This is a genomic window from Paeniglutamicibacter psychrophenolicus, assembly GCF_030812255.1.
Taxonomy (GTDB): Bacteria; Actinomycetota; Actinomycetes; order Actinomycetales; family Micrococcaceae; genus Paeniglutamicibacter; species Paeniglutamicibacter psychrophenolicus_A.
This window is the reverse complement of sequence record NZ_JAUSSH010000002.1, coordinates 624924-677025: the sequence shown is the minus strand read 5'-3', so window position 1 is coordinate 677025 and position 52102 is coordinate 624924. Positions and strand designations below refer to the sequence as shown.

The 52102-nt window shown below is 65.9% G+C and carries 47 protein-coding genes, 2 pseudogenes and 1 riboswitch (1 of these 50 running past the window's edge); of the genes and pseudogenes, 23 read left to right on the top strand and 26 right to left on the bottom strand.

Going from position 1 to position 52102, the window contains the following annotated elements:
- Positions 1 to 354: transposase (locus tag J2T21_RS06140; RefSeq protein ID WP_307579523.1), on the top strand; the 354-nt coding region annotated here is incomplete at its 5' end.
- Positions 351 to 566 carry a hypothetical protein gene (locus tag J2T21_RS06135; protein ID WP_307579521.1) on the top strand — a complete coding sequence of 72 codons (216 nt, stop codon included), beginning with the start codon at positions 351 to 353 and terminating at the stop codon, positions 564 to 566. The genes J2T21_RS06140 and J2T21_RS06135, both read left to right, overlap by 4 nt.
- A 56-nt stretch (positions 567 to 622) precedes the next feature.
- Here the strand turns inward: J2T21_RS06135 and J2T21_RS06130 are convergent.
- The 4 genes and pseudogenes from J2T21_RS06130 to J2T21_RS06115 all read right to left on the bottom strand — a co-directional run.
- Positions 623 to 772, bottom strand: a pseudogene (locus J2T21_RS06130) (FAD-binding protein); the annotation flags it as partial.
- A gap of 162 nt (positions 773 to 934) precedes the next feature.
- Positions 935 to 3643, bottom strand: a complete 2709-nt coding sequence (locus J2T21_RS06125) for a multicopper oxidase domain-containing protein (protein ID WP_307579519.1) — start codon at positions 3641 to 3643, stop codon at positions 935 to 937.
- On the bottom strand, positions 3643 to 4911 hold the full coding sequence (locus J2T21_RS06120; protein ID WP_307579517.1) for a hypothetical protein: 1269 nt from the start codon (positions 4909 to 4911) through the stop codon (positions 3643 to 3645). The genes J2T21_RS06125 and J2T21_RS06120 overlap by 1 nt, the downstream gene beginning before the upstream one ends.
- A complete protein-coding gene (locus J2T21_RS06115) occupies positions 4908 to 5615 on the bottom strand; it encodes a helix-turn-helix transcriptional regulator (protein WP_307579515.1) in 708 nt (235 codons plus the stop codon). Before J2T21_RS06115 ends, J2T21_RS06120 begins: the two co-directional genes overlap by 4 nt.
- A gap of 134 nt (positions 5616 to 5749) precedes the next feature.
- Between J2T21_RS06115 and J2T21_RS06110 the strand changes: the two genes are divergently transcribed.
- Positions 5750 to 6070, top strand: a complete 321-nt coding sequence (locus tag J2T21_RS06110; RefSeq protein ID WP_307579513.1) for a DUF2249 domain-containing protein — start codon at positions 5750 to 5752, stop codon at positions 6068 to 6070.
- A gap of 117 nt (positions 6071 to 6187) precedes the next feature.
- Here the strand turns inward: J2T21_RS06110 and J2T21_RS06105 are convergent, their stop codons facing one another.
- Complete coding sequence (locus J2T21_RS06105; RefSeq protein ID WP_307579511.1) at positions 6188 to 7393, bottom strand: FAD-binding oxidoreductase; 1206 nt, start codon at positions 7391 to 7393, stop codon at positions 6188 to 6190.
- Between the two features lie 413 nt (positions 7394 to 7806).
- Positions 7807 to 8238: a VOC family protein gene (locus J2T21_RS06100; RefSeq protein WP_307579509.1), complete on the bottom strand. Its 432-nt coding sequence runs from the start codon at positions 8236 to 8238 to the stop codon at positions 7807 to 7809.
- A 241-nt stretch (positions 8239 to 8479) separates the two neighbouring features.
- Between J2T21_RS06100 and J2T21_RS06095 the strand changes: the two genes are divergently transcribed.
- Together J2T21_RS06095 and J2T21_RS06090 are read left to right on the top strand one after the other, a co-directional pair.
- Entirely contained in the window at positions 8480 to 8983 is a 504-nt protein-coding gene (locus J2T21_RS06095; protein ID WP_307579506.1) for a MarR family winged helix-turn-helix transcriptional regulator, read from the top strand.
- A 288-nt stretch (positions 8984 to 9271) separates the two neighbouring features.
- A riboswitch (SAM riboswitch) is annotated at positions 9272 to 9390 on the top strand.
- Between the two features lie 41 nt (positions 9391 to 9431).
- Positions 9432 to 9977, top strand: a complete 546-nt coding sequence (locus J2T21_RS06090) for an OsmC family protein (RefSeq protein ID WP_307579504.1) — start codon at positions 9432 to 9434, stop codon at positions 9975 to 9977.
- Between the two features lie 90 nt (positions 9978 to 10067).
- Here J2T21_RS06090 and aztD read toward each other — a convergent pair whose 3' ends face one another.
- Positions 10068 to 11366 carry a zinc metallochaperone AztD gene (aztD, locus tag J2T21_RS06085; RefSeq protein WP_307579502.1) on the bottom strand — a complete coding sequence of 433 codons (1299 nt, stop codon included), beginning with the start codon at positions 11364 to 11366 and terminating at the stop codon, positions 10068 to 10070.
- 272 nt (positions 11367 to 11638) lie between these two features.
- On the opposite strand from aztD, the gene J2T21_RS06080 reads away from it, so the two are divergent.
- The gene (locus tag J2T21_RS06080; protein WP_307579500.1) at positions 11639 to 13384 is read left to right on the top strand and encodes a bifunctional metallophosphatase/5'-nucleotidase; all 1746 of its coding nucleotides are present in this window, start codon (positions 11639 to 11641) and stop codon (positions 13382 to 13384) included.
- A 662-nt stretch (positions 13385 to 14046) separates the two neighbouring features.
- A complete protein-coding gene (locus J2T21_RS06075; RefSeq protein ID WP_307579498.1) occupies positions 14047 to 15606 on the top strand; it encodes an amino acid permease in 1560 nt (519 codons plus the stop codon).
- On the opposite strand, the gene J2T21_RS06070 is transcribed toward J2T21_RS06075, so the two are convergent.
- The 3 genes from J2T21_RS06070 to J2T21_RS06060 all read right to left on the bottom strand — a co-directional run bounded on the left by J2T21_RS06070 (position 15595) and on the right by J2T21_RS06060 (position 17509).
- Positions 15595 to 16317, bottom strand: coding sequence for an MFS transporter (locus J2T21_RS06070; protein WP_307579496.1), 723 nt, complete (start codon positions 16315 to 16317; stop codon positions 15595 to 15597). The genes J2T21_RS06075 and J2T21_RS06070 overlap by 12 nt on opposite strands.
- A 9-nt stretch (positions 16318 to 16326) precedes the next feature.
- A complete protein-coding gene (locus J2T21_RS06065; RefSeq protein WP_307579494.1) occupies positions 16327 to 16629 on the bottom strand; it encodes a hypothetical protein in 303 nt (100 codons plus the stop codon).
- A 271-nt stretch (positions 16630 to 16900) separates the two neighbouring features.
- Positions 16901 to 17509, bottom strand: a complete 609-nt coding sequence (locus J2T21_RS06060) for a TetR/AcrR family transcriptional regulator (RefSeq protein ID WP_307579491.1) — start codon at positions 17507 to 17509, stop codon at positions 16901 to 16903.
- A gap of 91 nt (positions 17510 to 17600) precedes the next feature.
- Here J2T21_RS06060 and J2T21_RS06055 point away from each other — a divergent pair, with 91 nt between their 5' ends.
- Positions 17601 to 17990, top strand: coding sequence for a DUF1304 domain-containing protein (locus tag J2T21_RS06055; RefSeq protein WP_307579490.1), 390 nt, complete (start codon positions 17601 to 17603; stop codon positions 17988 to 17990).
- A gap of 37 nt (positions 17991 to 18027) precedes the next feature.
- Positions 18028 to 19038 carry an NADP-dependent oxidoreductase gene (locus J2T21_RS06050; RefSeq protein ID WP_307579488.1) on the top strand — a complete coding sequence of 337 codons (1011 nt, stop codon included), beginning with the start codon at positions 18028 to 18030 and terminating at the stop codon, positions 19036 to 19038.
- A gap of 16 nt (positions 19039 to 19054) precedes the next feature.
- On the opposite strand, the gene J2T21_RS06045 is transcribed toward J2T21_RS06050, so the two are convergent.
- Complete coding sequence (locus tag J2T21_RS06045) at positions 19055 to 19789, bottom strand: FadR/GntR family transcriptional regulator (RefSeq protein ID WP_307579485.1); 735 nt, start codon at positions 19787 to 19789, stop codon at positions 19055 to 19057.
- Between the two features lie 172 nt (positions 19790 to 19961).
- Positions 19962 to 21689, bottom strand: coding sequence for an L-lactate permease (locus J2T21_RS06040; protein WP_307579483.1), 1728 nt, complete (start codon positions 21687 to 21689; stop codon positions 19962 to 19964).
- A gap of 237 nt (positions 21690 to 21926) precedes the next feature.
- Between J2T21_RS06040 and J2T21_RS06035 the strand changes: the two genes are divergently transcribed.
- From J2T21_RS06035 to J2T21_RS06015, 5 genes and pseudogenes are all read left to right on the top strand, one after another.
- A complete protein-coding gene (locus J2T21_RS06035; protein WP_307579481.1) occupies positions 21927 to 22724 on the top strand; it encodes a (Fe-S)-binding protein in 798 nt (265 codons plus the stop codon).
- A complete protein-coding gene (locus tag J2T21_RS06030) occupies positions 22725 to 24230 on the top strand; it encodes a LutB/LldF family L-lactate oxidation iron-sulfur protein (protein WP_307579479.1) in 1506 nt (501 codons plus the stop codon).
- A gap of 5 nt (positions 24231 to 24235) precedes the next feature.
- Positions 24236 to 24874, top strand: a complete 639-nt coding sequence (locus J2T21_RS06025) for a LutC/YkgG family protein (protein ID WP_307579478.1) — start codon at positions 24236 to 24238, stop codon at positions 24872 to 24874.
- 265 nt (positions 24875 to 25139) lie between these two features.
- The gene (locus J2T21_RS06020) at positions 25140 to 25619 is read left to right on the top strand and encodes a hypothetical protein (protein ID WP_307579476.1); all 480 of its coding nucleotides are present in this window, start codon (positions 25140 to 25142) and stop codon (positions 25617 to 25619) included.
- A gap of 439 nt (positions 25620 to 26058) precedes the next feature.
- Positions 26059 to 26304, top strand: a pseudogene (locus tag J2T21_RS06015) (LUD domain-containing protein); the annotation flags it as partial.
- An 81-nt stretch (positions 26305 to 26385) separates the two neighbouring features.
- Here J2T21_RS06015 and J2T21_RS06010 read toward each other — a convergent pair.
- From J2T21_RS06010 to J2T21_RS05995, 4 genes are all read right to left on the bottom strand, one after another.
- Positions 26386 to 26925 carry a hypothetical protein gene (locus J2T21_RS06010; RefSeq protein ID WP_307579472.1) on the bottom strand — a complete coding sequence of 180 codons (540 nt, stop codon included), beginning with the start codon at positions 26923 to 26925 and terminating at the stop codon, positions 26386 to 26388.
- Between the two features lie 152 nt (positions 26926 to 27077).
- Positions 27078 to 27893 carry an ABC transporter permease subunit gene (locus tag J2T21_RS06005; RefSeq protein ID WP_307579470.1) on the bottom strand — a complete coding sequence of 272 codons (816 nt, stop codon included), beginning with the start codon at positions 27891 to 27893 and terminating at the stop codon, positions 27078 to 27080.
- Positions 27890 to 28837 (bottom strand): ABC transporter ATP-binding protein, encoded by a 948-nt coding sequence (locus J2T21_RS06000; protein WP_307579467.1) that lies wholly within the window; start codon positions 28835 to 28837, stop codon positions 27890 to 27892. Before J2T21_RS06000 ends, J2T21_RS06005 begins: the two co-directional genes overlap by 4 nt.
- A 121-nt stretch (positions 28838 to 28958) precedes the next feature.
- On the bottom strand, positions 28959 to 30698 hold the full coding sequence (locus J2T21_RS05995) for an L-aspartate oxidase (protein WP_307579465.1): 1740 nt from the start codon (positions 30696 to 30698) through the stop codon (positions 28959 to 28961).
- 78 nt (positions 30699 to 30776) lie between these two features.
- On the opposite strand from J2T21_RS05995, the gene J2T21_RS05990 reads away from it, so the two are divergent.
- From J2T21_RS05990 to J2T21_RS05980, 3 genes are all read left to right on the top strand, one after another.
- Positions 30777 to 31718, top strand: a complete 942-nt coding sequence (locus tag J2T21_RS05990) for a LysR family transcriptional regulator (protein ID WP_307579463.1) — start codon at positions 30777 to 30779, stop codon at positions 31716 to 31718.
- A 105-nt stretch (positions 31719 to 31823) separates the two neighbouring features.
- On the top strand, positions 31824 to 32678 hold the full coding sequence (locus J2T21_RS05985) for a DUF4184 family protein (RefSeq protein WP_307579461.1): 855 nt from the start codon (positions 31824 to 31826) through the stop codon (positions 32676 to 32678).
- 127 nt (positions 32679 to 32805) lie between these two features.
- Positions 32806 to 33297 (top strand): nucleoside deaminase, encoded by a 492-nt coding sequence (locus tag J2T21_RS05980; protein WP_307579459.1) that lies wholly within the window; start codon positions 32806 to 32808, stop codon positions 33295 to 33297.
- A 483-nt stretch (positions 33298 to 33780) separates the two neighbouring features.
- Here J2T21_RS05980 and J2T21_RS05975 read toward each other — a convergent pair whose 3' ends face one another.
- From J2T21_RS05975 to J2T21_RS05945, 7 genes are all read right to left on the bottom strand, one after another.
- Positions 33781 to 34170: a nucleotidyltransferase family protein gene (locus J2T21_RS05975; protein ID WP_307579456.1), complete on the bottom strand. Its 390-nt coding sequence runs from the start codon at positions 34168 to 34170 to the stop codon at positions 33781 to 33783.
- A complete protein-coding gene (locus tag J2T21_RS05970; protein ID WP_307579454.1) occupies positions 34171 to 36009 on the bottom strand; it encodes a plasmid pRiA4b ORF-3 family protein in 1839 nt (612 codons plus the stop codon). It abuts the gene before it with no gap.
- A gap of 257 nt (positions 36010 to 36266) precedes the next feature.
- Positions 36267 to 38168 (bottom strand): IS1096 element passenger TnpR family protein, encoded by a 1902-nt coding sequence (locus J2T21_RS05965; RefSeq protein WP_307579452.1) that lies wholly within the window; start codon positions 38166 to 38168, stop codon positions 36267 to 36269.
- Between the two features lie 206 nt (positions 38169 to 38374).
- Entirely contained in the window at positions 38375 to 39367 is a 993-nt protein-coding gene (locus J2T21_RS05960) for a glycine betaine ABC transporter substrate-binding protein (RefSeq protein ID WP_307579450.1), read from the bottom strand.
- Between the two features lie 2 nt (positions 39368 to 39369).
- Positions 39370 to 40152, bottom strand: coding sequence for an ABC transporter permease (locus J2T21_RS05955; RefSeq protein WP_373457895.1), 783 nt, complete (start codon positions 40150 to 40152; stop codon positions 39370 to 39372).
- Positions 40149 to 41432, bottom strand: a complete 1284-nt coding sequence (locus J2T21_RS05950) for an ABC transporter ATP-binding protein (protein ID WP_307579448.1) — start codon at positions 41430 to 41432, stop codon at positions 40149 to 40151. Before J2T21_RS05950 ends, J2T21_RS05955 begins: the two co-directional genes overlap by 4 nt.
- Positions 41425 to 42066 carry an ABC transporter permease gene (locus J2T21_RS05945; protein ID WP_307579446.1) on the bottom strand — a complete coding sequence of 214 codons (642 nt, stop codon included), beginning with the start codon at positions 42064 to 42066 and terminating at the stop codon, positions 41425 to 41427. Before J2T21_RS05945 ends, J2T21_RS05950 begins: the two co-directional genes overlap by 8 nt.
- 1372 nt (positions 42067 to 43438) lie before the next feature.
- Here J2T21_RS05945 and J2T21_RS05940 point away from each other — a divergent pair.
- The 6 genes from J2T21_RS05940 (at position 43439) to J2T21_RS05915 (ending at position 49690) form a co-directional block, all read left to right on the top strand.
- A complete protein-coding gene (locus J2T21_RS05940) occupies positions 43439 to 45049 on the top strand; it encodes an N-acyl-D-amino-acid deacylase family protein (RefSeq protein WP_307579444.1) in 1611 nt (536 codons plus the stop codon).
- On the top strand, positions 45046 to 45681 hold the full coding sequence (locus J2T21_RS05935) for a bifunctional 4-hydroxy-2-oxoglutarate aldolase/2-dehydro-3-deoxy-phosphogluconate aldolase (RefSeq protein WP_307579441.1): 636 nt from the start codon (positions 45046 to 45048) through the stop codon (positions 45679 to 45681). Before J2T21_RS05940 ends, J2T21_RS05935 begins: the two co-directional genes overlap by 4 nt.
- A gap of 75 nt (positions 45682 to 45756) precedes the next feature.
- Complete coding sequence (locus J2T21_RS05930; RefSeq protein WP_307579439.1) at positions 45757 to 46605, top strand: fumarylacetoacetate hydrolase family protein; 849 nt, start codon at positions 45757 to 45759, stop codon at positions 46603 to 46605.
- A 93-nt stretch (positions 46606 to 46698) separates the two neighbouring features.
- Complete coding sequence (rraA, locus tag J2T21_RS05925; RefSeq protein WP_071214081.1) at positions 46699 to 47163, top strand: ribonuclease E activity regulator RraA; 465 nt, start codon at positions 46699 to 46701, stop codon at positions 47161 to 47163.
- Positions 47164 to 47392: 229 nt separating this feature from the next.
- Entirely contained in the window at positions 47393 to 48043 is a 651-nt protein-coding gene (locus tag J2T21_RS05920) for an NAD(P)H-binding protein (RefSeq protein ID WP_307579435.1), read from the top strand.
- A 93-nt stretch (positions 48044 to 48136) separates the two neighbouring features.
- Positions 48137 to 49690 (top strand): AMP-binding protein, encoded by a 1554-nt coding sequence (locus tag J2T21_RS05915; protein WP_307579433.1) that lies wholly within the window; start codon positions 48137 to 48139, stop codon positions 49688 to 49690.
- Positions 49691 to 49702: 12 nt separating this feature from the next.
- Here J2T21_RS05915 and J2T21_RS05910 read toward each other — a convergent pair whose 3' ends face one another.
- The 3 genes from J2T21_RS05910 to J2T21_RS05900 all read right to left on the bottom strand — a co-directional run.
- The gene (locus tag J2T21_RS05910; protein ID WP_307579431.1) at positions 49703 to 50323 is read right to left on the bottom strand and encodes a class I SAM-dependent methyltransferase; all 621 of its coding nucleotides are present in this window, start codon (positions 50321 to 50323) and stop codon (positions 49703 to 49705) included.
- A 147-nt stretch (positions 50324 to 50470) separates the two neighbouring features.
- Positions 50471 to 51316, bottom strand: a complete 846-nt coding sequence (locus J2T21_RS05905; protein ID WP_071214085.1) for an HpcH/HpaI aldolase/citrate lyase family protein — start codon at positions 51314 to 51316, stop codon at positions 50471 to 50473.
- Between the two features lie 469 nt (positions 51317 to 51785).
- On the bottom strand, positions 51786 to 52102 hold the 3' portion of the coding sequence (locus J2T21_RS05900) for a hypothetical protein (protein WP_307579429.1). Its footprint extends 127 nt past the window's final position; only the last 317 of its 444 coding nucleotides appear in the window; its start codon lies off the right edge, out of view — the gene reads right to left on this strand; it ends in the stop codon at positions 51786 to 51788.

Genomic DNA, 52102 nt, shown 5'->3' with positions numbered 1-52102 from the left:
GTCGAGGAAAAGCTTCCCAAGGTGTTCGAGCACCTGGACGCGGCCCGTGCCGACATCCTCGCGTTCACCGCATTCCCGAAGGACGTTTGGCAGCAAATTTGGTCCAACAACCCCAACGAGCGCTTGAACAAGGAGATCCGTCGCCGCACCGACGTGGTCGGGATCTTCCCCAACCGCGACGCGATCATCCGCCTCGTCGGGGCCGTGCTGGCCGAGCAAAGCGACGAATGGGCCGAGGGACGGCGCTACTTCGGACTCGAGGTCCTGGCCCGCTGCCGCCTGCGCATCGTGGATCCCGGCCTCGCCCCGACCACCGACCTGCCCGAGCTGGAAACCATGGAGGCCGCGGCATGAGCACCGCCCGGACCGAAGCGCCGGAACGCGGGCGCGACCTCGTGCTCCTGGCCGCCGGCCACGAGACCGGCTGGTGGGACGAGCACGGCCGCCCGGCGCCGTGGCCCGAGGACTTCTGGCTGCCCGACGGCACGATCAGCCCCGCCTGGCAGCCCACCGGCACCACACCCGAGGAGGAACCCGACTCCGCGTCCGACAACCACAGCTTCTAGCCCCAGCAACCTCGAAGCATCACCAAATGGTTACACCACTCCACGGGACTTGACCGAACGCAGCCGATGTTGATGCAGGTGCCGCCATACATCTGGTCCGAGGCCTCGACGATGGCCACGCGTTGCCCGGCGCGGGCCATGGTCCCGGCCAGGGTCTTTCCGCCCTTGCCCCAGCCAATGACAACCAGATCAAGTTCGTGTTCCATCAAGCCGTCCTCGGATTCGGAATTCTCGTGTTGACTAGCCTCGAGTGTGCTTCGCCGCGGTGCGGGCGGTCAAGGAACCCGTGGGTTGTCCCGGGGCAACTCGTTGAAACGCTGGGGCCAAGTCGTTGAAACGCTGGGGCCAACTCGTTGAAACGCTGCCCTCTATTCGGCCACCTTGAACACGCCTTGGGCACCGCGTTCGGCATCGACCATCACGTGGGATACGAAGGGATAGTTTCCCGCCTCCGGGAACCGGAGCTCCACGAATCCGCCCTGCGCCACGCCGAGCGCAAGGGCCTGGCTTCCGCCGTCCCCACCCTCGCGGTGATCGAGCAGGTAGTTTCCCTCGAACCAGGTGGTGTCGAATTGCCCACCGATCACGTGGAACGAGGAGGGCCGGGTGGGCCCGACATCCAGCAGCCAGATTCGCACGCGTTCCCCGACCGTGGCCGACAGCGGCCGGTGCACGTATTGGTTCGCGTAGCCGTTGAAGACCACCAGGTCCGGCTTCTCCGCGGCCAGCTTCGCAGTGTCGACCTCCGCGTCCTGGTTCCCCAGGTAGAACTCCGACTGGGCCAGCACGTAGGAACGGTCCACCGCGGGCAGTCCGTCGGGCTCGATCACCACGGTGCCGAACATTCCGTTGGCGATGTGGGCGCTCATGGGCATGGTGGAGCAGTGGTACATCCAGATCCCCGCCCTGCTGGCGGTAAACGTGTAGAGCAGCGATTCGCCGGGCTGGATGGTGCGCATGGGCTCGTCCGGTGCCAGCGCACCGGCATGGAAGTCGATGGAGTGGCCCATGGTTCCGTCGTTGACCAGCGTAATCTCGAATTTGTCGCCGACCCGGCCGTGCAGCAGCGGGCCCGGCGCGTTGCCGTTGAAGGTCCAGAGTTTCTGCCGGACTCCCGGGGAGACCTCCGCGACAGCTTCCTGCGCGGTGAACGTGGCCTTGTGGACCATGGGCTTGCCGTCCTTCGGCCGAGGCGGAAGGACCGGCAGCGACGCGTCGTGCGCGGTGAAGGACGCCTTCGGTCTTGCCATCAGGTCCAGCGGGGCGCCCGCGGCCGACGGGGCCTGGGACGCCGGCTGGTGCATGGACCCGTGGCCCGGGTCCGCCGCTCCGGGTTTTTCGCCGGGTGCCGCAGGCGTGCCGGTGGCCTTGATCTCCAGCACCATGCCCATTTGCCTGTGGCCAACGATCGAACACCAGACCGGGACATCGGAGGTGATGACCCCGGCATCCACGGTGGCGCTTTGGCCCGGGGCCAGCCGACCGCTGTTCGCCCCGGTTGCCAGCACCAGGTCGTGCGTTTCGGCCGCATCGGTGTTGGTCAGCTCAATGACCAGGTGCGTGCCCGAAGGAACTTCGATGCGGGAGGGAGTGAAGCGCATGTCGGCGGCCTGGACCTCCACGATCAAGGTTTCGGCCGTGGTTGCCGGTGCCGCTGCGCCTGATTCGGGCGGGGCGGGCGGTGCGGCGACGCCGGAGGCCGCCGGGTCGATGGCCACTCCCACCGCGATGGCCAGCACCACGGCGATGAGCCCGGCCATGGCCTGGCCCGCACGCTGGCCCGCAGGGCGCTGCCCTTCCGGAGCCAGGCGCACCCGCGGGGCCGGGGTTCCGGCGGGCAGTCCCAGGGCGTCAATGTCTGCGCCCACCTTGGCCTTGGCTTTGCGGTGGGCCCGCAGGGCCATAAAGAGCAGCGGGAGGAAGCTTGCCATGGCCACCAGGTACAGCACCGAGCACAGCACCCGCACCAGCGAGGGAACCGGCAGCGCACACACCAGCAGCGCGGCGTTCGCGGTGGACACGCGAAGCACCGCCCCGCGATCCAGCATCGTGGTCGCGGCCCTGACCGGGGCCGGCCCACCACCCAGGACCACCGGCACCAGGTAGGACAGCGCACCGAGCAGCACCTGCGCGGCGAACCCGGCCACCAGGTACGGGGTGATGGAGGCGAACAGTCGGCCGACCACCTGCCAGTCGCCGGTGCCCAGCAGGGAAACGACCAGGGCCACCAGGCATCCGATCCACCAGCAGACCGCGCCCAGCACCGAGAGCGTGGAGAAGGTCTTCGGTGGCTTGTACCGTGCCACCTGGATGAAGGAGGACGCCATCATCCCCAGGCCCGCGATGTAGCCGAGCAGCCCGGCCGCGGCCACGGGCAGGAGACCGAATCCGGCGCCGAGCGCAGCGGCCAGGGCGGAGGCAATGAGCACCGGCAGGGCCCGCCGGGAATTTGCCGCGGCCTGGTCGGCGATCCTGGTGCGCAGCATGGTGGGCCAGAACGTGACCAGGGTTCCTGCCACCGTCAGGCCCACCCAGCCCAGGACGTTGAGGAACGCGTGGGCCAGGGTGACCTGCTCATGGGTCGGCGAACCGGTGCCATGGGCCAGCACGGTGCCCAGCACCGCCCCGACAGGCAGGAAGGCGGCCGCGGCGATGTAGTACTTCACGGTCGCGCCGAAGCGGGAAGGCAGGGCGCGCCGCATGCGGGCAAACAGGTCCACCCCGTGCCAGATCACGGCACCGGCCACCAGCGCCGCCCCGGTCGCGGTGACGGGCCAAAGCATCGACAGCACCCCGGCGACCACCACGACGGTGCCGGCGTTGAGCATGAGAAGCCGCCGGTTCTGGGTGGCCCGGTCATGGGGCCGGGCCGGGGTGCGCAGCAGGGCGATGGCAAAGTACTGGGACCAGACCAGGATCGCGTGGGAGATTGCACCGAGCAGCAGCAGGTGGATCATGAGCCAGCGTGGCGCGGGGATCTGGCGGTGGACCAGCGTGGCAACCACGAGGAGAACCAGCCAGAAGGCCACCGGCAGATCGCGCATGGGCCAGAAGCCCCTGGTCGGGTTCTTGCTCATCATTCCGCATCCCGTAGCGATATCGATAGGCCGGAGCGCGGGGGTCGCGCTGCGGGGTTCGCGTCGGGCAGGGGTCTTGTGGCGCCCGGCGGCTTGGGTGCAAGCAAGGATTTGCCGAGCCCGGTTCCGGGACGGTCAGCAGCAACCTGCACCGGTGCCGCAGGCTTCGGCCGGGGCTCGCCCCGCAGCACGGAGGCGACGGCCAAGGCCAGGAAAAGCAGCAGGGCCAGGACGTTGGCCACGCCGCCGGCGCGCCAGGCCCAGTCGTATCCCAGTCCGTTGCCGATCCACAGCCGCAACAGCAACCCCGCCCAAAGCAGGATCGCCGGGACCCACATCATCGGGCGATAGGGCAAGGGGCGGCGCAGGATCGCGGGGAGGATGCTCGAGGAGTGGGCAATGACCATCGAGATGGTGAATCCCAGGAACACGGCGTGGATGACGGTGTCATAGGCGGCCCGGGTGACGGGGAATCCAAAGCACCAGGTGATTGCGGCAGCCAGCAGCCATCCGTAGCCGGCGAGCATGCAGGTGGCCATGAACCGGGTGGCGCCGGTGGTACGGATGGTGCGTCGTGCAACGTCGTGGGCGGCCAGCCACAACACCAGCACGGCAAGGGCCAGGCCGAACCCGATTGATCCCCACACCGGGTTCAGCAACGAGGCCACCACCGCGAAGGTGAGCAGCCAGGACAGCTGGAGCGCCCGGGTTCCGGCCAGCGGTCCCATGGAGATGCGTGCCAGTTCGACGCGCTCGCCCGCGATGCTCAACACCAGGAAGGCTGCCAGCCAGGGCAGCAACAGGGCCATTTCCACCCCGCCGAGCCACAGGATCGCAGCCCCCGTGCCCAGTGCGGCGCCCAGCAGCTGGATGAGCACGGCGTGGTCGCGCTGGCGGCGCCAGAGCGGCAGGTAGACCCACACCAGGGCGGCCATGCCGGCGAGCAGGCCCAGCTTTCCGGCGTAGCGCGGCACGTCGGTCAGCAGCAGGAGGGATCCAACTCCCAGCAGCAGCGGGCTGAGGTAGCCGACGCGCCGGCCCAGGGCCACCGCGCGTTCAAGGGCGATTAGGGTTCCCACAAACCCGAGGGCCAGCACCATCCCGTGGACTTCGGTCCAGTGGGCGGCGTTCAGCGGAGCGGGCAAGTCCAGGAGCAGCAGGGCTGCGTTGAGCCCGGCCAGCAGGCTCGCGGCCGCGGACACCATGAACAGGGTGCGTACCGGGATCGGCCGGGGCTTGGATTGGATGGTTTTCCGGGAGGCGCTCATCCGGAGTGGGTTTCGCTGGTTGCGGCGCGCAGGTGCAGGGCGCACTGGCCGGGGGCCGAAAACGGCAGCAGGGTGCTGGAGGAGCCGTCGAGTCCCATCTCGGCGAAGGCGCCCTGGATAATCCCCAGGTGGACGCCGCAGACGATGTCCGGATGCTTGTTGGCCGCTTCAATGAGCGGGCAGCGGGTCAGCACCACGTGTTCGTTGGAGGCGTCGGGTTCGGGGGCGAACCCGACCTCTTCGAGCATGTCGACCACGTGGGAACGGGCTGCCTCCGCGGGGCGCTGTCCATGGTGCTCACCTTGTTGCTTGAGCATCAATTCCCTGCCCCAGGGCTTCCCCGCATCCACCGCATCCTGGACCGGATGCGCACTGGTTTCATGCAGCACGGTGGCCAGCGCGGAGGCCAGGGAGGCATAGGGGGAATGCTCGATGGGTTTCTTGGCTTCCCAGAGCCATGCGGGGCGGCCACGGCCATTCGAGGCGGCGCGCTCGCGGCTCAGGTATCCGTCACGCAACAGGTCCTCGAGGTGCGCCCGGACGGTGTTTTCATGCAGTCCGCAGCTGCGCGTGATTGCGGCAAGGGTCGTTGGCGTCGCCTGCGCCTCCAACAGCTCAAGGATCCGAACGCGGGTCGGGGAGAGCGGGCGTCCAAAAGAGGTCCGCCTGGTGCGGGCCGCGGAACGATCCGAGGGCCCGGTCACGGGGTGACCAAGGCAGCAGATGACACGCGGTGACGACAACGATTGTTTTTCACGTAGTTAACTGTAATAAAATATGGCAAGGGTTGCCAGTCGACGCCGGCAACCGAGGCCCACTTGAGCAAAGGAACCCCATCGTGGCTGACATTGTTATCTCTTCCAGCAAGGAAGAAGCAGAGAAGCAGACCCAACCCGCGGCCCATGCGTGCGCCTGCGGCGAACATGACGCCGAACTTCCGGAGCTTGACGCCCGGGCCATCCCGCATGCGATCCGCCACGCCACGATCTTCGGGGCCTTGGACTCCCTCGCCGTGGGCGCCGGCCTGGTCCTGGTGGCCCCGCACAACCCGCTGCCGCTGCTGGACCAGCTCGAGGGCCGGGCACCCGGCGCCTTCGAAATCAGCTACCTCGAAGAGGGGCCGGAGTCTTGGCGCCTCCAGCTGGTCCGCACGTCCTGATCTTTTTGGGGAAAAAATTCGTGGGGCCCGTCCGGATATGGACAAGCCCCACGAATTTCTTTTCCGGCCGGAATCAGCACACCAGCAAACGCGCGCGTTGCCGGCCCGGCCGGCAGCCTACTGGAAGTCGGCCAACCAAAGGTCCGGCCCAAAGACCTCGTATTGGATGTCCTTGGCTGGGATTCCGCGGGCGATGAGCGCACTGCGCACATGCTGCATGAACGGCAACGGACCACACAGGTAGTACTCGGCGTCCTCGGCCAGCACGATGTCATCCAGGTTCATGAATCCCGAATGTTCGTTCTGCGCGGGATTGTCACCGGGCGCCTCGAACCAGGCATCGTGCTTCCCGTCCGGCAGCTCCGCCAGGGAGTCCGCGACCTGCTTGCGCAGGGCGAACGATCCCGGATTGGCGTCGGCGTGCAGCAAGTGCACCTTGCGGTCGGCCCCGGACTTGGCGAGGTGCGAGAGCATCCCGGCCATCGGAGTGATCCCGATCCCGGCGCTGGCCAGGACCACCGGACGGTTGGAGTAGTTCAGCACCACGTCCCCGAACGGTGCCGAGAGCTGGACCCGGTCCCCCACCTTGAGGGAGGAATGCAGCAGGTTGCTCATTTCCCCGTCGGGCTTGCCATCGAGACCCGCCACCCTCTTGACGGCAAATTGCCGGTGGTCCCCGTCGTCGGCCTTGGTGAGGCTGTACTGGCGCAGCTGGTGCACGCCGTCGTTCATCGTCATTTTCAGTGAGACGTATTGGCCCGGCAGCGAGGGCTTGGTGGGTCGAGGGTCGGTGCGCCTGACCACGAAGCTGACCACATCGGGGGTTTCCTCGATCCGTGCGGCAACCTCCCAGGTGCGCCAGATCTCGTCCGGGTTCAAGTCAACGGCCGTGTAGAGCCCGCGCTCCTTGTTGATGAGCATGTTGGCCATGATCCAATACACCTCGTCCCAGGCGGCTGCAACCTCCGGTGTCACCGCCGCGCCCAGGGTGTCGCCAATGGCCCACATCAGGTTCTCATGCACGATCGCGTATTGGTGGGGGCGCAGTCCCAGGGAGACGTGCTTGTGGGCCACGCGGTCCAACAGGTTTTCCGGCAGCTTCCCGGGGCTTTCGACCAGGGCGGTGGCGAATGCGGCAATGGAGCCGGCCAGTGCCTGTTGCTGCTTGCCATCGGCCTGGTTTCCTCGGTTGAACAGCCCGTCGAGAAGTTCGGGCCGGCCAGCGAACATGTGCTCATAGAAACGGCTGGCGATTTCCTGGATGTTTTCGCCGACCACCGGAAGCGTGGCCTTGATGATGGGCAGGGCTGAATCGGAAAGCATGTCTCTGTCTCCTCGCTTGAACCTGTTCCCCCCGTGGCGCCGTGCACGGCGGGCGTTAGCTGGAACCTACCACCGGCCCTTGGCCGCCGATAGGCCCCCCGGCCAAGGTGACGCGATGTGCGTTTACCTGGCGCGGGGCAGCGCCGATCCTTTGGCCGGCTCGCTGTTCGGGGCTGACCAGCGGGCTTGCGAAACGAACCGCCCTTTCGGCATGGCCTTGCCCGGTCCCTGGCGCGCCATGTGCGCTGCGATATTACGGAGCCGCCGGTGGAGGCACGATCGTGCGCAACAGGCCATGGCCATCGAGCCGAGGCAGGCATGCGCGAGGCCCGAGCCCCTTGCGGCCGGGACCCCGCGCGCACCCGCTCCCGGCTCTCGTGGCCGGCATTCACGCTTCCGGCAAGGGCACCACGTTACTGGCCGGAGGTGCCCGGTCCGGCGATGTTGACCATCCAGTCGACGCCGAACTTGTCTGTGAGCATGCCGAACCAGTCACCCCACGGGGCCTGGGACAGTGGCTCGCCGATCTTGGCTCCGTCGCTGAGCTTGTCCCAGTAACCTGTCATTTCTTCCTTGTCGTCGCCGCTGAGGGTGACGGAGATGGCGGTTCCTCCCTTCCATTCCATGGAGGCAGGGGTGTCGGCCGCCATCAGGTTCAAGCCGTTGGGTGCACGCAGGTGCCCGTGCATGATCTTGTTGTCTTCGTCCGGGTAGTCCGTCTTGGCGAACTCGAAGTCCGCAAAGGGACGCAGGTCCAGCTCGCCGCCGAAGACGGACTGGTAGAACTCGAGCGCGGGACGCGCCGTGTCGCGGAAGCTGATGTAGGGGTTGAGGATCGTGCCCATGGTGTTCTCCATCGTTTGGCGGGGTTCAACACCTAGCAATTCTGCCCGGCGCACCCGCTTCCGGGAACCCTTGCGGGAGGATGTTTGCCGAGTATTCGCGGGGAAACGGGCAGGGGCGAATGGTGCCACGGCCCCGCCCGCCTCGAAGCCGGGCTTCGCGGCGGTCGCACCGATGCCCACCACGGGAAATCCCGCTGCAACAAGGACGTCGAAGTGGAAAATCGCAACTAAAATGAATGACATGACTTCACCGTTTTCCGATTCCCGCCCCGACCCGGGATCGGCCACCGACTCCACTGCACTCGAGCCGCTGATCGAGGATGTGGAAAAAGAGTTCTCCATGATGGTCGTCAAGGCGCGCCAGGCCATCCGCAGGCGCGCCGCTTCCGTCCACCCGGAGCTCCAGCCCTTGGGCTACAAGGTGCTCTCCATCCTGGCCCGCGAGCAGGCCCAGCAACAGATCATCCTGGCCGAGGAGCTCCAGGTGGACAAGGCCACCATGAGCCGAATGATCAAGTGGCTCGAGGCCAAGGCACTGGTGACCCGTGTCCCGGATCCGGATGACGGACGGGCCATGCTGGTCAGCATCACCGACGCGGCGCGGGCCGGCGTGATCGCCTCGAGCGCCGCCTCGCGCCAGCTGCTGCGCAACAGGCTGATTTCCTGGGAACCTGAGGAAATCAAGCGTTTCTCGGACCTGCTGGCCCGGCTCAACGCCAACGACCAGCCCCAACACGGCAAATAATTTGGCTCCATGGATTTCCCGGCCCCGGCCCTTCACACCGAAGGGTCGGGGCCTCTGCTTTTGGCAGAGCCCAGATGGATATTCAATGCCGGGTCGGGAACCGGAAACGCAGTCAGGCGTTTCGAAGGTTCTTCAACCAATTGCCCGGAATCACCGTTCACGTTCGCCAAGATGCCGTATCCAACGAATTCGACAGGCGCTTGTTCGATCAATCGGCACTTTGCCGTGACGAATTGTTAAGCACCCGCCTTGCCTCGGCGGCGCGGATTCGGGAAGACTCATCAGCAGAATCACGAGCTCCAATCATTCACGGCCCTGGCCGATTGGACCGCAACCCTCTTCGTCATAGCGGGGTGCGCCAGGTGACGATTCGACGCCGCCCAACCGGGCCAGCGTAAGTATGGCGTCGTGCAAGCGCATGCGCCAGCCGCGAAAGGATCCGTTTCCCATGTCCGAAACCCTGATCGAAGAAACCCTGGAATCGGTTCGCGCCGAAAAGCTCACCGCCGCCGGCAACGCCTGGGGCGAGCGCATCGCCGCCAACACCGCCAGCGCGGCCCTGATCTTCAAGGCCAGCGGCGTGTCCACCGGATCGGTCTCCAGCGAGATCACCGCCGGCAAGCACCGTTTCATCGTCGACGAGCCCGAGGCACTGGCCGGGGACGATGTTGCAGCCAGCCCCGTCGAGTTCGCCCTGGGCGCGCTGATTTCCTGCCAGGTTGTGGTCTACCGCCTCTACGCGCACCAGTTGGGCCTGAAGATCGACTCGCTTCAGATCGACGCCGATGCGGACCTTGATGCGCGTGGGCTGTTCGGCATCGAGAAGACCATCCGCCCCGGCTTCGGCGAGGTCCGCCTCACCGTGAAGATCCAGGGCCCGGAAACCCGCGAGCGCTACGAAGAGCTCCAGGCGGCCGTGGACGAGCACTGCCCGGTGCTGGACATCTTCACCAACCCGACGCCGGTGAGCGTCGAATTAGTCACCGCAAGCTAGCACCACCATGATCCGGCCGCGGGCCGGTGCCGATCGAGGGGATCGACACCGGCCCGCGGTTCTTGGTTTCCGCCCGCACCCGGGTGCCGCTTATCCCTCGGTCGAGGTGATCTCGTTGGGCACCTCGGGCAGGTCCACGGTGCCGGAGACCTTGCCGGTCTTCAGGTCCACGAGGTGCAGCTGCTTGCTTTTCGGTTCGGTGACGTAGGCGATTGGGCCGGAAACGTGCACCGCCGGGCGCGGCTGCTGCCAGTCGACCGGCTCCTCCCACGCCTCGACCACCGCGATGGCCTTCTTTTCCTTGCCCGTCTTCACGTCGTAAACGTGCAGCTTGCCGTCGGTGCCCAGCAGCAGCGCGTCGCCCGAGGCGCTGCGGGCCAGGGAGCGGAACGAGTAGCTGTAGTCGATGTCGATCAGTTTCAGGGAATTGGTCGCGGTGTCGGTCAGCGAAAAGGTGCGCGGGCGTTCAAGTTCGGCTTCCTTTTCCGTCTTGTAGTCCCCGGGCACCACGGTGGAGGCCTCAGATCCGGCCTGGTTGCCGATCCGCCCGTACGCGTCCGGGGCGTCGAGCTTGGTGATCTTTTCGCCCTTGATGACCAGGATGCCGTCCTCGCATCCCACCACCATGGCTTCGCCCCGGGCGACGGCCTCGCCGTGGACGCCGGGGCATTGGTTGGATTCGGCCACGGTGTTGCGCCGGTGTTGCGCATCCGGGGCGGAGAGCAGCTTGACGGTGTTGCGGGATTCCGCATTGCCGTCGGTGACCAGTAGCCTCCCGCCGGACAGCGGCACTGCCACGCCGTGGTGCGCCTCGGGCAGCTGAATGTCGTCGGTGCGCGGCAGTTCATGGGTGGCGAGCTTGGTGGATTCGAAGATGTTGATCTTGCCGGTGGCGTCGCCGAAGAGGGCGGTGTGCCCGGCATGGACCACCGCGTGCCCGGGCTTCCCGGCCGGGAACACCAGCTCGGTGAGGGCTGGCTCGGTGATGTAGTGGTGCGCGTGGTCCCCGTGCTTCTCGGACCAAGCCCCGGCGTCCAGGACCCTGAATCCCCCGGCGGTGGAGACGAGTACGCTCCGGCCGTCGCCGGCGGGATTGACGCGGTTGAAACCCGCAAGCTTATGGTCCGAGAGCACCGCTCCGTCGCGCGCATTGGCGACCAGTAGTCCGCCATCGTAGGTCAGCACGAGCCGCGGCGTGGCCGAGCCCGCCTCGGACACCGCCGGAGCCGGGGCCGATGGCACCTGCTCGGTCCCGGGTGCGATGGAACCGCATCCGGCCAACAGCGTCCCGGTGGCGATGAGTGCCAAGACACCGACCTGGTTGCGCCACCGACGGGTGGTGGTTGGCGCATGGGCATGGGGCGTGGTGCGTGTTTTTTGTTGTGACATGGCGTCAACGGTAAGTTAAATGAGAATCATTCGCAACAGTAGAGCTAGTTAGATGCAGATTTGCGTCTTTTTCCGCGTCGCGGCTGGTCAACGCCGCATCGGGCCGCGCCTCGCAAAATCCTTCGGCCCACGGCGCCCGCTCGCTACCCGTGGAATCGTCAAAGAACCCTTTCACTTGACGGTTCCGCTCGGTAGTATCAGCCCCATGTGCCCCCGGCCTGCGCCATCGGCCGGGAACACGCCACTCGTCACTATTCTTGAGGGAGAACCACGTGTCCGAGAAACATCAAATGCGGCGCAACGCCCTGGTCGCGGCCGCAGCACTCACGCTCATGGCATCAACCGCCGTTGCCGGGCCGGCCACGGCCGTCCCGGAGAACCCAAGCGCACAGGGACAGTCCAACAAGCAGGAAAACGCGCCGTCCACAACCATCGAACTGGTGGGCATCAACGACTTCCACGGCCGCATCGAGGCCAACGGCGCCGAGGCCGGCGCCGCAGTGCTGGCCGGAGCCGTGAAGGACTACAAGTCCAAGAACCGCAACACGCTCTTCGTCTCGGCGGGCGACAACATCGGCGCCTCCACCTTCACGTCCTTCTCCCAGCAGGACGACCCCACCATCGACGCGTTGAAGGCCGCCGGGCTTGACGCCTCCGCGGTCGGGAACCACGAGTTCGACCGAGGCTTCGACGACCTGCTCAACCGGGTCATCCCCCGCTATGGCAACGGGGATGCCGCAGCCGGGGCCGACTACGTCTTGGGCGCCAACGTGTACCTGAAGGGAACCAAGACCACGGCACTGAAGGAATACACGCTCAAGAAGCTCAACGGCGTCACCGTCGGCCTGATCGGCACCGTGACGGACCAGACCTCCTCCCTGGTCACCCCTGCCGGCATCTCCGGGCTGGACTTCGGTGACCAGGTCGAGGCGGCCAACCGGGTCGCCGCGCAGCTGAGCGACGGAGACAAGTCCAACGGCGAGGCCGACGTGCTGGTGCTGCTCACCCACGAAGGCTCGTCAAGCAGCAATTGCGCCTCCATCGGCACCGAGGACACCGCATACGGGGATCTGGTCCGCGAGGCCTCGGGAGAGATCGACGCGATCATTTCCGGCCACACCCACATCGGCTACTCCTGCGCCTACCCGGTCGAGGGCTGGGCCAAGGGGCTTGAGCGCCCGGTGCTCCAGGCGCACCAATACGGCACCACGCTGGATACCCTGAAGATCACCGTCGCCAAGAAGCACAAGCAGGTCACCGGCCTTGAGGGCGGGCTGATCTCGCTGACCACCATCGCTTCCGATGGCACCACGGTGCCGCGCTTCGAAGCCGTGCCCGAGGTCGCCAAGATCGTCGAGGCAGCCAGCCGGCAAGCCGAGGTCGTCGGCGCCCAGAAGATCGGCAACATCAGCGCCAGCATCCTCCGCGGCGGAACCAACGGCTCGGATCGTGGCGTTGAATCCTCCCTGGGCAACCTCGTGGCCGACATGCACCTGTGGGCGACCTCCAACGAGAACTTCGGCGGCGTCCCCGCACAGATCGCCTTCATGAATCCCGGCGGCCTGCGCGCGGACCTGCTCTACGGCACGGACGGAACCGTGACGTACAAGGATGCGGCTTCGGTCCAACCCTTCGGCAACACGCTGTTCACCATGGACTTGACCGGCGCGCAGATCAAGTCGGTGCTCGAGGAGCAGTGGCAGCCCGATGGCGCGAGCCGTCCCAAGCTGCACCTGGGCATTTCCGAGGGCTTCAGCTACACCTACAACCCGAATGCGGCGCGCGGGGAGCACATCACCTCCATGGACTACCAGGGGGAGCCGATCGACAACGACGCGGTGTTCCGGATTGTCACCAACTCGTTCCTGGCCACCGGCGGAGACAACTTCTTCACCTTCGCCCAAGGCACCAATGTGGCAGATTCGGGCCAAATCGACCTCGTGGCCGGCATCGAGTACTTCCAGGCGCACCCGATGGTTGATCCTGCGCCGCTGGGCCGTGCGCAGGTCGCCCAGTAGGCAGGGCAGGCAAAAAGCGACCTTCCGCCCGGCGGAGGGTCGCTTTTGCCTGCCGAGACCATTCGGCACCGCGGAATTCCACCTTCATGCTCCCGGCGACCCCCAGGCGAGGCACCGCCCCGGCAACCATCGCGACCCAGAATCCTCCGTGGCAGACCCCGGAACCTCCCAGGGCCACCAGCCAGGTCGCGGGCGCCGCCCGCCGACGGGGCCAACGGCGGGCACGATTCCTCCTTTGTGACAATTACGCGTCATAATAGGACGAATCCGCATCATCAAAAGTGGTGTCGCCTTCAGGACCAACGGCCCTTGGCCGGTCGTTGAAGACGGCTCATCAGAGTCCGACGGACTCCAGGTCAACGACTGTGGCATGGTCTTGATCCAGTTAGACCATTCGCCGGGAAGCCGTCTGTGCATCAGCAACGCTGTGTCTTGAGACACGCAAGAGTAAGGTCACTCATTCCATCATCTGTGGATCACGGCCCCGGATTCGCACCGCCGCCGTTCGTGCGCTACCGTCCCCCGGCTCCCAAAACAGCTTCGTTTCCGGCTTTCGCCGCCGACCGCACGACGACCCCGGGCGCATTGCCCGGACCGGTGCCGATAGCACCCCGTGGCCCGAATATGAGCCGGGTCGCATCGATGCCCCCGGGTGGTGTTGCATGACATCCATGAGCAGAACTTCAACAGAACCCCGGCCGGCTGCAACGGCGCAACCGGCAGCTTTCCAGGTCACCGGGGCCGCCACCGGTCCCGGCAAGCCGGACAACGAACTCAAGCGCGGGCTCAGCAACCGCCACCTGCAGATGATCGCCATCGGCGGCGCAATCGGCACCGGGCTGTTCGTCGCCTCCGGCGGCACGATCTCCCAGGCCGGCCCCGGCGGCGCACTGGTCGCCTACGCGCTGGTCGGCCTGATGGTGTTCCTCCTGATGCAGTCCCTGGGCGAGATGGCAGCCAAGATCCCGGTCGCCGGCTCCTTCCAGACCTTCGCCACCCGCTTCGTCTCCCCCTCCTTCGGGTTCGCGATCGGCTGGAACTACTGGTTCAACTGGGCCATCACGGTGGCCGCCGAACTGGTCGCCGCCGGGATCATCATGGACTTCTGGTTCCCTTCGGTGCCCGGCTGGGTCTGGGCCGGGGTGTTCCTGCTCGTACTCACCGGCCTGAACGCCCTCTCGGCCAAGTCCTTCGGCGAGTCCGAGTTCTGGCTCTCGCTGATCAAGGTCGCCGCCGTGGTGCTGTTCCTGATCGCCGGGGTGCTGATGATCTTCGGCATCCTCGGGGACAACTCCCCCGGGCTGAGCAACTGGCAAAACCGCGAGGACGTCTTCCACGGCGGCTGGGTCTCGATCATCTCGGTCTTCATGATCGCCGGCTTCTCTTTCCAGGGCACCGAGCTGGTCGGCGTGGCAGCCGGCGAGGCGAAGAATCCCCGGCGCGAGGTCCCGCGGGCCATCCGCACGGTCTTCTGGCGCATCATGCTCTTCTACATCGGCGCGATCTTCATCATCGGCTGCCTGGTCCCGTTCACCGACTCGAGCCTGCTGGCCTCCGGCGAGGCCGACGTTGCCGCCTCCCCGTTCACCCTGGTCTTTTCCCGTGCGGGCATTGCCTTTGCCGCTGCGCTGATGAACGCGGTCATCCTCACCGCCATCCTGTCGGCCGGCAACTCCGGGCTGTATGCCTCCACGCGCATGCTTTATTCCATGGCCCACGACGGCAAGGCACCGAAGATCTTCGGCCGGACCAACTCGCGCGGCGTGCCGATTCCGGCGCTGCTGGCCACCGCCGCGGTGGGACTCTTCGGGTTCCTCTCCGCCATCGTAGGACAGGGCGCCGCCTACGCCTGGTTGTTGAACGTCTCGGGCCTGTGCGGCTTCATCGTCTGGGCCGGGATCGCGATCTCGCACTACCGCTTCAGGCGCGGCTTCCTGGCCCAGGGCAACAAGGCCAGCGACCTCCCCTACCGTGCCGCGCTCTTCCCCATCGGCCCGCTGCTGGCCTTCGCGGTGCTGATCCTGGTGATCGCCGGGCAGAACTACGAGGCGGTGCTTGCCGGGCGGGGCATGGAGGTGCTCTCCTCCTACATCGGCCTGCCGATCTTCCTGGGGCTGTGGCTGGTCCATCGATTCGTCACCAAGTCCAAGGTCGTTCCGCTGCTCGAGATGGACCTGACGGCACCCCAGGACCTCGAGGACGAGCTCGCTTCACAGCGCTGAGGAACGCCGGTTTCCGGCGGGCCAATCCACGCGCTGCACGGTGGCCCGCCGGTAGCCGCTGGCCACCACGCCGAGCCAAAGCATCACGCCGGTGACCCCGATGGGCAGCACCAACGGCACGGTCCAGGAACCGGTGAGCGAATACAGCAGGCCCATGCCGAAGGGGCCGCTGGTGGCCACCAGGTAGCCGAGGTACTGGGCCGGGGTGCTCATGGCGGTGGTTTCCTCGGAGTTCTCGCCGCTGAAGGAGATCATCAGCGGCACCAGCGGGAAGATCGAGAACCCGATGCCCAGCACCACGGCGCACAGCCAGGCCAGCGACAGCGGCAACCACACCAACCCGGCCAGGCCCGCGGCCGCGGAGATCGAGGTCAGGAAGAATGCCCCGCGGAGCATGCCGTGCTTGTTCACCAGCCACAAGGAGAACATCGTGGCCGGGATCGACATCACCTGCAGCACACCCAGGATGACTCCGGCATCGGCCGCGGCCATGGACCGGGAAATCAGGATGGTGGGCAGCCAGCTCATGATGGCGTAGGCCAGGATCGCCTGGGCGCTGAAGAGCCCGGTGATGACCAGGCCGCGCTTGGTGCGGATCAGCGAGAACGGGCCGATGCCCGACGTGGCCGGTGCGGGCGGTCGGTCGGCGCGCGCCATGAGCATGAAGGGCAGGAATGCCAGCGCCGAGGTCGCGGTGGCCCCCAGCGACATGGTGATCGTCTAGAGCCCGGTCATCAGCGATGTCTTCTGCGCGAAGTTCTCCCGGATGAACGAGGGCATGGAGACGTTGCACAGCGCCAGGCCGCACATCGCCGCCACCGTGCCGGCCAGCAGAGCCCAAGTGGTGGGCGAGGCGCGGAAGGCCAGCCAGGCGGTGCTCAACCCGGCCGCGGCGAACACCAGGGTGGGGATCGAGGGCAGCAACGCCGCGACGAACGCCCCGTAGCCCAAGAACTCCTGCAGGTCCAGGAAGAGCGGTGCGGCGCTGGTGATCCCGGCCCGCAGGTTCAAGCCGATCAACACCACGCCAGGATCGAGAGCACCATGAATCCGCGGGACCCCGATCGCGGCGTGGCTGGTGAACCGGCGTTCTCGGCTGCGGATTTTTCCTTCTAGGACATCCTCACAGGGTACTGGGCAAGACCTTGCCGACGCGTGCGGCCCGGCGACAAGCTTGCTCACATCGGTCGCGTCACGGGAAACACCGCATGGGCCCGCGTCCTTGGTGGTGCACCGACGGTTTCCCGTGTCCCTCCTCCGGGCCGGCACCTGGGGGTCGCGCGGCGGAGCCGACCTACCGAGGTGGAGTTCCGCCGGCAGCAAGCCATTGACGAACCTGTTCCTCGGCCGCTTCAAGCGTGGCCAGTGCCTCGGCCAGGTCCAGCCGCGCCAGGAGCAGCGCGCTCATGGTCAGCCCGGTAACGATTCGGGCACGGGCGAGAACCAGCGGCTCGGCCTGCCCCCGATCCGCCGCGCGCAGTGCGGCGGCCACGCCGTCGCGCAACTCGATCTGGTATCCGTAGATCAGAACCCTCAGCGCGTCATCGTTTCCCGCGATGCCGGCCGCGGTGTTCAGCAGCAGGCAGCCCCGGTTCGTGGTTTCGTCCGGGGCCTTCGCCAAGGCGTCCGCCAACGACTTCAGGTAGGTTGAAATGCCCCCGTCGGGGTGCGTTGTGCTGTGCAGCAAGCCCAGGCGGGGTCGCAGGACCCTGTCCATGTAATCCTGGATCACCGCATCGAAAAGACCCCGCTTGGAACCAAAGCCGTGGTAGATGCTGGAGCGGCCCAAGCCCGTTGCGGATTCGAGGTCCGCGATCGACGTGGCATCGAACCCCTTGTCCCAGAAGACGAGACGGGCATCGCCGAGCGCCTTGGTGGTGTCGAATTCCTGTGTTCTGGCCATGAGACCCGCCCCCTGCTTTGCGTAACGGTCATTCCAGCATATATTGGAACGGCCATTACACAATCACTCTTTCAACCCAGGGGCGCACTAGATGCTGTTGACCACCATGATTTTCGCGGGGATCGCCGTAGCAATCCATGTCTACATATTCGTGCTCGAGTCCCTGCGTTGGGATCGCCCCTCCACACGCAGGACTTTCGGGATCAAGACGGACGCCGAAGCAAGCGCGACCAAGCCCTTGGCGTTCAACCAGGGTTTCTACAACTTGTTCCTGGCCGTCATCACGGTCGCGGGCATGGCCCTGGTGCTTGCATCGTCGACCACGGTCGGAGCGACGCTGATCTTTGCCGGCGCGGGCTCCATGGTGGCGGCGGGTCTGGTCCTGCTCCTGTCCTCGCCCAAGCTCGCCCGTGCTGCATTGTTCCAACTCACCGCGCCCGCCCTGGCCATCATTTTTGGTTTGCTGGCCTTCACCAGCTGATTTCCCCTTTCCCCCACCCACAAGGAGGAGCTTCCTCATGTCCATTTCCACCAGCACCCAGATCCACCTCGCCAGCCGACCCACCGGCTGGCCCACCGATGCGAACTTCTCCACCAAGACGGTGGACCTGCCCAATCTTGCCGAGGGCGAGATCCGGGTGGCCAACGAGTTCATCTCAGTCGATCCCTACATGCGCGGACGCATGAACGACGCCAAGTCCTATGCGGCCCCCTACGCCCTGGACGCCGTCATGACCGGCGGGGCCGTGGGCCGGGTCCTCGAGTCGCGCGCCGAGGGCTACAACGTCGGAGACCCGGTGCTTCACCAGCTCGGATGGCGAGATGTTGCCCAGGGGGAAGCAAGCCATTTCCGCGTGGTTCGGGACATCCCGGGCCTGCCCTTGTCGGCCTACCTCGGCATCCTGGGCATGACGGCCTTCACCGCATACGTCGGATTGCTCGAAATCGCGGGACTCAAGAGCGGCGATACCGTGTTCATTTCCGGTGCCGCCGGAGCCGTGGGAAGTGCGGCGGGGCAGATTGCCCGGCTCAAGGGCGCCAAGCGTGTCATCGGGTCCGCCGGAAGCGCCGCGAAGGTTGAACTACTGACCCAGAAGTACGGATACGACGCCGCCTTCAACTACAAGGACGGGCCCGTTCGCGGGCAGTTGCACGATGCCGCGCCGGAGGGCATCGACGTGTATTTCGACAACGTGGGCGGCGAGCACCTGGAGGCCGCACTGGATGAATTCAATCCGGGTGGTCGGGGCGCCTTGTGCGGAGCCATCTCCGTATACAACTCGACCGAGGCCCCAACGGGTCCCCGGAACATGAGCAACATGGTCACCCGCGGGCTGAACCTCAAGGGCTTCACAGTGGGGAACTACGCCGAGCACTACCCGGCATTCATGGCCGACATGTCGGATTGGATCGCCCAGGGAAAGGTCGTCTTCGACGAAACCATCGTCGAAGGACTGGACCATTCCGTCGAGGCATTCATCGATCTGATGCGCGGGGCCAACACCGGGAAAATGGTCATCAAGCTCTGACCTTTCGGGCTGCCGGTCAGAGCTGCCGCGATTCCGTGTAGAACCATTCGATGTGTTCGCGCAGCAGCCGGGCGGCCGCGGAGCCGTCACCATCGGCGACCGCCTCGTGGATGCCGTGGTGCTGGGAGCGCAGGACCTTGGCGATCTTCTGCCAGGCAGCGTCGCTGGCCACGGATTCGCTGACATAGTCGCTGATCGACAGGCGCAGCGATTCCATCATGGCTTCGATCACGGCATTGCCGGCCAGCGAGGACAGCAGCACGTGGAATTCCGCATCGAGTTCGTGGAATTCCTCGCGGTCCAGCCCGGGCTCGTCCATGGCCTCAAGCAGCTCGGCCGTCCGGCGCAGCACCTGGGCACTGTGCTCGGGGTTGCCGCCCAGGTCGGCGGACTGCGCCGCCCAGGTTTCCAGCAGGATGCGCGACTCGACGATGTCGGCAACCGAAAGCTGGCGCGAGGCCACGTGGAGGCGCAGCGTTGCCGAAAGCCCGACCGCGGGATTGGAAATGACCACCGCCCCGGAATTGGGCCCGGAACCGGTGGAGGTGCGCACCATGCCCATGGCGTCGAGGATGCGGATCGCGTCCCTGACCGAGGCCCGGGAAATGCCGTGGGTTTCGGCCAGCAAGCGTTCGCCGGGCAGCTGGTCGCCGATCTTGATCTTGCCGGACCGCAGGTCCGCCTCGATGCTTTTCAGGACCGTTTCATAGGCGCGGGCCGGCTGCGGCGAGGATATTGCTTTGCTAGTCACTGCTTCATTTTCCCATGCTCACGACTCTTGCCTGGCTCCCTGGCCACACAACGATGCTTCCAAGCCTAGTGCGTGCCAGGCCAAAGAGATGTGGCTCGTGCGCTGGCGACTTTCGTCGCAGGCGCACGAGCCACATCCCGGCAGATCCAGCACCGTGGCGGTGCCGGCACCCTTACGGGGTAGGCAGCATCCAGCTCAGGATCGGGGTGGACTGCAGGTAGACCAGCACGCACAGGATCAGCAGCATGCCCACCGACCAGCCGGCAACCTTCTTCAGGATGACCGATTCCTTGCCTTCCATGCCCACCGCGGTCGCGGCAATGGCAAGGTTCTGCGGGGAGATCAGCTTGCCGACCACGCCGCCGGAGGTGTTTGCGGCAACCAGCAGGTTCGGATCGATTCCGGCGTTGATGCCGGCGGTCTGCTGCAGCTTCGCGAACAAGGCATTGGCCGAGGTGTCCGATCCGGTGACCGCGGTGCCGATCCAGCCCAGGATCGGGGACAGGAAGGCGAAGAATGCCCCGGTCCCGGCGAGCCAAGTGCCAATGGTGATGGTTTGTCCCGACAGGTTCATGACGTAGGCCAGGGCCAGCACCGAGAGGATCGTGGTCGCAGCCCAGCGCATGTTGTAGACGGTGCGCCCGATTTCCATCACCGCGTCCGAGACCTTGACCTTGTACTTGCCGCCGGCATCGTTGAGCGAGTAGACAACGGCCACGATCAGGCCGGTGAACAGCAACAGAGTGCCGGGATTGGAAAGCCACTGGAAGTTGTAGATGGTCGAGGAAACCGGGTTGCCCTCGCCGTCCAGAATGTGCCCGTAAAGCATCGGCCACTTGACCTTGACGTCCGTGGAGGACAATGCGGCGGGAATGTTGGCGCCCAAGGTCCAGAGCTTGGCAATGCCGAAGATGACGATGACCAGCAGGTACGGGAAGAGCGCCAGGAAAGTCGGGCCGGGCTGCAGCTTGCGGTCCGTGGCGTCGTAGGTCGAAACCTTGCCGGCGGAGGTGCCGTTCGTTCCTGCGGAACCGGCAACTTCGCCGACCAGAATACGGGCCCGGGCCTCGTCGCGGCCCTTCGAGGACCAGAAGCGCAGGAAGACCACTGCGGAACCCAGACCAGCGAGCGAGGCGACGATATCGGTCAGTTCATAAGAGAAGTAGGTGGCGCAGAAGAACTGTGCGACGGCGAAGGATGAGCCGATGACCAGGGCTGCGGGCCAGACTTCTTTCACGCCGCGCTTGCCGTCGAGGATGAACAGCAGCAGGGTTGGGACGAAGATGGCCAGCAGCGGTGCCTGGTGGCCGACGATGGCGCCGATGTGGTTGGCGTCCAGCCCGGTCAGGCCAGCCGCGGTCGTGATGGGGATGGCCACGGCGCCGAAGGCGACCGGGGCGGTGTTGGCCACGAGCACCGCGGCTGCGGCGCGCAACGGGGCCATGCCCAGGGCCAGCAACATGGTGGCGGTGATGGCCACCGGGGCACCGAATCCGGCCAGCGCTTCGAGCAGGCCGCCGAAGCAGAAGGCGATCAGGATGGATTGGATGCGCACATCCCCGCCGCCGATCACGTCAAAGACCCGTCGCAGGTCTTCGAAGCGGCCCGAAATCACGGTGACCTGGTAGAGCCAGATCGCCATGATGACGATCCAGACCACAGGGAATGCGCCGAACACCGCACCCATGACTCCGGACATCAGCGCCATGCCGGTCGGCATCTTGAAGACGAATATCGCGACCAGGATGGCCACGAACAACGAGGTCAGGCCGGAGATGTGCGCTTTGGCCTTGACGACGGCCAGCATGACGAAGAACGTCACCAGTGGCAGCAATGAGACGATGGCCGAAAGCGCGACGCTTCCGGACAGCGGATCTGTTGTGGGTGTGAATGTGTCCACTGGTGGTTCCTTCGCGTATGGGAGCGGGGCGCGGAAAGTGTTTGATGTGTGCCGGTGGGCACCCGTGGTCGGACCACTATGGTCCGACCACGATAGTGTAGCTCAAAAATCCGTCCGGCGGTGAGTCTCATCACAAGCGCCCTGCGCGAAACGTCCGGCTAGACGTGTGCACGATCACGGTCTAGTATGGTCAGACCACATAAAATCCTCGGCAGAGCACGCCGGAAGGGCCGCTGAATGAAAATCGCACTTTTTGCCACCTGCATCGTTGATGCCATGTATCCGCAAACCGCGCGTGCCACCGTCAAGATCCTTGAACGACTGGGCCACGAGGTCATCTTCCCCTCCGGCCAGGCATGCTGCGGCCAGATGCACATCAACTCCGGCTACATGGACGAGGCGCTGCCGGTGGTGGCCAACCACGTGGCGGCCTTCGAGGCCAAAACCTACGACGTTGCGGTCGCACCGTCCGGGTCCTGCGTCGCCTCGGTCAAGCACCAACACCCCGTCCTGGCCGAACGCTGCGGCGACGCCGCGCTGAAGGCACGTGCCGAGGCCGTGGGCGCCAAGACCTACGAACTCTCCCAGCTTTTGGTCGACGTCCTGGGCGTCACCAATGCCGCCGAACAGCTCGGATCGCACTTTGCGCACAAGGTCACCTACCACCCCTCCTGCCACGGCATGCGCTCGCTGCATCTGGGCGACCGCCAGCTGGACCTGCTCAAGAGTGTCGGCGGCATCGAGGTTGCCGACCTGCCCGAGGCCGACCAGTGCTGCGGATTCGGCGGAACCTTCTCCATGAAGAACGCCGACGTGTCCTCGGCGATGCTCGAGGACAAGGCCAAGAACATCGAATCCACCGGCGCCTCGCTGTGCTCCGGCGGAGACGCCTCCTGCCTCATGCACATCGGCGGCGGGCTCTCGCGCACCAAGTCCAACACCACCACTCTTCACTTTGCCGAGATCCTGGCCAGCACCATCACCGAACCCGTCTCCGTGACGGGCGAGGTATTCGTAGGAAAGGGAGGCAAGTAAATGAGCAACGTCTTCATGGGCATGCCGAGCCTTCCGGTCTTCGGCGACGGCAACCTGCACATCGACGAGCCGTTCCCGGCCGCGGCGCACCGCGAACTGGGCAACACCCAGATGCGTGCCAACCTGCGCCACGCGACCCACACCATCCGCGACAAGCGCCTCAAGGTCGTGGGCGAACTTCCCGACTGGGAGGAATTGCGCGACGCCGGAGCGGCAACCAAGAACCAGGTCATGGCGAACCTGCCGGCGCTGCTTGAGGAGTTCGAAAAGAACTTCACCGCCCGCGGCGGAATCATCCACTGGGCCCGCGACGCCGACGAGGCCAACCGGATCGTCTCGGACCTGATCAAGGAACAGGACACAGACGAGGTCGTCAAGGTCAAGTCCATGGCCACCCAGGAGATTGGGCTCAACGAGTACCTCGAGGAGCAGGGCATCTCCGCCTTCGAGACCGACCTGGCCGAGCTGATCGTCCAGCTGGGCCACGACAAGCCCAGCCACATCCTGGTCCCGGCCATCCACAAGAACCGCACCGAGGTGCGCGACATTTTCCTGGCGGAAATGCCGAATGTGGACCCGAATCTGACCGACGAGCCGCGCCTTCTGGCCATGGCCGCCCGCGAACACCTGCGCCGCAAGTTCCTCTCCGCCAAGGTCGCGGTCTCCGGGGCCAACTTCGCCCTGGCCGATTCCGGCACGCTGGCGGTCGTCGAGTCCGAGGGCAACGGGCGGATGTGCCTGACCCTGCCCGAAACGCTGATCACCGTCATGGGCATCGAGAAGCTGTTGCCGGGCAAGGAGGACCTCGAGGTCTTCATGCAGCTGCTGCCGCGCTCCTCCACCGGCGAGCGCATGAACCCGTACACCTCGCTCTGGACCGGGGTCACCGAGGGCGACGGACCGCAGAACGTACACCTGGTGATGCTGGACAACGGACGGACCGCCGCACTGGCCGACAAGTACGGACGCACCGCGCTGAACTGCATCCGCTGCTCGGCCTGCATGAACGTGTGCCCCGTCTATGAACGCACCGGCGGCCACGCCTACGGTTCCACCTACCCGGGCCCGATCGGCGCGATCCTCACCCCGCTGCTCACCGGCATCAAGTCCGAGGAGAACAGCTCGCTGCCCTACGCTTCCTCGCTCTGCGGCGCCTGCTACGACGCCTGCCCGGTGAAGATCAACATCCCCGAAATCCTGGTGCACCTGCGCGGCGAGGACGTGGATTCCAAGCGCGGCGAGAATAAGCTGCCGAGCCAGATGGACCTGATGATGAAGGGGGCCCAGTGGGCCTTCTCCTCCGGCAAGAACCTCGGCCTGCTGGAAAAGGGCCTGCCTCTGGGCAAGCTGGCCGCCGGACGCGACAAGAAGATCAAGCGCCTACCGGGCATTGCCGCGGGCTGGACCCAGTCCCGCGACATCCCCGCTCCCCCGGCGCAGTCCTTCCGCGACTGGTGGAAGAAAGACCACCGGCCCGCAGCCGCCACGACCGAGCAGGAGAAATAGCCACAATGAGCGCCAAGGAAGAAATCCTCTCCCGCATCACCTCCGCCCTGCGCGATGCCCCGACCGCGGAGCCGATCCCCCGCGAGTACCGCACCACCTCGGACATGCCGCAGGCCGAGCTTGTCACACTGCTGGTCGACCGGCTCGAGGATTACAAGGCCCATGTTGACGTTGTGGATTCAGCGCAGCTTTCGGCAACGATTGCCGAGCGCCTCAAGGGCGCGACCAGCTTTGTGGTGCCGCACGGCATCGACGAAGCCTGGCTGGCCGATGCCATGCCGAACGGTGATGCGCGCCGCCGCATCGACGTCCCCGGCGCGGTGCTGAGCGTGACCGAGCTGGATAACACCGACGCGGTGCTGACTTCATCGGCCGTCTCCATTGCAGAGTCCGGCACCATCGTGCTGGACGGCAGCGGTGACCAAGGACGGCGCGCAATCTCGCTGGTCCCGGACCACCACGTGTGCGTGGTCCCGATGTCCACGATCGTGCGCCTGTTGCCCGAGGCCCTGCCGCGCATGGACATCACCCGTCCGCTGACCTGGATCTCCGGACCCAGCGCCACCAGCGACATCGAGCTCGAGCGAGTCGAAGGCGTACATGGCCCGCGCCAGCTGGACGTCATCATCGTCAAGGGGCTGTAAGGCCCCCAGAAGAAGCGCAGATCTCCCGCCAACCGCATTTCGTGTTGGCGGGAGATCTCTGCATGGGCCAGTTATGGATGAGCCATACCGAGTCCACTGGTAGCACACGTACTTCAGGGCCGGCTTTCCCTGCAACGGCCTTTGGACGCCTTTCTGCCTGCTGACTTGTATTCAGGTCACGGAGCATCAGTGACGTCGACGTGTACGCGTTCTACAACCCCTGGAACCATTGATGTCTACGTAACTAGTTACGTAGAATGGAGTTATGGCCAAGAAGTTGCCGATGAGTCGGTTCATCCAGAATTACAACCAACATCTCGCCGACGCGGAGCGTGACGACAGCAGGATCATCCTCCAACAGCGTGCAGGTCGACCCGCATGGGCATTGGAGACCGAAAGCCGCGCTCAGGCCACCGCCGAGGCCACGGATTTCCTTTCCGCCGCATTGGCGGCATTGGTTCTCGATGAGTCGATGGTGCACCGCTTTGCCGATGCGCTTGCCTCGACACTTCCGTGGGTAGCTTTCCTCCCGCCTGCCGACCGCGAAACGTTCGCCAGGGAATCCGCAAACACCCTCAGGGCGTGCGCCTCAATTGGCCGCTACACAGCTTTTTCGGAACTGATCGAGGATTGGCGCAACACCGCAGAGATCTGGTCGGACAGCGCCCTGGCTGCGTCACTGTCCCGTGACGTTCCGGAGCCACTCGATATGTCGGTAGACATGCCAATTGTTTCCACCGCTTGAACATGGCGCGTCCCAAGCGAGGCGGCCAGGTTCCCCCACCACCAGCTGTCAACGAGTGGGACATCCGATACGCCACGAAGGAATCCCTGGCTTTCACGGAGTTGGAGAACCAGTTTCCGGGCAATACCGCTGAGGCTAAACAACGTTTGAAGCATTCGCCCGCAATTCGTTCCGACGTACAGAAGAGATTACGCGGTTCCCTCGGATCTAGTATGATCGGCGGAACCCAATTGGAGCAATGGCAGTACGATATCTCTTCCGGCGCAAGGCTCTGGTACTGCATTGATCCAGAAAAACACATTGTTTGGCTCACGTTGGCAGCTACAGGTCACCCCCCGGCAACCGTGGCGAAGGGAAAGCGCGCTCCCCGGAACCGCTAGACATGGGAGAACCTGAGCCCAAAGATTTCACTTGCCTTGACGTTAGGTCAGGATCGCTCAGCCCATGCGTCAGTTGTCGGACCGGCACAAAAAACACGATCAATCTGCTCCCGGACCACCACGTGTGCGTGGTCCCGCGGGCCACGATCGTGCGCCTGTTGCCCGAGGCCCTGCCGCGCATGGGCATCACCCGTCCGCTGACCTGGATCTCCGGACCCGGCGCCACCAGCGACATCGAGCTCGAGCGAGTCGAAGGCGTACATGGCCCGCGCCAGCTGGACGTCATCATCGTCAAGGGAATCTAGGCTCCGTCACCCCAATCGCAAGAGGTGGCCCCGGGTGGTTCCGGGGGCCACCTCTTGGCTTTTTCGGGACGGTCCCGCGGGTTAGCGCCCGCCGATCACTCCCTTCTCGGTGGCCTTGGTGACGGCGTCGACCTCGATCTGGGTGAGCGTCCCGTCCTTGACCGCCGCGTCCAGCTTCGACTTCAGTGCCGCGGCACGTTCTGCTTGTCCCTCGGTCCGAAGTTCCTCCAGGGCCGCGGTGACCTTGGATTCTTCGATGCCCAGTGTTTGGGCCAGGGACTTGGCCAAGGCCGCGTCCCTTTCCGCACGATCCGGCCTGGCGGCATCCTCGGTGCGCTCGGCCGGCTTGTTGGCTTCCCTGAACGTGTCCAGGGCATCGCTGAGCTTGCTTTCCTTGACGCCCAGCTTCTCGGCCAGGCCCGAGGCCATTTCAGGACCCCCGCTGCGATGGCCGCCGTGCCCGCCGCGTTCGGAAGGCGCAGACTGCGTGGTGCCGCTGGTCGTGTCGGAGGCGGCACCCGTCGCGTCGGCCGCGGATGCGACCGATGCGAGGCCCAGTCCGGTGACCAGGGCCAGTGCCGCGGCGGATGTCCCCAGCGCCATAGTCTTCTTCGTTGCCATGGGTGTTCCCTTCAGTGGCCGCCCGCAGCGGTACCAGTTGGTGGTCCGGCATTCATCGCCGGCTCCATTCCAGCTTGCCCGTGGCCGATATGGCGGGGCTGTTGGGATGCTGTCAACGGACTATGTCAATCGCGGCAGTGAGGATCCCGCAGCTAGGCTCCCCCGACATCGCGGCGGCGCAGCGCGAAGACGGCGAGCGCAACGAAAAGCACGTTCAGGCCCGCCAGTCCCCACAACGCGCTCCAGTCCACGCCGTTGGCCACGGGCTGCCCGCCGAGCGCCCAGTGGTACGGGGAGAAGGCGTGCATCCACTGCAGGTCCTCTCCCTGGTTGCCCAGCGCATTGAGCATGTAACCCCCGACCGCCACCAGGGCGCCGGCAGCGGTTCCGTGCGTTCGGTGCCCGCCCGCGGCCCCGCCCAGCAGCGCCGCGGTGCCGCCGAGCAGCACCAGCAGCAGGAACTGTGCCACCGCCTGGACGAGCGTCCCGGGATCAAGCCCCAGCTCCGAGGGCCCGTTCAGCGCCAGCACCCCCGCGTAGATCACCATCATCAGGAAGGCCATGCGCAGCAGCAGCGCCAGGGAGCGTTCCAGGACCACCTGGGTGCGCGTCACCCCGTGGGCGAGCGTGAGTTCGAGCAGTCCCTCATCCTCGTCCCCGCCGATGGCCGCGGCCCCGGTGCCGATGGCCACGGCCGAGGAAAGCATGAATCCCAGCAGGCCGAAGAAGGTCGCCTGGGCGTAGCCGGCACCGGTCGCGATCTGGTCGTAGTCCAGGGCACTGATCAGCTCCTCGGGCAGGGAGGCGAGCAGTCTCTCCATTTCCGGGCCGGCCATGGACGGGTAGAGCGGTAGGTAGAGCGCCAGCACGGACAGAAGCACCAGGGCCCAGACGAGCGTGGAACGCCAGGTGTCCAGTAGTGCCTTGCCCATCAGCGGCAGGACCGGGCGGCGGGCGGCGGGCGTCATGGCCGCGGCTCCCCCGCGCGATGGCGTCCGTTCCCGGGGAGGGAACCGTAGAGCTCGAGCACCGCTTCCTCCAGGTCCGGTTCCTCAAGGACCAGGTCGAGCACCTCGACCCCGGCCAGGGCGTGCAGGAGCGCGCCCACCTCGCCGGAGAATCTCGCCTCGAGTGCACCGACCCCTTCACCGAGTTTTTCGGTGTCCAGCAGTTCCAGGCCGGGGAGCGGTTCCAGGGCCGCGGCAAGTGTCTCGGGGTCCGTGGCGGCCAGGACGCGCAGCCGGCGACGGGCACCTGCCCGCAGCTCCTGAACCGTGGCGGTGCGCACGATCAGCCCGTCGCGCAGGATCGCCACGCGGTCCGCCGCCTGTTCGATCTCCCCGATCAGGTGGGAGGAGAGGAAAAGTGTCTGCCCGCGCCCGCGGGCGTCCTCGACCATGCCGAGGAATTCCCGCTGCATCAGCGGATCCAGGCCGGAGGTGGGTTCGTCGAGAATGAGCAGCTCCGGATCGTGCATGAACGCCTGCACCAATCCGAGCTTCTGCTTGTTGCCCTTGGAGAGCTTGCGCGACTGCCGGTCCAGCTCGAGTCCCAGCCGTGAGGCCAGTTCCTCGACCCGGCCGGGGGCCACCGGTCCGCTGATGGCGGCAAAGTGGTCCATCATCCTCCGCCCGGTGATCCGCCGCTCCAGGGCGAGTTCGCCCGGGAGGTACCCGATGCGGCGGCGGATCTCCGGGCCTGCCCGGCGCGGATCGGTGCCGAGCACCCGCACCTGGCCGGCCGTGGGCCTGATGATGTCCAGCAGGCAGCGCATGGCGGTGGTCTTGCCGGCACCGTTGGGCCCGATCACCCCGAAGACGCTGCCACGGGGGATCTCGAAGTCGATGCCGCGCAACGCCTCGCGGTGGCCGAAGCTCTTGGCAAGGCCCTGCACCTCGATGACGTTCTCCATGCCGCTGCCCTTCCGGGTGCCCGCCTCGGGGCTCCCCCATACTTCATTGTCGTTCCTGCGCACGATCCACGCCAGCTTCCGACATGCAAGGTGCCGCAGGGGGCCCCGACAGGAGCCGGTCCTACTCGACCAGTTTCCCCGCCGATGAGACCTCCTTGATCAGGGCGGAGATTTCCGCCGGGATCTCCGGGATCGCCTCTCGCGCCACCCCCGTGCGCGGTGACCAGACCAGGTTGACCTGCAACGAGGGGTCCATTTCGGGGTAGTCGCTGCGGTTGTGGCAGCCGCGGGTCTCGCGGCGCTCGATGGCCGCCTCGAGGGTGGCCCTGGCAGCCAGGGCCGAACCCAACAGGTCGAAGGCGTGCGCCAGATCCTGGTAGCCGGCAATGTCCGGATGGATCCCCACGTGCTCCATGCGTTCCTCGATGTCCGCAAGCTTGGCCAGTCCGGCCTGCAATCCTGCTTCATCCCGGACCACGCCTGCATGGTCGGTCATCATGTTGCGGATCGCACGCTGCAACTCCCGAACGTTTTCCTGCCCGTCCGCGGCCAGCAGGTCGTCGATCTCGGCGCGGGCCCCGGCGATGGCCTCGGCCGAACGCGGCTGGGAATCCAGGGAAGCCGAGTACTTGGCAGCGGCGCGTGCAACGATGCGCCCGAAGACCAACAGCTCGATCAGCGAATTGCCGCCCAACCTGTTGGCGCCGTGCAGGCCGCTGGAGGCCTCCCCGATGGCGTAGAGCCCGTTGACATCCGTGCCGTGGTCTTCCGGGCGCACCCAGACCCCGCCCATGGAGTAGTGCGCGGTGGGTGCGATTTCGATGGGTTCGGCAGTGACGTCGAGCATCTGCACTTCAAGCATGGTCTGGTAAACACGCGGCAGGCGCTCCATGATGGTTTCGCGCGGCAGGTGCGAGACGTCCAGCCAAACCCCGCCGTTCTTGGTCCCGCGGCCTTCCTTGATCTCTGTGTAGGCGGCCAGCGCCACGCGGTCCCGGGTGGAGAGTTCCTTGCGGATCGGGTCGTAGCGTTCCATGAACCGCTCCCCCAGCGCGTTGCGCAGGATGCCGCCCTCGCCGCGGGCCGCCTCGGAGATCAAGGTACCTGCGGCGCTTTCCGGTTCGATGATGCCCGACGGGTGGAACTGCACCAGTTCCGGGTCGCGCAGGCGGGCCCCGGCGTCCACTGCCAGGCGGAAGGCGTCCCCGGTGTTCTCATCGCGGCGCGAGGAGGTGCGGCGCCAGATGCGGGTGTGGCCTCCGGCAGCCAGGATGACCGAGTCGGCGTGGATGAGGTAGCGCTTGCCAGACCTGATGTCGAAGCCATAGGCACCGAAGACTTGGTTGTCGCGCACCAGCAGCCGGGTGATGTAGACCGAGTCAAGGATCGGGATCTGCAGTTGTTCGGCCCGGCTCACCAGGCTGCGCTGGATTTCCAGGCCGGTGTAGTCTCCGGCAAATGCGGTGCGGCGGAAGGTGTGGGCGCCGAAGAAGCGCTGGGAGATCCGCCCGTCCTCCTCCCTGGCGAAGCCCATGCCGTAGCGTTCCAGGTCGTGGATTCCCTGGGCCGCACCGCGGGCGACGATTTCGACCGTGTGCGGGTTGGCCAGGTAGTAGCTTTCCTTGATGGTGTCGGCGGCGTGCTGCTGCCAACTGTCGTCCTTGTCCATGGTTCCGAGGGCCGCGTTGATGCCGCCGGCGGCGAGCGAGGTGTGGGCGTCGTTGCGCGGGCGCTTGCCCACGGAGAGCACGTCCACCCCCATTTCGGCCAGCTCGATGGCGGCCCGCAGCCCCGATCCTCCGGTGCCGATGACCAGGACGGTGGTGGAAATCTGTTGTTCTTTCGTTGCTGTTGCGCTCATGTCTTCAACGCTAGGAACATGCCCTCGATCCGTCCAATGAATTGTTCGAGTCGTTTCAATGCGTATACGCTATCGAGCATGAACCTGGAACAGCTCCAAAGCTTCGTGGAAGTGGCACGCACGGGCCATTTCACGCGTGCCGCCGCGCTTCTGCACCTCGCGCAGCCTTCCTTGAGCCGGCAGATATCCACCCTGGAATCAGATCTCGGTGCGGAGCTGTTCCACCGGGCCCGGGGCAACATCACACTCACCGATGCAGGGGAATCGTTGCTCCCCCTGGCCAGGCGGATGCTCGCCGACGCGGAAACCGTCCGCCACGAGATGCAGGAACTCGCGGGCCTCAAGCAGGGGCGGGTAAGGCTCGGTGCGACCCCGACATTGTGCGTCAGCCTGGTTCCGGATGTGCTGACCGCGTTCCATGCCGCCTACCCCGGCATCGACCTGCACCTGACCGAACAGGGCTCCCGCGGCCTGCTCGACGAGCTCGCCGGGGGCGCCCTCGACCTGGCGCTCATCGTCACCTCGGAGGACCGCACGGCCCCCGCCGCCAGCTTGCAGCGCACTCCGCTGCTCACCGAGGAGCTGGTGGTCGTCGCCTCGGTGGACAGCACCCACCTCGCCGGTCGCGACTCCCTGACCCTTGCCGATCTGGCGGAACTGCCGCAGATCACCTACCACCAGAGCTACGACCTGCGGGAGGCCACCTCGCAGGCGTTCCATGCCGCCGGACTCGCCCCGAATCTGGTCCTTGAGGGGTCTGAAATGGATGCCGTGTTGCGTTGCGTGGAACGCGGACTGGGGGTCGCCGTGGTCCCTGCCATGGTCATGCTCGATCGGCAGCGCCTGTGTTCGGTGCGGCTCACCAATCCCGGGTTGTCCCGGACGGTCAGCCTGGCCCACCGCAACGATGTCTCGCCGACCCGCGCCGCCCAGGCCATGCAGGAGATGATTTTTGACACCGCAAACCTCCTGGCGTCGGGCAGCGCCTCAACCCGCGGCTTGGTGACCCGGGTTTCGTAGTCGTCGCGGGCTGGTCAAACGTGTTGGTTCCAACAGTCCAACCGGACGCGTTCCGGCCCGGAGCCAACTAGGCTTGGAGGTGAACCCATTCGCAACGTCAATGCGTTGCCCCGTGGGCTCCGACGCAACTTTTCGAGGAATCCCTTGCCTTTCACCTTGGCTCACCCGGCTGCAGTCTTGCCCTTCCTGCGACAACCCTTCGTCCCCGTTGCCTTGGTCGCCGGCGCCATGGCCCCGGACGTCCCCTACTTCGCCATGGTGTCCTCCACCAGCGACGCCTGGTACGCACCCATGCTCAACGGCGCGAACTCGCACGATTTTTCCCAGATCCTGAGCGTCGGGTTGCCGCTGGCGCTGGTGCTGGCCGGTTTCCTGTGGCTCGTGGTGAAACCACTGCGTTGGGCGCTACCCGACTCGTGGGTCCCGGACAAGCCGGCGCTCAAGGGCCGTCCGCCGACCAGTGCCCGGGTTGCGTTGTGGACCTTCTATTCGCTGATGCTCGGGCTCCTCACGCACCTGGCGTGGGATTCCTTCACGCATTCCTACGGCTGGGTCGTGGAACGAGTGCCGTTGCTGGCCAGCGAGCCTGTCGCCGGAATCGCCATCTACCGGCTCCTGCAACACGGCAGCACCCTGGCCGGCTTGGTGCTCGTCGTCCTCTGGTACCTCAAACGGCAAAAAGCCTCCGGGCATCGGGGGAAGAACGGCGAACTCCAAGGCAGGAAAGTCCGCGCCCTCCTGCTGGCGCTGCTCCTGGTGGTTCCGGCCACCATTGCCGCGGTCCTCGGCCTTGATTCGAAGCCCGTCATGGAGGACGCAGCCAGTGCCGGGACGTTCCTGTGGATCGTCATTACGCGCGGAGGCGCCGCCCTGGTGGTGGCCTTGGCGGCCTACGCCGTCCTGTGGCATGCGGTGTCCGTGATCCGGAGGCTTCGCGCCGTCGCCAAGGCCCGCGACTAACCTCGCCCGGATGGTGGCGTCGTACAACTTCGGTTGCTATGTTGAGATTTACCGACGCCGGCTTCCCTGCAAAGTGGAAGACATCCTTTCTCCGGCACTTCGCCTGCTGGGTAAGGAAGTCGCCACCATGACGGATACCACCGTTTCAGCAAAAAACCTCGCGTCTGCCGTTGCCATTGCCGCCGACAACGTCCGCAATGCGGGCGGGCCCTTCGGGGCCTTGATCGTGGCCGCAGACGGATCACGTTTCGAGGGAGTCAACCGCGTCACGGCCAACAACGACCCCACTGCCCACGCCGAAGTCACCGCCATCCGCGCCGCATGTACAGCGCTAGGCACCTTCGACCTCACCGGCGCGGTCTTGTACTCCAGCTGCGAGCCCTGTCCCATGTGCCTTGCCTCGGCCCTTTGGGCCCGTGTCTCGCGTGTGGTCTTTGCCGCCGACAGGCACGAGGCGGCGGAGGCCGGCTTCGACGATGCGGCCTTCTACGAATACTTCGAGGGCAGCGAGGCCGAACGATCCCTCCTGATGCCGGTCGAACGCATGCCCGACGGCGGGTTCGACCGCCACGAACCATTCACCCTGTGGGCGGAGCTCGACACCCGCATCGAGTACTAGGCACGCCTGGTCCAACGGCCACCGCCGTGCCAAATCCACACCCTGCAAGGCGTGCAGGACGCCGATGCGGGTGTGGTGTTGAGCCTGCGACCATTCCGCGGCCGGGTCGTGTGAGTCATCGCCGAGGCGCTGGCCCCGTCGCTCCTTGAGGAACTGCTCATCGATGCCACGGGGATCCGTTTCACCCTGGCACCCATCCGCCGCGACCACATTTGTCTGGCGCTGAACGTCGCGGGCAAGGTCCCTCTGCTGGTGCCGATCGAGCAGGTGCAGGTCGGCGACGGTGTCGATGTCCAGGCCCGTGTCCAGGTCCGTGCAGCCAACGAGGTCGACCAGCTCCCGGTTGGCCCCCAGGTAGCCGCGCGCGCCGGCATCACCGGTGGCGGTTGCCGCAGCCGGGCCGAGGTGTTCCGCCGCGAAGAGCACTGGGTGCCCGCGCCGCAACGGGCCATCCCCCGAGCGGTAACCGGCCGCGGTGATCCGTCAGGGGCGGTGCGCGTCCAGGATCCTGCGGACCAGTTCGGCGCTCTGGCCGGGCTGGTCCACCAACTTCACCAGGGTTGCGGAGCCTTGCGGGACCGCCGCCGTTCCCTGTACAAGGGACGAACCCAAGCCGGTGGCCCAGTGCTCGTTCACCAGCACCGTGGTGTTCGCGTCGTTCTCCAACCCCGCCGAGACACGTCCGGCCTCGGCACCCTGGACCACCGCCACGTGGGTGCAGCCTCCGGCCAGCAACGCGTGCCGCGCGGATTCGAGCAGTGTCGCCCCGTCGGCCTTGCGCAGCAGCGCCTTGGGGCCGCGGCCCGGCCGGGTCCCGGCGCCGACCGCCAGCAGCGCGCCGGTGGTGAGGCGGTGTCTGGTCCCGGCATCCATTCAGCGGAAATTCTTGAGGGCCGTGTTGACGTCGCGCTTGTCGAAGGCCTTCGGGTCCAGCACGTCCCCGTCCTCGAGCCCGAACCACTGCCGAAGCCACTCGTAGTCCGGGTGTGCCGGGTCGTTGGACGCCTCGACCTTGCTGGCCCAGCCCCACGGGCCACCGGTGTCGTCGGCCGGCGCCATGCCGCGCCCGCCGGTGCAGGATGGAAGCGGACCGGCATCCTGCGTCTCGAGGATTTTCTCGAGGGTGATCCGGTGCTGCCAGTTGTCGCCGAAGTCGTATTCGTAGAAGAGCGATTCCTTCTCGTTCTGCAGCACCTGGGCGAGAAGCACCGTTGACTCGTCGATGTGGGCTTCTTCCCAGGGAACGGTCTCCACGTATTCGTTGGAGTAGAACGTTCCGCCCTTTCCTGGCTTCCGGAACAGGTGCAGGTGGCTGTTGTCCCAGTCGAATGAGGCCTGGATGAGGTGGTGGAATTCGTCAAGGGGTATTCCGGCCGGCACCCGCAGACGGCGCCAGATAGGCGGCGAGCTGTGCTGGATCATGACCTTGTGCTCGTAGGCCTTCTCCGCATTGGCCGGCGCCTGGGGGTATACCGGCGTCTGGTCCGGGTCGTCGGAGAACACGGCCTTCACGGCCGCCCAGAGGTGTTCCGGGACCCGCACGTGGGTATCCAGTTCCACGAACCCCAGCACCATAAGCTCGCGAAACTGGTCCAGTGCCGTCCGCGCCAGGAGGTACTCGACGGAGAGTTCCTCCTCCGGTTCCGTTTCCCCTTCCGGGGCGAGCATGTCGATCGGCAGGGGCTCGGTGCTGCAACCCATGGTCAGGGCCGTCTTGTTCACCATCCACAGCAACGGACCTGTCATCGGCGTGGCCATGACGGATTCCGCGCGGGTCCGCAGCACGCACAGCGCCAGCTTCCGGCAGGCGTCCAGCCGTTCCCGGTCCGTGGCGTCCGGGCCCAGCCCGTGCCCCTTGGCAGGCGCCGCGGTGGTCGCCCGGACCTTCAGCAGACCAGCGGCCACCAGGCCGTGCCACACCATGCCCAGCAGTGGCACCTCGTTCATGGAACGGACCGTCGCCACGGTGCCGGGAGCTTCGGCTGCCTCGCTGCCCTGATCGGTGCCGGGCATCAACGATTCGAATCCGGGCAGCACATCTTCGGTCTTTCGCGGCTTCTTCGTGGCTCCGGCACCGCGGGCCGCGACACCCACGCAAGCGGCCGCGGCCTCAATGTCACCGAGCTTCAGCGTCCCTGTTGCCGTGACGGGTTTGCCGGTGTCGATCCATTCGAGCAGCGCCGTGGCATGGCGCAACAGCGGCATGGCGTCGAAGGCCGCCAGCTCGGCGGACCGGGGAATCACCGGGATCGTGATCTCCGGCAATTCCGGCATGGGAACCTCGTCCCCGATCCCGAAGAGGTAGTCCAGGTCGTTGAAGTCGTCTTGGGTGCCGGTCCACAGCTCGTTCTGACCGAGGAATTCGAGGTAGAGATGGAAATCTTCGAGGACCTGAAAGATGTCATCGCCCGACTCCGCCTCCAGTTTTCCCAGAACCGCGACGGCGTCTTCCGACGTCAACGCAGTGATGCTTGGCTTGGCTGCAACTTCGCGGAATTCCACCAGGACCAAGCGGATGGTTTCCAGACAGTCCAGTGCGTCTTCATCCGACCCGCAGCTTACTTCGAACCACTCCAGGAACCGTGGAAGCAGGGGCGCCAGCAGCTGATCGACCTCCAGCGCGGCGGGTGAGAGCACGGCCCTCGGCCCGGTGGACGCGCCCAATCTCGTGCCGAGGTGCGGGGACTGCTGCGTGCCGCTCGTGCCGTTCATGGCCATGGAACTCCGAATCAGGGTTTGGGGCTGGGACTTCGTGGACAACGATATGCGCGTGGCCCGACTGCCGCAATTTGGCGCTGCGCCGCGAAGCGGTTGCATCGGGTGCGGTGCCCTCGACGCCGGGACCGGGTTCATGACGTGGCAACGCCCAAAAGACCATCCCTGCCCACAATCCATCATCTGGCGCCGGTAATTAGCCGGTGGCGGGCAGTGCCGGATCGCGTAGTTCGTGCACCGTTCCGTTCTGGAACCTACCCAAGGACGCCCTGGAACCGGCTGAGCCGCTCGTTGATTTCCGCGAGGTCGAATTTCTCGGGGTCCAGGGTCTCGCCTTCTTCCATCCCCATCCAGTCCATGCGGTCCTCGTGTGCGGGGTGCGCCGGGTCGTTGACGGCATCGAGCAGGTTGATCCATCCCCACGCGCCGCCGCAATCCTCTTCGGGAGCCATCCGTTGTCCATCGATACAGCGGGGAAACTCCCCGGCGTCCTTGGGCGACAGGGTCTTTTCCAGCGTGACCAGGTGTCGCCACGAATCACCGAAGTCGTAGGTGTACTCGAGCTTCGAGCCCTTCCGCTTGAAAACCTCCGAGAGCGCAACGGTGTTCTCGTCAACGTCGCGGTTCTCGCCGGGGTACGGCTCAAACGGGCTGGGGCTGGAGTACGAGGTTCCGTTCCTGCCACCCTTTTGGAACCGGTGCATATGGCTGTTGTCCCACTCGAAGGCGCGCTGGATGATGTCGTGGAGGTCCCGGAGGCTTGCGCCGTTGGGGACCAGGACCGTGCGCCAGATCGGGGGCGTGAGGTCCTGGAGTTCGACCCGCAATTGGTGGATCGCGGTGGTCTCGACCGGCGGCGTGTCCCGCCGCAGCTCGATCTCATGTTCCCCCGCCGCCGCCGGAAAACCGTTGACTTCGTCAAGTTCGTCGAAGTCCTCGGGCATCCCCGCAAAGACGGTCTTGACGATTTGCCGCAAATGCCTCGGAACACGCACATGGGTGTCAATTGACACCAGGCCCAGCTTTTCCAGCTCCCTGAACATCCCGAGAGCAGCATTGGCCATGGCATTTGCAAGGTAGGCCTCGTCGTCCGGCTCGAGGTCCTCGTCGAGGTCAAAACGATCGACCGGCATGGGCTCGGAGCTGCAGCCGATGGTGAACACCGCCTTGTGCATCATCCACAACGCGGAGCCGAACGGTCCCACGTCCAGGATCTCGTCTTCCAGCCCCTGCAGGGTGATGGTCGCCAGGTCCCGGTAGGTTTCCAGTTTCCGGGAGTCATTAGCGCCGGGTTCGAAGCCGGTCCCCGCCAGAGGCACCACTTTGGTGGCTCGCACGTCGATCAGCTCGGCATCCAGAAGGCTGTTCCACAGCATCGCCAACTCCGGCACGTCGTTCATGCTCCGAACCACTAAAACGGGCTCATCCACCTCTTCAAGGTTCGGCATGTCCAGCCCCGGCAATGCCTCGGCATTGCGCCGCGGCGCCTGCCGCTGGCCGCGTGCCTTGACCCCGACACAGGCTGCCGCCGCTTCGATGTCCGCCAACCGCAGCACCCCCGTCGAGGTCACGGACTTGCCCGTGCCGACCCATTCGAGCAGTGCCGAGGTCCGCGAGATCAGCGGCATGGCCTCGAACGCCGCCAGTTCCTGATCAAGCGGGATCTCCGGGACCAGAATCTCGGGAAGATCGGGGAAGGGGATCTCGGAGCCACCGCCCACAAGGTCGTGCACCGCGGCAAGTTCCCCCTCGGTTCCGGTCCACAAGTCGTTTTCATCCAGGAAGTCCACGTAAACGTGCAAGGCATCGATCAACAATTCCACGTCGTCGCCGAACACCTCTTCAAGGGCTTCGAACGCATGAACCGCGTCCTCAAGGGTGAACGAGGTGGCGCTTGAGGCGGGGGCCGCCTGCAACAGCTCGCCGAGCACCACGCCGACGACCTTCAGGCAGCCCCGCGCGTCCTCCTCCGGCCCTTCCACTTCCTTGAACCATTCAATGAATCCCGGCGTCAAGAGGGCCAAAAGCTTTTCGGCCCGGAATGCTCCCAACGACACGGCGGAGCCGCGGCGCGAACCCGCTGTCCCGGAACCGGAGGCCTTCTTGTTGCGCGGCTTCTGGTTCTTGCCCGGCCTGCTGTTCTTCTTCTTGGACATGGGACTCCGTCGATCGGTGGAAACGGTCAAGCTGCTCAAACCAACGATATTCCGGGCACCGCACCGCAGCAAACCTCGGGCACGGCATGCCGGGGCCTCTGCCCTCCTGAGGCAACGGATAGGCGCAGGGGAAGCCGAACACAATCGGGCCGGGTTGGTTTCACGTGAAACCAACCCGGCCCGATTGTTTTGAAAGGGATCCTCGTCTACGGCTCGGAAATGAACCCGTTCTGGACCATCCACTCGAAGGCGACGTCCGCGGGTTCGCGCCCCTTGACGTCGACCTCGAGGTTCATGCCCTGCAGCGCATCGTCGGTCAGCAACGGGGCGATATCGGCGAAGACCTTCTCGATGCCCGGGTACTTCTCGGCGAACTTCCCGTAGAACACGGGTGCCACGTTGTAGGCGGGGAAGTATCCCAGGTCGTCTTCCAGGACCGTCAGGTCCAGTGCCTTGATGCGGCCATCGGTCGTGAAGACCTCGCCGAAGTTGCAGGCACCTTCGTCGGTTGCGCTGTAGATGGCACCGGTGTCGTAGAGCCCGACGTTCGTGTCGGGAACGGAAGCGGGATTGCCGCGCTCGAGCCCGTAGAGCTCCAGCATCGGGTTCAGCCCGTCGGAGCGCGAGTTGAACTCCGCGTCGACGCAAAACGTGAGGTCCTTGGGCGACAGGTCCTTGAGCTGGGACAGCTTGGAGATCCCGCCCAGGTCCTCGACGGCTTCGCTGCGCACGGCCATGGCGTAGGTGTTGTTCATCGGTGCGGGCGCGCCCCAAAGGATCCCGTTGCCCAGGTCCTGGTCGTGCACCGACTGCCACATCTTGGCCTGGTTGGCGATGCCGTCCTCGTGTCCCAGGTAGGTCATCCAGGCGGTGCCGGTGTAGTCCCACATCATGGTCGCCTGGCCCGAATGGATCAGTTCCCGGGCCGGCTGGCTGCCGGGAACGTTCGTCAGGTCGTTGACCTTGAATCCTGCGGCCTGTCCGGCCAGCACGGCGATCTTGCCCAGGATCAGCTGTTCGGTGAACGCCTTGCTGGTCACGGTCATGGTCGCGTCCTGCGGCAGGTCCGGAAGCGCGCTGATGCTGCCCGGACCGGCGGGCGGCACATACGAGGCCGCGGAGGAAAGCCCGCATCCGGTCAGCAGCACGCCGGCCGCGGCCAGGAGTGCCGTCGATTTAATCCATTTTGCCTTCTTCATGCCTAAAGTCCTTTCGGCCGGGCCAGCTGTTCAACGACGCGGCCAAGCCAGTCGATGAGCAGCGCCAGCAATGCCACCAGCAGGGAACCGGCAACCAGCACCACCGTGAGGTTCAGGTTCACGCCGGTGGTGATCAGGATGCCCAGCCCGCCGCCGTTGATGAAGGCGGCCAGGGTCGCGGTGCCAACCAGCAGCACCAGGGCGGTCCGGATGCCCGAAAGCATCACCGGGACGGCCAGCGGGAGCTCGACCCTGAAGAGGACGGCCATGGAGCTCATGCCCATGCCGCGGCCGGCCTCGACGAGACGTTCGTCGACCTGCTTAAGCCCCACCATGGTGTTGGTCAGCACCGGCAGGATCGCATAGAGCACCAGCGCCACCACGGATGCCCAATAGCCAAAGCCCAGCCAGAACGCCAGCAGGACGACCAGTCCGATGGCCGGGGCCGCTTGTCCGATGTTGGCCACGGCCATCACCGGGTTGGTGAAGCGGCGCATGGAGGGCCGGGTGAGCACGATGCCCAGCGGGATCGCGATGACCAGGACGATCAGGGCGGCGACGACCGTGAGGTTCAGGTGCTCGACGGTGTAGCCCCAGAGGACCGACGGGGCCAGCGTGGTGCGCTCGGTGGCGCTCAGGTTGGCGTTGGCCAGCCACATGGCCACTGCGGCCAGCGCCGCCAGGATTCCGAGCAGTTGCAGGGCCAGCACCCGCCAGGGGTGCTCGACGGGAACGCTGGGCTCGGTGATTTGTGCCAGATTGGATCCAGCGGCGAGCGTGCTCATCGTGGTTCCTCCGTGCCCTGCGGTTCATCCGGGGCCGCACCGTGAAGCGCGGATTCGGCGGCGACGGCGTTTTCCACCGCGAGTGCCGGGATGGCCCCGGAGTTCAGCCCGACGGGGGCATCGCCGGCGGCCGACTCAGCATCGGCGTTGGCCTGGGAGATCGCCTCCATGATGGTCTTCACGTTGATCACGCCGCGGAACACGTCGCGGCGTCCGGTGACCACCGCGGTTTCCGAGCTGGCGACCAGCATGGTGTCCAGCGCGTCGTTCAACGTGGCCTGGTCGCCGACCGAGGGCATCGACTCGTCGATGGTGTCGTCGACCAGCTGCAGGCGCGAGAGCTGGCGGCGGGTCAGGCGACGCACCGGTCGGCGGCGCGAATCCAGGATCACGGCATGGGAGGCGCCGGCACCCTGGAGGCGGGAGAGCACGTCGCTGGCCAGCTCGCCGGCGGTGGCGGTGATGGCGTCCATGAGCTCGACCTGGTTCACGCGGGTGAGGGTGAGCTGCTTGAGGCCCGCGCCGGAGCCGATGAAGTTCTCCACGAACTCGTTGGCGGGGTTGGCCAGGATCCGTTCGGGGGAATCGTACTGGACCAGCTGGGCACCCTCGTCGAAGACGGCGATCCAGTCGCCGAGCTTCACCGCCTCGTCGAAGTCGTGGGTGACCATCACGATGGTCTTCTGCACCTCGGACTGGATGTTCAGCAGTTCGTCCTGCAGGCGCTGGCGGGTGATCGGGTCCACCGCGCCGAAGGGCTCGTCCATGAGCAGCACCGGCGGATCGGCGGCCAGCGCCCGGGCCACGCCCACGCGCTGTTGCTGCCCGCCGGAGAGTTCCTTCGGGTAGCGGTCGCGGTAGACGGCCGGGTCCAGCGAGACCAGTTCGAGCAGCTCGTCGATGCGGGCGGCGATCTTGTCCTTCTTCCAGCCCAGCATCTTCGGGACGATCGCGATGTTGGCTGCAACCGTCATGTGCGGGAAGAGGCCGCCGGCCTGGATGACGTAGCCGATGCGGCGGCGCAGGGTGTCGCCGTCCATCTTGGTGACGTCCTCGTCGTTGATGACGATCTTGCCGCCGGTGGGTTCGATCAGGCGGTTGATCATTTTCAGCGTCGTCGTCTTGCCGCAGCCCGAGGGGCCGACGAACATGACGATGCTTCCGGCGGGAATTTCCAGGGTGAGTCCGCCGACAGCCGGCTTGGTTTGGCCGGGGTATTGCTTGGTGACTTCGTCAAGCAAGATGGATGCGCCAGTGATGGCGTCAGAGGATTCAGACACGGATACCTCGCGGGGTGGTAAGTCGGCCGACGCCGAGCAGAATGAGATCAATAATGAAGGCCAGGATGACCACGCCGATGACACCGACGAGCACGGATTCCAGGGACCTGGCACCGCCCAGGCGGGAGAGTCCGGAGAAGATGAATCCGCCGAGGCCGGGGCCCAGGGCATATGCGGCAATGGCGGCCACACCCATGACCATCTGGGCCGATACCCGGATTCCCGACAGGATAACGGGCCACGCCATGGGAAGTTCGATGGTGGCCAGGGTGCGCATGCGGCTCATGCCAATGCCGCGGGCGGACTCGACGACGGAGGGGGAAATCCCGGCCAGGCCGACGATGGCGTTTCGCACGATGGGCAGCGCGGCAAAAAAGGTGACCACGAAGACGGCCGGGGTGACGCCAAACCCGATGGGTGCGATCAGCAAGCCGATCGCGGCGAAGGATGGAACCGTCAGGCCGATGGCAGAGACACCGTTGGCCAGGGAGGATAGAGACTTATTACGGTAAACCAGCGCCGCGATGACCACGGCGATAATCGTTGCGAGGATCAGACACTGCGCAACGAGCGAGAAATGCTGCCATGAGGCAAACAATATTTGGCGGTACCTTTCGCCAATAAATTCAAACACATCAAAACCTGCTTCACTTTGGTTACGTAGCCTGCTCTCGTCGGCCCGAACGACCTTGGATACCTAGCAAACATACGTGAATCATGGCCTCGTATCTACTTGAGAGGTGCCGTTCGGCGGCATTTTGATTACTCTGGAATTCGCGGATTTTTGTTGAATGTTTCCGTTGATCACCGCATTTAGATCGATGCCGGATAGCAACAAGGAGCGCCTGGAGATCCTTGCCTACGTTGGGCAGATAATCGATTTGGGCCTTCGGGGCACTCCTTCCGCAGCTCCCCGTTTCGGGCGGCGTCCCCAAGCTGCGGGGCAGACGCTTTTTGGCTCCCGATTCCACGCATCGACAGTAACGAGCTTCACACCAAAACGCGGGTGATCCACACCTTTCCGGCACCTGAACGGAGCAATTTTGGGCCGTGTCGCTGTTTTCTGCACCCCAATCGCTCCAATTGGCCTGTGTTTACGCGAATTATTGCCGCGACCCCGGCATTCCGGTGCAGGAACGGGGGTCCGGGGATCGGCCCGACCCGCCCCAGGGACGGTTCCGTGTCCGGTTGCCGCGCACTGCCTTTCCAGCACCCGACCACCCCGGATTCACCAGGCTTCGCTTACGCGAAATTGGTGTCGGTGCGCCCGACGGACAAGGTTCCCGGGCACCAAATGCCTTGATCCCGGGCAACACATCCCCGACTCCATTTGGTTCAATCCAGGCCACGTTGGGATGGCCACCTTCGGGCAAACCCGCAACGATTCCTGTCGGTTCAATATGGACGTTTCACGGCTCAATTCAGGGCATCTGAATGATCGAGAATATCGTTCATTTCGGTGCATGAATGTTCATACTCATTCGACGAGTTTTCGGCCCCCGGATGATCCCGAAAAGCTGGCTGGGTGGATCACCCGGCTTCGATGGAAGTTGCCTGTGGATCGTGGGCATGAGGTGACGATTCCTGAAACGCCCTTGCCGGGGCACAGCCGGCTCCCCGGCTTCCCACGACGCAGTGTTTTCCCCCGGATGGCTCCCCTGCCATCACGTTCAGGCCAACCCTGCAGCGTTCCTGGCGAATCCGGCGACGCTCGGTCATGCCTGCATCGTGGGGCGCATTGACGGTATTTTCCAGACCGTGTTAGACATGAGACCTATGTGCCCGCCATTTGCGCACTTCATCGGGCACTTCGCCGCTGGACCTCTTTATAAGGAAATAGCCGTGGAAAACCTCACCCCCTCAAATTCGAAGCTCTCCACGTTGCACAACCACCGTTCGGCAAGTCCCACCACCGAGGGACGTGCCACCGCCAACAAGCGATTCCAGTCGGTTTGCCCGGCAGCAGACGGCCAAAGTGCCGTTTCCCTCGTCCGAGTCTCCCTTTAATGCCGGCCCACGAGGTGCGCCCAACCCCGGTACGCACCGCCATTACCCACACCCGGGTCCTCGATGGCACCGGCAACCCCGAATACCTGGGCGACATCGTGCTGGAGTCAGGGATCATTGCGGGCATATTCCCGGCAGGATCATTCAAGGACGACGGAGCCACCGTTCTCATTGACGGAGCCGGGCTGGTGGCCTGCCCCGGATTCATCGACCTGCGAGGTTCCTCGGACACCGCCCCGCTGACGGACCCGGCACGTCACTCGGCACTCACCCAGGGCGTCACCACCGAGGTTCTTGGCCAAGCCGGGGCAAACTGCGCCCCGCTCACCGATGCTTCGGCATCGCTACTGCGCCACCACTTGGCCGGCATGGACCAGGACTGGGCGGACCGCGACGTGGAGTGGCGCACCGTTGGCCAATACCTCGACCATCTCGATTCCGGCACCGGCACGAACACCGCCTACCTGGTGCCAAGGAACGCCGTGCGCAACCTGGCCACGGGAAGCCCGGCGGATGCGCCCGGCGCGCAGCAGCTCGTCGCAGAGGTCAAGGCCATGGCCGATGCCCTGGAACAAGGCGCCGTGGGCCTGTCGTCTTCCGCTCCGGTTGCTACGGCAACACCGGCAGAGACCGCCGAACTGGAGGCGCTGTGCGCTGCGGTTGGCGCCTACGGCGGGTACTGGGCGCCGACCCTGGATTCCTTGGCCGGTCCCGTCACCGAGTCCGCCACCCGGTCCGTTGGGTTGGCCGCCAAGACCGGTGTGCCGGTGCACCTGACGCACCTTGCCGCGGACAGTGCAGGGGCTGCAGGCCTGTTGACCGTACTTGACCGGGCCCTCAAGGCGGGGGTTGACCTGTCCTGCGATTCCCACCCGTACCTCGAGAACCCCGGCATGCTGGCCTCGCTGCTGCCCGGCTGGGCCCGGGACGGGCAAGACGAAGATGTCCTGGCACGGCTCGATGACCCCGAGACTGTTGCGCGGATCAGCTCCGATATGGAAGCCTCGGACGTCGACTGGGATGCGCTCACCATTGCCTTCGTGGGCTCCGGGCAGCTTGCGATGCTGGTGGGCCAGAGCATTGCGCGCATCGCAGCGATCCAGTCATCGGATCCGGTCACCACCCTGGTGCGGATCCTGCACACGGATTCGCTGGCCACCGGCGTCCTGTACGCCGCGGGCACCGAGGAAGACCTTCGGGCCATCCTGGTCCACCGCACGCACACCGGTGCCGGCGTCGGCTTCGGCTCGGACACCGCCGGGCATCCCGGGGTGTGGGGAAGTTTTCCACGCTTTGTCGGCGGCCTCTCCCGCGAGGCCAAGGCCATGGACCTTCCCGCGGTCATCCACCAGCTGACCGGCCGTCCGGCCCGGCGCCTGCGCCTGTCCAACCGCGGGGTGCTGGCGGTCGGAAACGCCGCCGATGTGCTCGTCTTCGACCCGGATGCCATTATTGACATGGCCACCTTTGCCGATCCACGGCAACCGGCGGCAGGAATCAACCACGTGTTCGTCAACGGCGTGCCCGCCGTTTCCGAGCACCAACCCACTTCGGCCTTGGCCGGCCGCGCCTTGCGCCGCGGCCCGGAAGGAACCACGCAATTCATATGAACACTCCGGAAATGATCGGGCTGCTCCACCGGGACAAGACCCTGGCGGTGGTGCGAACCGAGGCCATCAGCGACGCCGCCGCACTCTGCGGCGCGCTGGTCGCCGGGGGCATCAACGCGGTCGAATTCACCTTCACGACCCCCGACATGCTCACCCACCTGGCCCGGGCAGCCGAGAACGCCGAAATGCACGGCGCCATCGTCGGAGCCGGCACCGTGCTGCACGCCGACCAGGCGCGGGCCGCCATCGACGCGGGGGCACGGTTCATCATCGCCCCCGGCATCCGCCCGGAGGTGGCGGAGATTGCCGCGCAGGCCGGGATCCCCTTCTGTCTGGGCGCCATGACCCCCACCGAGGTCGCAATGGCCCTTGACCTTGGCAGCGCCATGGTCAAGATCTTCCCCGCCGCAACGATGGGCTCGCGCTACCTGTTGGATCTGCAGGAACCGTACCCCGGGGTGCGGCTGCTGCCCACCGGAGGCATCACCCTGGCCAACGCCAACGAGTTCCTCGACGCCGGGGCGCTGGCCGTATGCGTCGACTCCGCAGTCCTTCCCGGGGCCCTGGTGGCGGCCGGCCAGTACGAGGCCATCACCGGGCTCGCCGCCGAATTCACCGCGGCACTGCACTAGGATCGCTGCTTCCGGCGGATGACAAGGTGCGTCACAGGTGGCGGCGGGCGGTTGCAGGTGTGATGGGATAGGCCCATGAAACTTGCTACCCTGCGCCGGCCGGGCGCCACCGACCAGACCTTTGCCGCGCTCATTGAGGGAGATGCCGCGTTCGAGCTTTCGGGCTTCGACGACGTCGGGGCATTCCTGGGCGCACCGGAGGAAGCCCGTCTTGATTCGTTGGATTCCGCCGTCGATTTCGGTACCGCGATTCCGCTGTCGGAGGCCGACTACGCCCCGCTGATCGTGAACCCCGCCAAGGTCTACTGCATCGGGTTGAACTACCGGAACCACATCGCCGAGGTCAGCAAGGAGGAACCGCAGTTCCCCACGATCTTCACCAAGTTCGCGTCCTCGCTGACCGGTGCCAACGACGGAATCGAGATCCCGGCCGAGGACCACCGCATCGACTGGGAGGGCGAGCTGGCGGTCATCATCGGCGAGCCCGGGCGGCGCATCGCCGAGGCCGATGCGCACAAGCACATCGCCGGCTACGCGGTCTCCAACGACGTGTCCATGCGCGGGTACCAGGGGCGCACCACCGAGTGGACGCAGGGCAAGTGCTGGGATGCGGCCTCGCCGCTGGGCCCCTGGCTGGTCAGTGCCGGGGACTTCGCCAATGGCGCGAAGATCACCACGCGCGTGAACGGCGAGGTTGTCCAGGAGGATTCGACCGCCGATCTGGTCTTCTCCCCCGCCGCGCTGGTGGCCTACCTGTCGGTGTTCAACGAGCTGCGCCCGGGCGACGTGATCCTCACCGGGACCCCGGCCGGCGTGGCCCTGGGCCGGCGCAACGAGGCCGGACGCCACCCGTGGCTGAAGGCCGGGGACGTGCTGGAAACCTCCATCGAATCCCTGGGCACCAGCCGCAACGTCTTCAGCTAGTTCCGGACGGCGCGGCCGCAAATCTTGGGCCACGCCGTCCGGAACGCGTAACACCGCATGGATTCCCGGGCCGCGGATCGTAGGCTAAGGCCCATGACCTTTACGACTTGCGACCTCTTTGACGCCGACGAATCCCTGCAATCGGTGTCCCTGCCATTTGAAAACCTCGGCGCGCACCCGCGCTTCAGCGGACCGGTCCGCACGGTCCGCTGCTACCGCGACAACGGCCTGGTCAAGTCGCTGCTCAACTCCCCCGGCGACGGAGCGGTGCTGGTGGTTGACGGTGCCGGATCCCTGGAATCCGCCCTTATGGGCGACATGATTGCCGCCGCCGCTGTCACCAACGGCTGGGCCGGGGTCGTGATCTTCGGGGCAATCCGCGACCGCGTGGCCCTGGCGGGCACCGCGCTGGGCATCAAGGCCCTGGGCTCGAACCCGCGCAAGAGCGCCAAGGACTCCGTCGGGGCGGTGGACATCCCCGTTCAATTCGGCGGGGCCACCTTCACCCCGGGAGCCACCCTGTATTCCGACGAAGACGGAATCCTCGTCACCGGCTGACCAGGTTCGGGGCGTCGCATCCCGGCAGCCGGTTCCCCTTGCCGAGACGGCGACCGGGCGTTGACGGTGGATCGGTGTGTGGCAACCGCCCCGATTATTCCCGGCTATGCCCTCCGGGCAATCCAACGCCCGTACCCGGCCGCGGCCATGGTTCTTCGGTAGGCTCAAGCACAAGGGCAAAGCCGGAACATGCGCTTCGCTGTCCACGAACGGAAGAAGCAGGTCAAACATGAAGATCACGATCATTGGCGGCCACGGCAAGGTCGCATTGCTGGCAGCCACCGAGCTGGCACGGCGCGGGGACTCCGTCACCTCGATCATCCGCAACCCGGACCACGTCGCCGATATCGCCGCCACGGGCGCAACAGCCCTGGTGCTGGATGTCGAAAGCGCCTCGGCCGCCGAGATGGCCGAGGCATTCAAGGGCTCCGACGCGATTGTCTGGTCCGCGGGGGCCGGCGGCGGAAACCCCGACCGCACCTACGCGGTTGACCGCGACGCGGCCATCCGCTCCATGATCGCGGCCGAGCTCGCCGGCATCGCGCGCTACGTGATGGTCTCCTTCCTCACCGCCGACACCGAACACCTGGTGCCGCTCGATGACCCGTTCTACCCGTACATGGCCGCCAAGATCGCCGCCGATGAGCATCTGCGCGCGAGTTCGCTGGACTACACGATCCTGGGCCCCGGGGCACTGACCCTGGCCGACCCCACCGGGCTGCTGAACCAGGACCCGGACCCGGCATCCGACACCTCGACCTCCCGGTCCAACACCGCCCTGGCCATCGTGGCCGCCCTGGACGAACCGGCAAGCATCTGCAAGACCATCAACTTCACCGACGGTACCGTCCCGGTCGCCGAGGTCGTCGCCCGGGCCTAGTGCCTCGTCTGCCGCGCCCGGTTCATTGACAGGCGCGGGCGCGGCACGCAGGATGGGGCGTAACCCACCCGAACCGCTCCTGGGAGTATCGCCGTGAACGCTGCAGTTCCAAATGCCACCCTGTCCGTCGCCGCGATCCTGGCCGAGGGCGCCAAGCGCCACGGCGAGCTGCCGGCCATCACCCTGGGCGGAGCCAGCACCAGCTACCGGGAGCTCTGGGACCAGACCCGCGCCTACGCCGGGGCGCTGCGCGGGGCAGGTGTCACGGACGGGGACAGGGTCGCCATCCTGATCCCGAACGTCACCGACTTCGCGCGCGTCTATTACGCGGTGTTGTCCCTGGGAGCGGTGGCCGTGCCCATCCACGCGCTGCTCAAGCGCCACGAAATCGAATACGTGCTCACCGATGCCGAAGCCAGGCTGATGGTGTGCGCCGCCCCGCTGCTGGTCGAGGGCGCCGCGGGAGCGGTTGCCGCCGGCGCCGAGGTGATCACCGTCCTGTCCCCCGAGGCCGGGGAGTTCGACCGGCTCGAGGACCTGGCCCGGGCGGCGGCCCCCATCGACACCTATGTGCCGCGCGGCCCGCTGGACATTGCCACGATCCTGTACACCTCGGGAACTACGGGCAAGCCCAAGGGCGCCCTGGGCACCCACTTCGCCCTGGTCGAGCAGGTCAACGTGCTGCTGCTGAACACCTTCGATATGCGCCGCGGCGACAAGATCTTCGGTGGGCTGCCGCTGTTCCACACCTTCGGGCAGACCGTGGCACTGAACACCGGGTTGCGCGCCGGGGCCGAGATCCTGTTGCTGCCCAAGTTCACCGGCGAGGCCGCCCTGTCCATGCTGCTCGATCAGGGCGTGAACATCTTCATCGGGGTCCCGACCATGTACGTGGGGCTGCTGGCCGCGGCCAAGTCCCGGCCGGAGCCTGCCCCGGCACTGCGCTACGCGGTCTCGGGAGGCGCCGCGCTGCCGCTGGCCATCCTCGACGGCTTCCGCGAGCACTTCGGCGCCACCATCCACGAGGGGTACGGGCTGACCGAGACCTCACCGGTGGCGTCCTTCAACCATGTGGGCACCGAGCCGCGGCCCGGCACCGTGGGCCAGGCTGTCTGGGGCGTGGAAATCGAGGTGGCCCGCCCCGAGGTCCACGATGCCATCGAGCTGTTGGGAGAGGGCGAATTGGGCGAGCTGGTGGTGCGCGGGCACAACCTCTTCTCCGGGTACCTGAACCGGCCCGAGGCCACCGCCGAGGCCATGGTCGATGGCTGGTTCCGCACGGGGGACCTGGGCACCAAGGACGCCGAGGGCTACATCACCATCGTGGACCGGAAGAAGGACATGATCCTGCGCAACGGCTACAACGTGTACCCGCGGGAGGTCGAGGAGGTGCTGATCGCCCACCCGGAGATCACCAACGTGGCGGTCTTCGGAGTGCCGGACGAGGCGCACGGGCAGGAAATCGTGGCGGCGGTGACGCTGGCGGCCGGAAGCCTGCTCGATGCCACGGCCATCATCGACTACGCGCAGGAACGGCTGGCCGCCTACAAGTATCCGCGGCTGGTGGAAATCGTGGTCGAATTCCCGCTGGGCCCCAGCGGAAAGATCCTCAAGCGCGAGCTGGTGTCCCGCTACCTCGAGGATTAGGCCGCGCGCCCGTCAGCGCCGGATGGCCGTGCCCAGGCTCAGCGCGGATTCGAAGCGCGGGGCCCCGGGCAGGTAGAAGGCGTCCAGCTCGGTGATCTCAAACCCCGCTTCCCGCAGCATCCCCTCCACGGAGCGGGTGAGGTGGCAGCCGCCGGCCAGCGCCTTCTGGACGGGCTCGAACCTTTGCTGGAAGCGCGCAACCTTTTCATCGGGTGCCGGTCCGTGTTCGAGGAAGTGCAGCCCTGCCCCGGGCTTGAGCACCCGGTGGATCTGCGCCAGCGCCGCGCCCGCGTCAGGGACGGTGCACAGCGTGAACGTGCTCAGTGCTGCATCAAAGCCGCCGTCCTCTTCGGTCAGCGATTGGCCGTCGAGCGATCCGCGCAGGATCCTCGTGGCCGAGGCGGCGCGTGCCGGGGCCGAGAGCCGCCAGGCGGTGTCGGAGGGTTCGACGGCGACCAGCTCGGTGACGGACCGCGGGTAGTGTGGCACGTTGGTCCCGGAGCCGAACCCCAGTTCCAGCACCTTCCCGCGCAGCCCGGTGCATGCCCTGGCGCGCAGCGGGGCCAGCGAGGCATTGCCGCAGGCGTACGCGACCAGGCGCGGCAGGATGTGCTTTTCGTAGAGGCTGGCCATCAGGAGCCACCGCGCAGCCGGGTTCCGGGTTCCGGGTTCATGCCTCAAGTCTCTGCCCGCGCGCCGTGGGACACAAGGACGCGGCAAACAGCTCGGCCCCCGGACCGAGCAGAACTCCGGGACGGGGGCCGAGGGAAAGAACGGGGTTTAGGCGTTCCACAATCCGTAGGAATCGGCCAGATCGGCGATCTTCTGGGCACGGGCCAGACGCGGCAGGTAGGAACCGTCGCCCACCGAGGCGCCGGCGGCGTGCGCCTCGAGCATTTCGTGGGCCCAGGACAGCTCGTCGATGCTCGGCGAGAGGCCAAGGTTGATCTCGTCGACCTGCGTGCGCGAGAGCGCCAGCTTGCCGGTCATGCCCATCGAGGCGGTCACGGCGGAGTCGGCCAGGACCTCGGCGGCATCCGCGCCCGGGGCAGGGGGGCCGTCGATCGCGCCGGGAAGCTTGCCCACACGCGAGGCCACCACCAGCTTGCCGCGGGCGTAGGCCAGGGCCAGCGGGTCGCCGGAGACGCCGGTGTCCTTGCGGAAGTCGTTGACGCCAAAGGCCAGGCGGAAGGTTCCGGGGGCCGAGGCGATGGCGGTGGCGTTCTCGATGCCGAGCGCCGTTTCAACCAGGGCGAGCACCGGGGTGCCTGCCTGCAGGCGCATGGCCGTGTAGGTGACCTGCTCCGGCTTCTCGGTCATCGCGAGCATGACCCCGCGCAGGCCCGGGGCCTTGGACAGTTCGGCCAGGTCCCTGGCCCAGAAATCGGTGTCGATTCCGTTGACTCGCACCCAGGCGGTCATGCCCGTTGACAGGGCCTCGACCACGGCGTCGCGTGCGGCATCTTTTTTGTCGTCCGGGACGGCTGCTTCCATGTCGAAGATCACCGAATCGGCCTCGGACGCGAGCGCCGGGCCGAAGTCCTCGGGCTTCGAGGCGTTGACTAGCAGCCAAGAGCGGGAAAGTTTTGCTGGAAGGTTAGCTGCGCGACGGTTACGGAATGCCATGCCTCCAGCCTACCGACAACGCGTGCCAAGGTACCAACGCGAACGGCGCCGCGAGCCTTCCATGTCGCGAAAGCGCGTTAAACCCATGAATGATGTCCGTACGCGTCGAGAATGTTTCGCTGGCAGCGGCAAATACGCGTATCGTTTTTTCGGCGCTGTATCGGCCGTCACAGACCAGCGCGCACCATTTTCCACGAGGACCGCGCACCGTGGCAGAAAAAACAGTTGATACGAACCCAGGCGACGAAAACCGGCACGCCGATCACCACGATTTTCGCGCTGTGCTTCAGGTTCGTGTGGAATATCATCCTGGCCAGCTGCAACGTTTACGGGCGCAGCCGCCCGCATCTGCAGGGGGAAGGCACGTTCAAGTTGCCCTGCGAACTTTCCATTCCATCCTTGGTGTTCCAACCGCCCAGCCCGATCCCCTCGCCGCGCCGGACGGCGGGTGGCAAGCATCGCCACAGCATCAATTCAGGCAGATCGGCTGGGTGCTCTTGCGTTCGGTGGGGTTCGGTGCACAGGGAGCGACATGCAACAAGGTGAATTCTCCGCCATAGAGCGCGAGATTCACGTTGCAATGCGCCTTGTACAGGGTTTCCGGCACCAGGCGCACCCACTGCCCGTGGAATTCGTAAACATCGCCTTCGCCGTACCCTCCACCCTGCGCCAGCAGCATCCGCACCAGGTGGTGCAGCAGGCCCGGGGCGCCTTGGGGGAAGTCGGCGAAGTCCTCCATTCCGGCGATCAGCTCCGGCAAGCCCTGCTGGGTGAGCCCTACCGAGT

What these genes read in the sequence shown, in the direction of transcription:
- J2T21_RS06005 (WP_307579470.1), bottom strand. Translation starts at nt 27,893, where the DNA reads ATGACGCCCGCCGCCCGCCGCCCGGTCCTGCCGCTGATGGGCAAGGCA.
- J2T21_RS06090 (WP_307579504.1), top strand. Translation starts at nt 9,432, where the DNA reads ATGTCCGAAACCCTGATCGAAGAAACCCTGGAATCGGTTCGCGCCGAA.
- J2T21_RS05920 (WP_307579435.1), top strand. Translation starts at nt 47,393, where the DNA reads ATGAAGATCACGATCATTGGCGGCCACGGCAAGGTCGCATTGCTGGCA.
- J2T21_RS05940 (WP_307579444.1), top strand. Translation starts at nt 43,439, where the DNA reads ATGCCGGCCCACGAGGTGCGCCCAACCCCGGTACGCACCGCCATTACC.
- J2T21_RS06050 (WP_307579488.1), top strand. Translation starts at nt 18,028, where the DNA reads ATGTCCATTTCCACCAGCACCCAGATCCACCTCGCCAGCCGACCCACC.
- aztD (WP_307579502.1), bottom strand. Translation starts at nt 11,366, where the DNA reads ATGTCACAACAAAAAACACGCACCACGCCCCATGCCCATGCGCCAACC.
- J2T21_RS05990 (WP_307579463.1), top strand. Translation starts at nt 30,777, where the DNA reads ATGAACCTGGAACAGCTCCAAAGCTTCGTGGAAGTGGCACGCACGGGC.
- J2T21_RS05930 (WP_307579439.1), top strand. Translation starts at nt 45,757, where the DNA reads ATGAAACTTGCTACCCTGCGCCGGCCGGGCGCCACCGACCAGACCTTT.
- J2T21_RS05995 (WP_307579465.1), bottom strand. Translation starts at nt 30,698, where the DNA reads ATGAGCGCAACAGCAACGAAAGAACAACAGATTTCCACCACCGTCCTG.
- J2T21_RS06020 (WP_307579476.1), top strand. Translation starts at nt 25,140, where the DNA reads ATGGCCAAGAAGTTGCCGATGAGTCGGTTCATCCAGAATTACAACCAA.
- rraA (WP_071214081.1), top strand. Translation starts at nt 46,699, where the DNA reads ATGACCTTTACGACTTGCGACCTCTTTGACGCCGACGAATCCCTGCAA.
- J2T21_RS05970 (WP_307579454.1), bottom strand. Translation starts at nt 36,009, where the DNA reads ATGAACGGCACGAGCGGCACGCAGCAGTCCCCGCACCTCGGCACGAGA.
- J2T21_RS06095 (WP_307579506.1), top strand. Translation starts at nt 8,480, where the DNA reads ATGACTTCACCGTTTTCCGATTCCCGCCCCGACCCGGGATCGGCCACC.
- J2T21_RS06135 (WP_307579521.1), top strand. Translation starts at nt 351, where the DNA reads ATGAGCACCGCCCGGACCGAAGCGCCGGAACGCGGGCGCGACCTCGTG.
- J2T21_RS05955 (WP_373457895.1), bottom strand. Translation starts at nt 40,152, where the DNA reads ATGAGCACGCTCGCCGCTGGATCCAATCTGGCACAAATCACCGAGCCC.
- J2T21_RS05975 (WP_307579456.1), bottom strand. Translation starts at nt 34,170, where the DNA reads ATGGATGCCGGGACCAGACACCGCCTCACCACCGGCGCGCTGCTGGCG.
- J2T21_RS05980 (WP_307579459.1), top strand. Translation starts at nt 32,806, where the DNA reads ATGACGGATACCACCGTTTCAGCAAAAAACCTCGCGTCTGCCGTTGCC.
- J2T21_RS06025 (WP_307579478.1), top strand. Translation starts at nt 24,236, where the DNA reads ATGAGCGCCAAGGAAGAAATCCTCTCCCGCATCACCTCCGCCCTGCGC.
- J2T21_RS06100 (WP_307579509.1), bottom strand. Translation starts at nt 8,238, where the DNA reads ATGGGCACGATCCTCAACCCCTACATCAGCTTCCGCGACACGGCGCGT.
- J2T21_RS06055 (WP_307579490.1), top strand. Translation starts at nt 17,601, where the DNA reads ATGCTGTTGACCACCATGATTTTCGCGGGGATCGCCGTAGCAATCCAT.
- J2T21_RS06010 (WP_307579472.1), bottom strand. Translation starts at nt 26,925, where the DNA reads ATGGCAACGAAGAAGACTATGGCGCTGGGGACATCCGCCGCGGCACTG.
- J2T21_RS06105 (WP_307579511.1), bottom strand. Translation starts at nt 7,393, where the DNA reads ATGCTTTCCGATTCAGCCCTGCCCATCATCAAGGCCACGCTTCCGGTG.
- J2T21_RS05965 (WP_307579452.1), bottom strand. Translation starts at nt 38,168, where the DNA reads ATGTCCAAGAAGAAGAACAGCAGGCCGGGCAAGAACCAGAAGCCGCGC.
- J2T21_RS05935 (WP_307579441.1), top strand. Translation starts at nt 45,046, where the DNA reads ATGAACACTCCGGAAATGATCGGGCTGCTCCACCGGGACAAGACCCTG.
- J2T21_RS06120 (WP_307579517.1), bottom strand. Translation starts at nt 4,911, where the DNA reads ATGAGCGCCTCCCGGAAAACCATCCAATCCAAGCCCCGGCCGATCCCG.
- J2T21_RS06030 (WP_307579479.1), top strand. Translation starts at nt 22,725, where the DNA reads ATGAGCAACGTCTTCATGGGCATGCCGAGCCTTCCGGTCTTCGGCGAC.
- J2T21_RS06060 (WP_307579491.1), bottom strand. Translation starts at nt 17,509, where the DNA reads ATGGCCAGAACACAGGAATTCGACACCACCAAGGCGCTCGGCGATGCC.
- J2T21_RS06075 (WP_307579498.1), top strand. Translation starts at nt 14,047, where the DNA reads ATGACATCCATGAGCAGAACTTCAACAGAACCCCGGCCGGCTGCAACG.
- J2T21_RS06000 (WP_307579467.1), bottom strand. Translation starts at nt 28,837, where the DNA reads ATGGAGAACGTCATCGAGGTGCAGGGCCTTGCCAAGAGCTTCGGCCAC.
- J2T21_RS06070 (WP_307579496.1), bottom strand. Translation starts at nt 16,317, where the DNA reads ATGTCGCTGGGGGCCACCGCGACCTCGGCGCTGGCATTCCTGCCCTTC.
- J2T21_RS05910 (WP_307579431.1), bottom strand. Translation starts at nt 50,323, where the DNA reads ATGGCCAGCCTCTACGAAAAGCACATCCTGCCGCGCCTGGTCGCGTAC.
- J2T21_RS06125 (WP_307579519.1), bottom strand. Translation starts at nt 3,643, where the DNA reads ATGAGCAAGAACCCGACCAGGGGCTTCTGGCCCATGCGCGATCTGCCG.
- J2T21_RS06035 (WP_307579481.1), top strand. Translation starts at nt 21,927, where the DNA reads ATGAAAATCGCACTTTTTGCCACCTGCATCGTTGATGCCATGTATCCG.
- J2T21_RS05905 (WP_071214085.1), bottom strand. Translation starts at nt 51,316, where the DNA reads ATGGCATTCCGTAACCGTCGCGCAGCTAACCTTCCAGCAAAACTTTCC.
- J2T21_RS05960 (WP_307579450.1), bottom strand. Translation starts at nt 39,367, where the DNA reads ATGAAGAAGGCAAAATGGATTAAATCGACGGCACTCCTGGCCGCGGCC.